The sequence below is a fragment of the Paraburkholderia sp. BR10882 genome, from assembly GCF_040948855.1.
GTDB lineage: Bacteria > Pseudomonadota > Gammaproteobacteria > Burkholderiales > Burkholderiaceae > Paraburkholderia > Paraburkholderia nodosa_A.
Genome location: NZ_JBFPKP010000005.1, coordinates 171,370 through 227,572 on the forward strand (window position 1 = coordinate 171,370; position 56,203 = coordinate 227,572).

Below are 56,203 nucleotides of genomic sequence, written 5' to 3' on the forward strand. Positions count from 1 at the left end.
TGTCCACCGATGCGCGCTCCATGCTGATGGAGACGCTTGGCGGCGTCGAAACCGTGAAGGGCATGGGGATAGAAAGAGCGGTGCGCCTGAAGTGGGAGCGCAAGTACGCGAAGTCGCTCGAAGTGCAGTATCGTGCGCAGGCATTCAATATTCTCGTGGGTCTCGGCAGCCAGTTGCTCAACGCGGCGACCACGATCGTGATTCTCTGGGCGGGCGCCACGCTCGTGCTCGATCAGGAGTTGAGCATCGGCCAGCTCATTGCGTTCAATGCGTTCATGGGCAGCGTGCTCGCGCCGCTCATGGGCCTCGTCGGGCTCTGGAGCCTCATGAACGACGCGGCGGTCGCGATGGAACGGCTAGGCGATGTGCTCGACATCGAGCCCGAGCAGAAGCCCGCCGACCTCGGTTCGCGCGTGCTGCTTCCCGACCTGCAGGGCGACATCGAATTCAACGGCGTGTATTTCCGCTATGGCGGCAACGAAACGCCGTATGTGCTGGAGAACATCAGCTTCTCGGTGGGGCGCGGCCAGATGGTGGCGATCGTGGGGCGCAGCGGCTCCGGCAAGACGACGCTCGCGAAGCTGCTGGTGGGCTTCTACGCGCCGACCGAAGGCAAGATCAACGTGGACGGCTACGACATGAGCGCGATCGATCACGCGTACTTTCGCGCCCAGGTGGGCTACGTGATGCAGACGAACCTCGTGTTCTCCGGCACGATTGCCGAGAACATCGCGTGCGGCGATGCAACGCCGGACTGGCGGCGCATGGAGGAAGTGGCGCGCATGGCCGATGCGCACGCGTTCATCAGCAAGATGCCGCTCGGCTACGAGCAGGTGGTGGGCGAGCGCGGCATGGGCCTTTCGGGCGGGCAGATCCAGCGTCTTTGCATTGCGCGGGCGCTCTACCACGACCCGCGCCTGCTCGTGTTCGACGAAGCCACCTCGTCGCTCGACACGCAGTCGGAAAGCAACATCCTCTCGAACATGCACGACATACTCCAGGGCCGCACGGCGCTGATCATTGCGCACCGGTTGAGCACCATCATGCGGGCGGACAAGATCCTCGTGCTCTACGAAGGGGCGATCGTGGAGCAGGGGCGGCACGAGGAACTCGTCGAGCGCAAGGGCATGTATTACCAGCTCGTGCAAAAGCAGCTGGGGGCGTCATGAAACTCTTCGATCCGCACGGATTCGGCAGCTCCGTTGTGTCATATGCGGGGCTGCTCGAGAAGATCGAGATCCTGCGCTCGACGCTGCGCTGGGCGCCGCGGCTCGAACGCACCGATATCGAAAAGCTCTTGAACCAGTCGAACGCGCTGCGCGACGAAGTCATGCAACTCTCGCGCAAGGAGCGCTTCGTCGAAGCGGCGGCAGAGGCGCCCGAAGCGCTCGATGCGCTGGCAAGGCCGGATGCCCTCGCGCCCACAGCGCACCGGCGGCGCGAGGCGCTGATCGAGCGCAGCTTCATCTTCGAAGGCATATTCGGCGACAACCCGAAGCTGCTCGCAGCGCTGGAGATTGCGGAAAAGGCGGCGCCCACCGATCTGCCCGTGCTGATCGACGGCGAGAGCGGGACGGGCAAGGAGTTGATGGCGAAGGTGATCCACGCCAACGGTGCACGCGCCGACCGACCGTACATCTCAGTGAACTGCGGCGCGATACCCGAGAACCTGCTCGAATCAGAACTGTTTGGACATCGCAGAGGGGCATTCACGGGGGCGTCGAGCGATCGCAAAGGGAAGTTCGAAAGCGCGCATACGGGGACGATCTTTCTGGACGAGATCGGTGAGTTGCCGCTGCAGGGGCAGGTGAAGCTGCTGCGTGTGCTCGAATCGCACGAGATTCAGCGGGTGGGCTCCGATGAACCCATCGGGGTCGATACGCGCATCGTCGCCGCGACGAATCGCAACTTGCGCGAGCTCGCGGCGCAGGGGCAGTTTCGCGAGGACCTCTTTTATCGGTTGAGCGTGATTCATGTCACGCTGCCTGCGCTGCGAGAACGCAGCGACGAGATTCCGCTGTTGATTGCCTATTTCGGCGACGAGGCTGCTGCGCAGCTCAAGCGGCGGCCTATGAAGCTGACGCCCAAGTTGCGCGATTTTCTGCTTACGTATGCTTATCCGGGGAATATTCGCGAGCTGCGTAATCTCGTGTATCGGCTTTCGTGTCTTGCGGGTGAGACGGCCGATATCGAGCATCTGCCCGATGATATTCGGCCTAAGTCCGCTGCACTGGCTTTGCGGGTGGCGGAGGCCGAGGCGGCAGGCGCGCCTCTTTCACTGAGCGATGCCAAGCGTGCTGCTAGCGATGAGGCCGAGAGGGCGTTTCTCGAGCGCGGCTTGCAGGAGACCGGGGGTACGGTCGCGGAGCTGGCGCGGCGCTGTGATATGAATCGGTCGCACTTGCAGATGCTGCTCAAGAAGCATGGGATTCATTCCAAGGATTTTCGGCATGCCGAGAAGGTGAATCATGAGAAGGGGTCTTGATCTGGGTGCCTAGCGGTGCTTTTTGTCGTGGCTTTTGGCGCTTTTGGCCGTTCATGCCGGGAAGCCCTCTAACCTGGCTGATGCGGCGGGCAGGTTTTTCACTGTGCGATCTCCAGCCGGAAAGAGGCTCCCGAACAGTTCTCCCAGCATCATTGCGCCTCCGGCACCATGCCTGGCGGCAGGGGCATTGCAGCGTGGTTAGCGGCCGCGATGGCCGCGAGTGGCAATGGCGGAGGACTGCTGGCAGTCGCCTTCGACCCAGCCTTTGCGCTGCCGGTCAGAAAGATGCGCGCGGGCAATGAGAATGTCGGACCGGAACTTGCGTAGCATATGTCGTTACAGTCGAAGGTGAAGTTGCAATGCCAGATGGCAAAGCCGGTGGCCTGCCCTCGGAGGTGAAGCTGCCGCGGCAGTATTGGCCTACGCTCAAACATCCACGTAAGATGAGTATTGCGATGGAAGCAGACGTGGAGGTGGATCACACATGCACACGCACAGGTCATCGCTCAGTGCGCCTTCCCTGCCATCGGGTCTCCTCATTGACCCGCGCGGACCATCGCACACAATGTAACCTGTCGACTGTCATTCAGGAAACCATACTTTTGTCTCTCTCGTAGGTCTGCTCGCGCTCGCCAACCCTGTCGTTGCGATCGCCAACCCTGTCGTTGCGATCGCCACACACTACAGTGCCATCCGCCGTCGTCCTGTCGCCCTGCAGAATGTCGTACCGCCTGACCATGATGTGATTCCAGATTGATGGGGTCAATTGCGAGGCGTGCCAGGTCGTTACCGGGCCGGACACGTGAAGTCTCATAGACGCTTTCTCGTCAACCCGTGTTTCGAACAACCGAAAAACAGGCTCCGGTCTTCCCAGCCGTCGCAACAAGCTGGGGCGCACCATCGTGCATCGCGCCAATGGCCGCGCACGCCACTGCAAACCACGGCGCCGCCGTCCCGGCATGACCAACCATGTAGTCGATATCTGCCATCTTTGCGCCAATACCTGCCTTGACGACAGCTTTGACTACCGCATTGGCGCCGGCACCATGAAGTGCGCCCTGCCAGATCCGTTTTATCTCTGCGGGCTTGCTGCATCCCCATCGCAGGGTACGCGCAAGCGCGTCGTCTATGGCACAGTCATCTGTCCCGTTCGGCCGATGGAACATCGCGATCGGCGCGAGTGCGAATTTCTGGCATATCGCTTCCGGCGCAACGAGAAGCGCAACAACGACTTCTGCACTCCCGTCAAGAGGGAGCGCCTGACAAATTGCGTTCAGGTTCACGCAAACGACAAGCCGTGCCTCCTCGTCGAGCCTGCGGTTGACCCGGTCAAGCCACGCGTCGGCGTACATCAGGTCGGACGGCTCTGGCATGAATCTGACCTGAACCGGGCGGAGGTCCGACAACGTCCATTGCCTCTTCCAGATCGCCAGCGCTTCGTCTGTGTCTACAATGTCCGGCAGCATCACCTGAACTTTCAACCCCAAATCCGGTGGCAGCGAACGTATCGCTGCAGCAACCGTATCGGTCACCGTGCTGAATGCCCATGCGAGGACATACCAGCGGCGCTCGTCGTCGTTCCTGAAAGGGACTCCGTCCTTGTTCCTGTCCGGCTTTTCGAACCAGCGAGCATTGACCAGCGGCGCGTCCGGCTTAAGGGCAGTCTGCGGCTCGAGCTTGACGGATCCGTCAAGCAATTTGCCAAATTCGTCGTCCTTCGCCTCGCTAGCAAACCTGACGGTCGAAGCAAGAACTCCCAGCGGTCGGCTGGCCCGCTCAAATACATCGTTCACGTAGCTTTCGCGGGCGTCGTTCCACGCGATGGCGTCAAGCCGGCGCCCCTCGTAAACGCTATAGCGGCGCAAGACCACGAATGCGGCGATACCGAATGGATAGACCGACACGCAGGTCCAGAACCAGAGCGTCTGGGTCGGTTCGCCCTTTGGCCAGAGAAACAGCACGACGAAAACGCCGGCGATCACGATCAGAAAAAAGACAATGGTCCAGCGCAGGCGCGATGGTGCGTTATCGGGTACAGGCTCCTCAGGTGGCAAATGTGAAAAGTCGATGCCCATCGTCGCCCCCTTAGAAGCCATTGGGACGCGGGCGCAGGGAGCGGGAAATGACATCCCACAAGGCAACCGCTTCACCTTCGCTCATGGATGCCGCGTCGACTGGACTATCAGTAAAAGCGTTTGGCGAACCTGTCTGAAAATCGAGCGTCAGAAGTGGCGCCTCGACGCTACTCGTCATCGAATTCGCCTCAAGCGTCAGCGTGCTTCTTGGTACACCCCTATCCGACTTATCGGAGACGAGCCATTCCTCAGCGTCGATGCCAGGCAATGCGACTTTACCCTTCCGTATGGTTCCTCCTCCAATGGATTTCAGGCCGGCATCAATCTGATCGCCACGTTGCAGGAGCGTGTTGGGTTCCTGAATACTGGAATCGCTGTCGAATCCAATGCTCACGTCGCGATTCCCGATCAACACGTACTGCGCCCAGGCATATTCCTCGGCGCGCGCTTTCCCCGGTAGAAATGCACCGAGAAAGCATAGACCTTGCTCTGCGGGAATCTCATCCTCGGCCCGCCAACGTAGCCTTTTAACGATGTCGAAAATGAGGCGAGTTTTTTGGGGCACATCGTTCTTGACCGCCATCGCCTTGATTGACGGGGCGTCCGTTTGATCGGGATGAAGAAAGTCAATGCCCACGATACCCAGCTTGAAGCGGTAGCCGTGATCCCACTTGTACACCTCAAAAACGCGATTCGCGGGACCGTCGCTCACGTTCCCACGATATAGAAAGTAGTGCGTATCCGGACCATCCACCTGATCATCGGCGTAGAGGAAGGGATACGCGTCGATACTTTTGGTGCCACTGAGTTCAACTTTGCGCCCCGCGACCTCACCCAGATACTCTTCGTGCGTCATGGCCTTCGGCTCGATAATAACGCCCTGAACTTTCGCTCCGCCCGAGACGAGCGCGTCCATCGGCATATCAATCACATATCGGCCAATGCACCGGGGCTTGAGGTTCAGTGTCAGTTCATTCACTTTATGTTTCTCCTGTTCATTCAACGTGGCTGGCTGACGCCCACAGGCGGAAATGACCAGAATTGGAAGCACGAACAGCCATGCGCCCGCGCGAATATTCAACATTTATATTCCAGTAACGTTCCCTTGACGTTCCCGACAATTCGGGTAATCGCCCACAATGCGAAGAGTTGCTGGGGCCGGTTCTTGTATGCGCCCTCATGGTCAACATCCGGATAGGCCACGCAGGCCTGCACACCGGATTGCCCCGCAGGAGCCCGACCGGATCGGATCGGAACCGTGCCGTCTCCATTCTCCGCCGCATCCTGCAAAGCGAACTTCTCGCGTACGTGGTAAGGACCAGTCATGTTGTCAATATATTGCGTTCCCGTCCCATCATCGTTGAGCAATTTTCGGTCAAGCAGATCGGTTATCGGGTCATTCTGTTTGCCAAATGCGCCTTGCGGGCTCGCTGCTCTTTTCCAGACCACGTCCCCCCATGTCCTGTGCTTTTCATCATCACCATAAAACGCATAAGTAGCAGGATGAAACTTGCCGCGCATCGCCTCGTGAAATGGCTTGACCTTGGTGTTGATTAACTGCTGGTATCCCGTCCAGTCCGCATCGATGCTTGTCTTTTTCGGATCCAGCGGATTGATTAACGTATCATCGACCAATCCCCACCACTTCCCTCGTTGCAGATAGATTTGCTCATAGGGATCGGACTCGGGCAGGGTGAAGAGACTGGCTCCGTCCCGGATCTTGAGCCACCCCATGCCATACTCCACACTTGGCAGGAGCTGCAACGGGCCCGGTGCCTGCGCGAAGACGGCGGTCATGTTTGCACGATCTCCTCCTAGCGTCTCTCTCAACGAAAACTCCCCTTCGGTGCCGCTCGTGACCCGCTTGTACGCCGTTGCTGAACCCGTTGTCGGCATGACGCCATGAACAATTCCTAATACTTTGTCACGATGTCCATCGACTTCCGAGTAATGGCGTGCGACAAACCCCCCCATGGAGTGCGTGACGATAATCACTTTCTCACAAACCTTCCCCTGATCTTTATAGTAGTCGGTAATTTTTGCAATCTTGGCCGCAAGATATTTTGCCGAATCCGAGTTGGATTGGAGCCAGTTGTATCCGACCGCGTGAACTGGCATGTAATACATGTATGACAGCGCAACTTCATCATGTGAGAGCACACTGACGCCCGGTGCTTCAGCTACAAGTTCTTTCATGAGGGCCGCCCGGAACCCTCCCTTGCACTCATGCGCATCGTTCAGTGTATTCTCCAGGAAGGGAAGGAACGTTCCGTAACTCATCTTCGCCACGGTGCCCCAGCCTCGCCGATGCAGTTCCGCCGCACCTTGTGCGGTCCCCGTCGGAATTTCACCATCTTGGTAGACGTCGGTGTTTGCCGGATCGAGTTCCAACTTCCGTTTTTCTGGCCCGCGGAGAAACCAGTCAGCTCCAACGCTTCCTTTGCTATTGACCAGCCAGACCGGCTTATTTGCTTTCGGTCCTTTCACAGCCTTAAGGTTGGTTCCCATTACCCCCGGGACGAAGATCACGGGAATAGCCCGAGTAGGGACCATGTAGCACACAGCCGTACTGTCGTCAGGCCTTGACATGACGGATGAGTAGTGGACAGATCCGTCGTCCGATATGGTCGCGGGGATGATACGTTCAGTTGTGGCCATGTCCAGGTGTTCCCTTGTCAAAGCAAATGTTGGCATGCGGCGTTGTACGCGTGGTCAGGATCATGCTGACTCACCGTCAATCCGAAGGCGCACGTTTTCAGCAGCCAGCCCGCGCTGCAGGCTCGTCTTGCCCCAAGCATTCGTGCTTCCCTGGATAACGCTGCCGTCATCACGAATAATCGAAAACTTCTGGTTGTGCACAGGTTCATCGCTGAAGGGCCACTTCAACGTAAACTCTTCGTCGAAGGGCGCGTGCTTCCAGCTGTTGACGGTTTGCGCGAGTGAACTGGGCCCCTGCCGGCTGAAGGCCGCCGATTTGATGGTGCGGTTACCTTTCGTTCCGTCCTCGATACCAGTCGATGAAATCCGGACGTACGATCCACCGCATTTGAGAATGAGCTCTTCCTTTGCCTCGATAGTGACACGTCCATTGGCACTCCTGATCTGCAGGTTCCTGTCGGAAATCAAGTCCATGTCGTCGCTCTGTGCCTGGATTTCCACCTTCCCCTTACCCGCAATTAGTTTCAGCCCGAGTTTTTGGGCAAAGAGAGAGATCAGTTCCCCTGCCGCAACCGTAAACCGCTTTAGCACACCGATGTCGGCATTACCGCCGGCCGTCGTGATCAGGTTTCTCTGGGCACTAAACTGAAGGCTGTCACCCGACACCAGACCCATCCCATCTGGCGCGCTGAGCAGAACCCCAGCCTGCCTCAGATCTTTCAGCGTCCCGTCAAGAAGTTCTCGCTGACGCTCATAGTCGGCGGCAACCGCCTGTGCAGTCGTGGCAGCTTCGGATAGTGCCTCCATCTGCTGCATCGCCTGTTCCAGCAGGCCAACGGCTCGTTGCATGTTCAACTGCTGCCCGTTCGCGGCGGGCTGTGCCTCAGCGGAAATGAGCACCCCCTTCGCGCCGCGCACGGCGACGTGCTCATCGGAGCGCAACTCCGCACCTTTTCCCCGCTCCTTGCGATTGCCGTCGACCATATGCCCAAGATTGAGCTCGCTAGTCTGAAACGGCGTCGTCAGGTGAATATGCTCGACGCCTTCCTTGTCCTCCATGCGCATCTCATTCTGCGCAGCCGTGCGGATGAGATTGCGCGTATTGTTGAGATTGTTGACGAGATCCGGATGCAGGCTGTCATGCAGCGCTCCGATGATGATGGGCCGGTTTGGATCCGCGGCCGTAAATTCGAGCGCGACCTCGGCGGAATCGATCAACGGGAAGTGGTGACCGTAGTTGTCGCCGCTGTAGGGCTTGGCAAAGCGCACCGGCCGGCTCGTGCCACCCGGGCTCCATTCGTCCAGATCGAACGGCAGCTTGATGACGTACCAGCCTTCTTCCGTCAGATAGGCATATTTGTAGTTTCCGGGTGACGTGATCCGGGCCGGGAGCACGCCCCTGATTTCCGGTTTCGGGATCGTGTCCATGGATGTTCGCCAGACCCGATCCGAAGGAATCCCCTCGAACGTCACGCGGTACGATTTGTTGCGCCCACCGTGCGAGCGTACCGACGTGATGAAGATCCCGTGTTTCGCATCGACCTGAACCGGGTCGACCAGCACGACCTCCCCGGCTTCCAGCCAGAACGGATTGCCGGTGCCGATAAACGTCACCTGACCCGCGAGGTGAGCCTCGTGCCGCAGGCGGGCGATGCGCTGGCCTTCCCCCGGCGTCTCGTAGTGATCGCCCCAGTGATAGTCGACGGCGTTGGTGGTCTTGTCCCCGCGTGCCGTGTTCTCCTCGACCAGCAGCGAGACGTCGGCCTGGCGATGGTTGTAGTCGTGCAGGCGCACGGATTGTGGCACGCGCCGGGTACGCCGCCGCAGCGACTTGATCGAGTCGGCACCCACGCTCTCGAGGCCCGAATCACGACGATGCGGCACCGTACGCTGCTTGCGCGCGTACGCATCCAGATCGTCGCCGAACACCATCACCGCGTAATCCTTTTTCTGCTCCCACCGAAACCAGATGCCTTCTTCCGCACAGATGCGCTGGATAAACGCGAACGTCGTCTCGTGGTACTGGGTGATGTACTCGTGCCGCTTGTATGTACCGCGCAGGTTGAACCTGAAATCGACACCGGCCCGGTAACCGTAGTGCCGCAGCGTGTCGGTAATGATCTCTTCGACCGACTGCTTTTGGAACAGCCGGCTTGTCCTGCCACGGTTCAGGTCCGCCATCGCAGGCTCGAGCCTGACGCGGTAGCGCGTCTCGTCGGCGGAGGTCTCGTGCTCATCGAACTTCGTGATGATGCCGTGGACGGCCTGTGCGGGCGGCTTCTTGCTGAACTTTTCAGCGTTCTCGCCAAACATGCGTTGCAGGTGGCCCATGTTCGGGTCGACCGGATCGATGATGAACCGGGCTGGACGCCCGAGTACCTGATCCATCGGAAGACCCGCTATCGGGCTTGTGAATTCAATCTCGTACTCGTAGAGCTGGCTGATCCGGTCATGGCCAGAAAATTTCACGATCGAGAACGGCGCCGGATGCGGCGCCAGCTTCAATTCATAAGCCTGTAACGGCATGAGCCACGACATCGAAAATCTCCCGGATACGTCGCGAAAAAGGCGTTGGGACGCAAGAAGTACACTGAACGGAGCTGGCCAGCAATGCTCAATCGCCCGATCTTTGACCGGGCTCCCAGGAACAGCCAGATAAATCGTCAAGGATTGCCAGGTACAGGGGGGCTGTGCGAACCGTTCGCCGGTGTTCGCGCTGGCTCGCACGCCATCCGCGCGAGCCGGACGGAGGTCTGGCCGCGTGCGAACTGCAACGTGCAAAGAGCAAAGAGCTTCTGGGCGTGACGACCGCGGCAAAGAAAGGAAGGTGCGGCCCCACACAGGGGCGACGCTGGGGTACCGAAGCGGAAACAGGGAAAGGCCAAAAACCAAAAAAAAACAAAAACAAAAAACTAACGCCCGACAGCAGGATTAACGAGCGTCCGATCCGACGCAGCCGGATCATCCACCCTCACAACGACAGCGGTAATGTTATCCCGCCCCCCAGCCTGCAAGGCCATTTCAACAAGCAAATCAGTGGCATGCTGGCAATCCCCAGCCTCGAGCGCCCGCACCATCTCGGGAACCTGCACTTCATTGCTCAGGCCGTCGCTACACAGCAAAAAGAGGTCTCCGTCGCGCACGACGATGCGGCCTTCGTCCAGATCAAGCCAGTCTGCCGCACCGACGGCCCGTGTTATCAAATGCTGCGATGGATGGTGGCGCGCCGCTTCGGCGCTCAAATGCCCCTGCGCCTGTAGCTCCGCCACGTAACTATGGTCGGTCGTGAGCGCTTCGAACTGTGCATCACGGTACAGATAGATTCGGCTGTCGCCCGCCCATAGCCAGCCAAACTCGCGCCCCTTCGCTATCAGCACGGCAACGGTGCTGCCTATCATGCGAACCCCGCGCCGCGCGGCTTCTTCGCGCAGCTGGTGGTTCACTGTTTGCAGCGTGCCGCGCGCCGTGGCCGAGAAACTGGTGAGGGTGTTGGGTATGGCAAGCGCCCCAAGCGCGCGCACGATCATGCCGCTGGCCAGATCGCCCGCCGTGTGCCCGCCCATGCCGTCGGCCACTGCCCACAAGCCCCGTTGGGGCTGATCGAGACATGCATCCTCATTGAGCGCCCGCACACGGCCTACGTCCGTGCGCGATGCCGAGCTCCATAACAATCCGCCTGTCACGATCGAGCCTCCATAGGCTACGCGACGAGTCCGTTATTCCTGCCGTTCTGGCCCACGTTTACCGCAACGTTCGAGTTCGACGCCGAATTGGTCACATCGAGCGTCTGGTATTGATTGACGACCTGATTCGCGTAGAACGTGTTGTTGGTCTGATAGAGGTTGATGATCGGACCGAGCGGCGAAGGCTGCGCGGGCTCGTAAGGCTGTATCCAGCCGAATACCCACGGCGCGCCCGCGCCCCGGATAAACGACATGGCCTTGCGGTCGAGATCGCATTGCAGATGAAGGTCGGTGATGGCGAGCGAGGTCATGACAGGTCTCCGTCAAGATGATAGCCGCAGGTCCGCGGCGTTCCGACCATACCTTGCAAGCAGCATGCCATTTTTCGGCGAAACGCGGCGCTTGCGCGCCATCTCCCCGTGAGGCTTGCCCCATATGACATCGCACTCGCGGAGCGCGTTCTGCGCGCGCCCGCGTCTCGTGCGGTCGCGGTGCGATGGTCGTGCGCTCGCCAACACGTTGCGTGCCTGTCGTCATCAGGACTCCGACACATACACAGTGCCGCTTCCTGAGCCGGATTGGCGGCGACCCGATGGTTCGACGCCGACACAATCGAAGCACACGAGTTGGTGCAACGCCGACACACGAGCGCCTCCAGCGCGCACATTATCCCGCTCCGCCTTATAGAACCGTGATCGGCCGCCTGGCATATCTGATGCAGGGTAGTTGGCAACCGGCAAACGTCGAGCAGCACAGGAAGCCGGCAACCCGCCAGACGGATGCAGCCATGAGCCCCGACCTTCAACCGACGATGCACGCAGACGAACCGCCGCTCGGCGCGCATCTCGTATCGCGTCGCGCGGGCTACAGCCATCACGGCATCTATGTCGGCGGTGGGCGGGTCGTTCATTACGCCGGCTTGTGCGTATCGCTGCATCGCGGTCCGATCGAAGAGGTCACGCTCGAACGTTTCGCCGCCGGCTACGAAGTCGCCGTTGTCGCGCATCCGTGCGCAGCTTTCGTGGGCCGCGAAGCCGTCGCGCGGGCGCGCTCGCGTCTCGGCGAAGACCGCTATCGACTGCTCAGCAACAACTGCGAACACTTCTGCACCTGGTGCGTGGACGGCAAGGGCCGCAGCGACCAGGTCCGCACCTGCATTGCCCATCCGCTGGCCGGCTTGCGCGCGGTGCGCGCGCTGGTTCACGCGCGCCGCGTGCAGGCCAGCCGCGAAACGTACGTCGCGCACGCGGTGTAAGCGCCATATCCAGTCGAGACCAATACGACACGTATCGCCGCTACTTGCATCGGAGATCACCATGAATTCCGCCGAAACCTCGCTGCGCACTCTCGTCGACAAGTGGCTCGCACCCAACGCGCGCGTGCCGGCCCGTGTAGTACGTTTCAGCCGCACGCACGAGCAACGGCTGCGCTATGTTTGCGTCGAGGCAGTCCATCCCGCGCGCACGATTGCAATCTTCTTCTTCCGTCACGACGACGGCACGTGGTGCGTATTTCCGCCTGCCAGCACGCGTCCGGCGATGACCGCACGCGCTGCGTGAACTCAACGCAGCAGCGTCGGGCGGGGCCGCGCCGCGAGGACGGTTGCCGGCCCTCGCTGCGCGGGCGAGCCTTCGATCTCCACACGTACGCCGATAAACGGCCGCGGCACGAGTAGCGTGCGCTGCGAAGCGACGCGGGCGCCGCCCACGATCGCGGCCATTGCCTGCCTGTCCAGTTCCACGCTTTCCGGAAGGTCCTTGATGACGATAATGCTCATGGTCTGCTCCACGATAGCGGATTGGGCTCGAGGGGTGTCGTTCGAGTATAGGCGGTGGCGCGCGGCGCACGTAAACAAGCAGGCGGCGCCTCGCGGCGCCGTCTACATTTTCCCTTCGCGGCAGCGGCTAGAACGTCACGCCGGTGTTCGCGTATTGCGAGGGATTGACCTTGAGATTCAGCGGCCCGAAGCCAGCGCCGATATAACCGATGTTATTGAGCGCGGCGACGTCGACCACCTGAACCTGCGAGATGTTCTGCACGATGTTGGGCGAGACGGTGATGTTGGCAATCGAGCCATAGCCACCGTAAGAGCTGCCGTTGCCGCCGCGTACGGCTGTCATGGCGCGGCGGTCGAGTGCCGTTCCGGGAGCCAGCTCGCGGATAACGAGGGAACTCATGATGAGCCTCCAGTTGCTGATGAATAGGGCGGGTGGACCCGGGCGGGCGCGGCACGCGAATGAACGCAGCGTGCGGCCGCGCCGCCGGCGGGTCGATCAGAAGTTGATCGTGTTGTGGGCGGTCTGCACCGGGTTGACCGTCGCGTGAATGTTCTGCGCGAAGGCGACGTCGTTGCCCACGTTGTTCTCGATGGTGTTCGTCTGGCCGATCAACTGCTGGGCGGTGAAGTTCGTCGTGTCGTACTTGAACGACGGCGCCGGGTAGTAGCCGGGCCAGAGGCTCAGGCCGCCACCGCCGCGAACGGCGCTCATTGCTTTGCGGTCGAGTTCTTGCGCGACGCTCAAGTCGGCGATCATCAGCTTGCTCATGACAGTTCTCCAGAAGGGCAGTACGGTGTAGTTGGCGATTGAGCTGCAGTATCTTGCGGGCTCGCTCCTCCTGATGCACAGGCTGTGCCAGCGGCTTCGCGCCAGCCTCACGAACCGCTCGACGCCTTGTGCGACGGGGCTTTGCGGCAAGCCAGCCGGTGTGTGCGGGACAGGTGGCGGCACTTGCGCGCGAAAACGCTGATGGTGGAAGCCCAACAGCGCGTGGCGCGCTCGTTGGATTCGCTGCAACACGTGCGAGCCAAAGGCCTGGTTCAGGCACCGATTGCACTGCGCCGTGCCGCAGATTAATCTCTCATCAGACCTTGTTGCATGGTTGCAGGCGCGCGCCGGCTGAGATCACGGTGCGCGCAGGTCCGGCGGCGACTCTGTATGCTTTAAAGATGACGAGACCGCGCTGCAGCGGACTCGACGGGGATCGCGGCCGCAGCTACACGCGGCGCGATCGTGCGCCGGGAACGTGTGACGCAAAGCGCCTCGGCCATCCTGAAGCTGAGTTGAAGGCATACGAATGATGAGCCTTGCGCAGCTGATCCAGACATTCCAGAGCGGGGCGCTCTCACGCGAGGCGTTCTTCGCCGAGATCGACCACGTGCTCGCGGTCGACGCGGCCAATTGCGCTCGCCTGCGCGAAGCGGTGGACGCGACGCAAACGGTCCATCCGCTGCCCGATGCCGTGTATGCCGAGGTCCTGCGCCGCATCGAACATCGCCAGGACAACGCGGCGGCCGTCGACGACTCCACTCGCATTCACGAAGCCCTGGCCGCTGCGCGTAGCGCCACCACAGGCGACGATGCGGACCACGTGAAGGGAATCGGCGATACGCTCAATGGTCGCTTCGTGCTCGAAGAATGTCTGGGTGTGGGTGGCATGGGCACCGTCTACAAGGCGCTCGATTTGCGCAAGCTGGAAGCTTCGGATCGCAAGCCTTATATCGCGATCAAGGTGCTGAACGTGCAGTTCCGCGGCCAGCCGACTTCGCTGATCGCATTGCAGCGTGAAGCCCGCAAGGCGCAAACGCTCGCGCACCGCAATATCGTCACGGTGTACGACTTCGACCGCGACGGGCCGCTCGTCTACCTCACGATGGAATATCTCTCGGGCAAGCCGCTCAGCAAGCTGCTGCGCGCGCCGGGTTTCGCGGGCATGCCATTCGAAAAGGCGCGGCCCATCATTGCCGGGATGGGGCAGGCGTTGGCCTACGCGCACGAGCGCGGCTTCGTGCATTGCGACTTCAAGCCCGCCAATGTTTTCCTCACCGACGGCGGCGATGTGAAAGTGATCGACTTCGGCATTGCGCGTGTGTTCCAGCGGCCCGAAGAAGATCCCGACGTCACTGTGTTCGATCCCGCGACGCTCGGCGGCATCACGCCCGCCTATGCGAGTCCGGAGATGTTCGAGCATCGGGAGCCGGACCCGCGCGACGATGTCTATGCGCTCGCCTGTGTGACCTATGAACTGTTGACGGGCAAGCACCCGTTCAATCGCAAATCGGCCACGCAGGCACGCAGCGACAAGATGCGCGCTGAGCGAGCGCCTGGCCTCGATCGCGGCCAGTGGCGCACCTTGAGCGCGGCGCTTTCGTTTGACCGCGCCTCGCGCACCGCGAGCGTCAATCAGTTTCTCCAGGGCATGGGCGTGCTCAAGCATGCACCGGCGTTCCCGGGCGCGCGGGTTGGCGCCATTGGCGTGGGGGCGGTCGTCGTCGCTGCGGGGTTATGGGTAGGATATCGCGTGCTTTCGGGACATGGGCAAACGGGCGCGAGGCCCTCGATGGCCGCCATGGCGCCCGCTGGCGCGACGAAGGCGGCCTCGGAGGCGCCGGCCTCGCCGGTGCTTGCCGCAGCGCCAGCCGCGGTTGTGGCGAGCATGCCTGCCGCGAGCGGGGTTGCAGTGGTTCCCGCATCGAGTGCGCCGGTGGCCGACGCGGCGTCGATCGCCGCGCTGAACGCGACGCTCGCGCGCATTCCGTGCTCGGCGCTTGCGGCGTCGCTGCCCGAGCACGTGGTCCAGGTGCGAGGCTTTGCCAACACGGGCGAGAACATGGCGCACGTTCACGACGCGCTCGCGCAAACGCCCGGAGGGCTAGCCGCGAAACTCGACGTGACCGCGGTGGAGAACCACAACTGTGAAGTCGTGAGCGCGTTCGCGCCATATTGGCGCGCCAATCATCTGGCTGGCGGCGGCGCGACGATCCATACCCGGCCACTCGACGCACGTCTGACGCAGGGCATGCCGCTCATCGTCGATATCACCACGCCGCATTACGAGTCATACGTCAACGTGGATTATTTCGCGCTCGACGGCAGTGTCGTCCATCTGGTTCCCAGCAATGTCGAGCGCGACAATCAGGCGCCGCCCGGCTTCTCGGCGACGGTCGGGGGATCGGGATACTGGCTCGTGGACAAGCCGTTCGGCACGGAGATGATCGTTCTGCTGATCACGCCGGCACCGTTGTTCGATGGGCTGCGTCCGGCTTCGGAGTCTCGCTCGGCTTACCTCGCGGCAGTGGGGCAGCAGTTGAAACAGATGGAAGCACTCTACGGCGAAGGGCGTATCGTTGCCGATTTCGTGCAGATCACGACGCACGCGCGCAGTGATGCACAGTAGTGCGAACTAGTGCACTGCGAGGGTCGTCATTCCCCCGTGATTGATTTCATCGCACCGAACGCCCAGCAGATGCGTTGCCATCGAGACGATGCCTGTTGCCATCACCATCGCGAAAGCGGTGGGCGGAAAACCCGGCAGCCAGGATTGGCGTGGACTCGACGCCGGCATCTGTCATGTCGCCGTGTGCCATACCGAATGGGCGAGGCGCAGAAGATCGTCGAATTGTGTGACCAGTTCGAAACAGAGCAGAAAACCGACCGCCGCGACCGGCCCAGGGTAGCGCATGACGTAGCGCATGAAGGGTTTGACCGTGCGCCGTCTCACGGCTCTGCGCGTCATGATCCAGGTGATCACGATGCCTATGAAGGCACCGACGAGCAGATCCGTCGGGTAGTGATAACCCAGGTACGCACGCGGAAAGCAGACAAATGCCGCGACAGACAGAAACGCAAGAATGCCGATGCCTCTCCAGACGAGGAAGATCCCCATTGCCACTGCCGTCCACAGCATTGCGTGATCGCTCGGAAAGGAACTCCAGTGCATCAGCCCGGCAAGCTGTACGGGCGACGAGGCGAAATGCAGATTCAGCCCCGGTGTGAATAGCGGCCGCTCCCTGTACGGCAGAATGCGCGCAAGCAGGCGCCCCACCGCGAGTGCAATCAGGCCGCTCGCCAGCGTGGCGAGTACGATCTCGCGGCGCCAGCCGCGCCGCTCGTGTGGCTGGAACCAGATCCACCACAACAACGGGATCAACAGATAGCCCTTGAACGTGTAGAAGTCGGCAATTACCCCAATGGCGTAATTGACCTGTTGAGGAAGCTGGAGTTGAGTGAGGGCTCCCAGAATGACGGTATCGAAGCTGTTCATTATTGTGGCCATCCCGCTGATGAATTCGTGAGAAGGGCGGTCTCGAACAGAATCCTCAACCGCCTCCGTGCCACATACGCAAGGCATTTTTCATGTTCTTTTCAAGCCAGCGCACACGGTGAAAGCAGTTCGCAGCGGCGAGCTGCTGCGATGCAATCTCATACGTGCGCATATAGCGTGCCCTGGATCACACTGCACTGCGTCAAGGACCCGGCGGCATTCGTATTCAAGGAAATCAGATCGCAGTACGCGCCCTCACGTCAACGCACTTCCAGCTTCTAGAGGGTCCATGTCTGACGGTAGGCATGCGCTCGTGATTGCCATCTCGTCGCGTCGGGCAGCTTCCAGGAATTCGCCGTTGTGCCTGATGTCGGCTTCGTTCGTTTCTCGCCTGTATAAGCAGTCTCGCAAGAAAAGCTGGCAGCGTCCAGCAGAGATCCGATGGGGAAGAATTTGTCTTGTGATTGATTCGATCTCCTTCCTATGTGTTGCGAAGGCCGCTAACAGGCCGGCGCGGCCCGAGCGCGCACGAAAATAGTCTTCCAGGGCCTCCGGAGATATTTCGCACATGACCCAAGTGCCGTCGACGACGGCGCGATACCGGATCGTGCCACTCGCGTGGTAGAAGGCTTCTTCATCTGGGAATTGTATAAACACGGTCGCATACCTCTTTGACTGCCGGACCTGCCCTCAGCAACTGGTGTTCCTCGCACGTCTGATGAAGCGCTGAAAGCCTGAATCACGAGTTCGCCGTTTGAATCGAAATCAATTCTCAGTTCGTTCACAGCAAATAATCCCGGACAATGCTAGTTACCCTGATCGGACGATGCGCTGCTGCTGTGGGGAGGCGATAACGGTCCGTAGCGAAGGTGTTGCGCCACCGACATGGGCACCTTGGGCGAGAACATGCCGACGATCGTGAGCGCATAAACGATCGCCGCGACGCCCGCCACAACGCGTACGGGGCGGGCGATCGCTGAATTGCCGAGGCCGATGTTGAGGTAGAACCAGATGCCGAGCAGCGCGAGCAGCAGCAGGCGCGGCATGGGCTTCCAGCCGTCGCGCCCGACTTCGGAGATAGACCAGACGAGTGCCGCGACGAGCGTGAAGAAAACGCTCCAGACGCCCGCCGAGCGGCTTCGCACCATGAGGGTACCCGAGCCGATCAGCGCGAGGCCGGTGACGACGTAGTAGGGCGTGGAACCCATTGCGACGAGCCAGCCGCCAAGCACAGCGAAGGCGGCGCCCACCAGTACCAGGACCTCCCCCGTCTCGGCAGGAGAGGCCTCGTGTCGGTTCGACATAGAAGAGCCCCCGCTCATGCAAATGTCAGGCATCGCGTCGCACAACTCCAAACGCCGTCAGGGTCTCTGTGGGCCATCCGGCAATCGGCGTACACGGCAACGCGCTTCGCTCGTGTTGCAATCGCCGTACCTTCCCGAGCATCAGAAAATTTGCAAGGGTCTGTGTAAAGGCGAGGCGTTATTCATTCGATACATAGCGCCACGTTTTTATCTCGGGCTGTGACCGAAGCCACAATCAGACATAGCGCTGATGGCGCGCTGGGGCGCTTGCATGGTAACCAGCAAATGAAGGAGAGACAGATTTGGATTCCAAATCAACCATATGAACTATCGAGAGGCTGAAAACTGAGGGAACGAAGCGACGCGATGCGTTGACATATCTACAAGAAGTCAGTGTAGAAATGGCGCGTACTGCATCGTTTACCCTTGCATTGAATCGAAATCAAAACTGGAATGGTGAGAGCTTTCGAACTCCGCGCTGTCTGGCGCCAGACCTTCGCAGGCCGGTCGACTGGCAGCCCCGTCGGCGGGTCGAGAAACAGCTTGCGCTGCGCGATGTCTTCGTAGCGGCGGCCGAAGTCGAACATCCCCATGATGCTGCCGGCCTTGCTGTCGAACGACCCGCCGCCGATACGTTCTCCGTCGAGCCAGTTGTCTTCGATGAAGCGAACGACCGACGACTGGTCGATCAACGTATGGTCGACGTAATTCTCTTTCGCCCAGGGCGAAATGACGAGAAACGGAATGCGTGCACCCGGGCCGCAGCGGCCGTTCACGGGTTTGCCGTTCACGCCGTCCTGCGCGGAGCCGGTACCGCATTTTCCCTGGCCGTTGAGGTGATCGGCGAACGAATCGTATGACGCGCTCGTCGGCGATGCGTACGCGTGGTCGTACCAGCCATCCGAGTCATCCCACGTCACGACGATGGCGGTGCTGGTCCAGTCCGGCTGGCGCTGCAGAAAGTTGACGACCTTCGCGACGAACGCCTGTTCGTCGAGTGGATCCGAATAGCCCGCGTGACCGTCCTGGAAGGCGGGGGCCTTGAGGAAACTCACGGCCGGAAAGTTCCCGGCGCTCACCGCGCCAAAGAAGTCGTCGGAATCGTACTGATGATTGGCGGGGTCCGGGGTCCGGCCATCTCGTTCCAGGGTATGCCCGATCGCCTCGATCGAACTCGGGCGCAAATGTTTCGGGTTCGACGTCGACGCGTAGTACTGGAACCAGTTGTGGTGTGGAACGTAGTCCTCCTTGGCAGCACCGACGACTGCCGATAGCGTGCTGCGCTTGCACGCGGTCGTGCCATTGCTGTTCACGGTCTCGAGGTTGAAGCCGCCCATGAAGCCGCCCCACGAAATATTGCGGGCGTTCAGGAGGTCGCCGATGTTTCGGCCCGTCATCATGACGGTGTCGCGCTGGCTCGAGCATTGGTCGAAGGCGGGATCGACGTCGTCGATCAGCGTGAAGCCGCCCTGTCCGTCGTTCACGTAGTAGGAGCCCGGGACCGAAGGCTTTTTCGTCGTCAGCACGGGCCTCACGCCGTTGGTTTGACCCGAGACCACCTCCAGCGCGCCTGGCGTCGACGGGCCATAAGTCGACGACCAGGCATTGTCGCTCATCGCGAATCGCTGCGCGTAATTCCATAGTGCGGTGACCGTGTTGCCGTCGTAATAGCCCATGACCTCGCCATTGTTTCCGGACTCGCCGTCCCGGTCGCTCTTACCTTTGCCCGTGTACTTCGGGAACAGATCGACGGCGCCGTTGTCGTAGGCTTGCTGTTCTGCCGCATAGGCGTGATCCTGGTCGGCGGTCGCAGCTTGCGTACGGTCGATGCGGAACGGGTTCGCTGCGCCCGCGCCATTGGCCGGATTCGTGGCATTCGGATTTCTGGAGAGGAGGGGTCCAGAGAGGCCGTTCACCGCGGGCGTACCGGGCAGTGCGTTGAACGCCGGTTCGTCTGAAGGATTTGCCGCATGCGGATAGGTGGCAAAGTAGTGATCAAACGAGACATTCTCTCCATAGATCACGACCAGGTGCTTGATCGGAGTGGCAGTATGAAGGTCGTTCGGCCGATTCATGTGCTGGTCGTCATTTGCACCCCATGCAATGTGTAATGAGAATGCCGCGGCTATGAGCAAACCAAGCGCTAGATGACGCCAGTGCATGTCGAGCTCCTGTAAGTTGCGTTCCTCGTAGCGCAATGGGAGTTCCCGGCTGACGTTGCCGCGGCGATCGCAAGCGAGGGCCAGCTCGCGCTGGCCCTCGCCGGGTTACAACACGCGCAGGCCGCGAGATGCTGGAGCACATTGGAGAGTCGAAAGCCGCTTAGGTCTACAGACCGTAGGTCCGCGCCATCAAGGCGGCTGTCGCGTAACTGTGCGTTGCGCAGGCTGCCGCTTCGAACACGGCGCCGCGAAGATCCGATCGTTTCCGCCGCTGCGGGCACCAGGTCATCGGCTATCTGCCTCGCTTGCCCACGCGCGTATCTGATCGATGGTGGCCGTCGCGCCGCCGCATACGACAACCAGAATATTCCGGTATTTGGCCAACGCGGGATGCCTCTCGTAGGCGACGGACAGCGCTGCGCCGCAGGCCGGCTCAACCAGAATGCGGTGATCCGCAAGAAAGCGCTCGCAGGCAGCGAGTGCGCTGGAGTCCGACACGACGAGACTGTGGACAGGGTGCTCGCGCACGCAGCGCAAGGCCTGCTCGCACACCCGCTTGGCGCCGAGCGAAGTGGCGACGCTGGAGATACAGGGCAATGCCACCGTATGACCCGCCTCGACAGCGGCATGAAGCGAAGCGGCGCCATCGGTTTCGACGGCCAACACCGGCACGTCGTGCCAATGATTGCGCTGGAGGCCTTCCACGACGCCACAAAGCAGGCCGCCGCCGCCAACGGAAAGCACGATGGCATCGGGTTTGAAGCGGGCCTGCGCAACTTCATCGATCATCGAGGCATGGCCGTGCCATAGCAGTGGATCGTCGAAGGGATGCAGAAACGCGTCCGTCGCGCCCAGCAAGGTCTGCGCGAACTGGTTGGCCTCTTGCCAGGAACTGCCGTGCACCACGACCTCTGCAGCTTCCAGGCGGAGCAACTCCCTGGCGCGTTCCGTCGTCGTTTCCGGCACCACGACAAGCACTGGAATGCCCAGGCGCCGGCCCGCATAAGCCACGGCAAGACCCGCATTTCCCCCGGACGACGATACGAAACGCTGCGCGCCACGGCTTTGGTGAACGGCGCAAGCGTGGCCGATGCCCCGGATCTTGAACGATCCACATGGCTGCAAGGCGTCGAGCTTGAGCCACACGGATTGTTCACCAGGGACGCTCAAGGCGCGCGACTCCACCAACGGGGTTTCAAAGTGCAGATGCATTGCAATGGGCTTCCAGGATTGCGATCGGACCCACCGTTCTTCTGCTGATCCTAAAGAGGAAGAGAGAGTCTGGCTTGTAAATTATTGACGCGTGAGGCGAGCGAAGGCCCATCGGCTCACTCTGTGCAGACGGGGCCACGCCAAACGCGTGACGGAACGCCCTGTTGAAATGACTTTGATCGTAAAACCCGACGCCTTGGGCACGCTCGTGAGGCGAAAGTCGCGAGTTTTGCCGGTCCTGGTTTTGCCGTGTGAGGCGCATTCCGTCTGCACACACCCGTGACTCGCTCGTGTATGGCTACGTCGACCGGTCGCGATTGCGCGCGCGCGTGGCGCCCGTGATCACTGCGACGCCGAGCAGTATCACCGCCACGATCTCGATGATGTGCACCGCAACATGCAGCGCCATCAATGCCCACGCCACGCCGCCAATGAAAATGATCCATCCGATCAGATAGATGAGCAGAGTCATCGTTCTTCTCCTTGTGGTTTCGGCCTGGGTGCAGTGCAAACAACGCCATTGGCGAAAGAGCGGTCCCCGCCTTTCACCGGGCGAAAAAGGTCGAAGCACATTGCGCGCCTGACTTCGCCATGGCGCGCGGAGCAGCTGGCGCTGACAAATGGACCCGCATTATAAGGATGCCGAACGGATTTGATCATGCAGGACGCGCATGCGCTAGCCGAACGCACGCAAGGCTTAGCGTCACCCGCGCCGTCGCTGCGTGCGTTGTTGTGCTCCGCGCTGACAGCGCAGGATGGTGTGCCGATAAGGTTTGCTAACCGACCATACCGGCAGTCTTGATAAACGGACGGACGCGGACGGCAAGTCGCGCCTCAGAAGCCTGCTGCTTCCAGCAGGCTTCTATCCGGGCAACGACAGCAGACCGTTTGGGAACGGCGCGCGGGCTAGTTAGTGCCCATGCGCCTCGCGGAAACCGGCGTCCTTTTCGAGTCGGCGGCCGTGGCTACCGACGTGGAATCCCGCTGAGATCACAAACAGGACTCCGGCGAAAGGCCAGATATAGATTGCCAGCGAGAAGCAAACCCAAATCGCTTCTTGTGGCGGATACGCCTGGAGTGCCCAGACAAGACAGGCAACTGGCAACAGCATCAGACACAGCGCCGACCGGGTGAGAAAGGTGGCGGCTTTTGCTTTCTTTAGCGTCTCTGCTTGCATGCCTGGCTCCATAGGGGATGGCATTGGGACATAGAGTCGCACGGTGACCATTTGTCGCATACTTAGTAATATCCCTGACCGGTGCCAATTTCCGCACTGCAATCTCCGAATAGGATGCGTGATGCTGCATAGCCTTTCCGAATCGATCGTAGTTCTTATCGACTTGCAAATGAGACTGATGCCGGCGATTCACGACGGCGAATCCGTTGTCGCTCAAGCCATTCGGCTTGGGCGGATTGCTCGGGGTCTCGATGTTCCGGTCATCGGGACAGAACAGAATCCGGGCGCGCTCGGCGAAAACTCGCAGGAAATAAAGGACCTGTGCGCGAGAACTGTTGCAAAGCACCATTTCGACGCCACCGCCGATGGTCTGTTTGAAGCGCTGCCCGAAGGGCGAACCCGAGCGATCGTCGCGGGATGCGAGGCGCATGTCTGCGTATTGCAGACAGCGATGGGTTTGCTGCAGTGCGGTCTATCGGTCACTGTCGTTACTGACGCGACAGGCTCGCGGAAAGTCGCCGACAAAGAGGCGGCCATTGCGCGGCTGAACAAAGCGGGCGCTGAAGTGGCGACGGTCGAGATGGTCGCATTCGAATGGCTGCGCTCGTGCCAGCACCCGCGCTTTCGCGACATACTGCAGTTGATCAAGTAGGCGGCTGCCAGCGGCGCGATCATCTGCAAAACGCGGCGCCGGTGAGCAAGGCAAGCATCGTCGAAGGCGCGAGATACTCGACGAACGTCCAGACAATAAGCGTTACGAACGAAACGGCCAGCATGACCTGCATGATGCGCCAGGCCACGACCTCGCTCACGAAGGCTGTTCGGCGATCATGGTGCGCTGCGCGGCCCGCTCGTCGTCGATCGGCAAGTGCATCAATCCCGCGATGACGCCAAGCGCAATCGAGCCCTGCCAGAGCAGGCCGTAGCTATGCTTCGCGTCGAACACCACGCCGCCCAGCCAGACGCCGAAGAAACTCCCGATCTGATGCCCGAGAAATACGAAGCCGAAGAGCGTCGAGATATAGCGCACGCCGAACATCTGCGAAACGATCCCGCTCGTCAGCGGCACGGTGCCGAGCCACATGAATCCCATCGCGAACGCGAACACATAAAGCGTGAGGGGCGATAGGGGCAAGGCGAGGAACAGCGCCATTACGCCCGCCCGTGCGAAGTAGATCGCCGAGAGCAGATACTTGCGCCGCAGAAACCCCCCTGCGTAACCGCAGAGAAACGTGCCTGCCGTGTTGGCCAGCGCAATCAGCGCGAGCGCCAGGCTCGCTTGGCGCGCGCTCATGCCCTTGTCGAGCAAATACGCCGGCAGGTGCGCGCCGATGAACGCAAGCTGGAAGCCACACGACAAAAAGCCCAGATTGAGCAGCCAGAAGCCGCGATGCGCGAACGCCTTTCCGAGCGCTCGGCGCAGGGTGTCGTGCGTATCGATCGCGCCGCTACGCTGCAGCGGCCGATCGCGCAGCCATGCCGCGAGCGGCGCGCTGGCGAGCATCATGGCCGCGAGCACGAGAATGGCCGTGACCCAGCCGAATCTGCCGATCATCCCTTGAGTGAGCGGCACGATGCAGAACTGGCCCAGGCCGCCGAACATACCCGCCACGCTCAGCGCCCAGCTGCGCTGGTCGGCTGCAAAGAGCCGCGAGAGCGCGCCATAGACGGCGCCGAAAGCCGTTCCGGACAATGCCACGCCGAGCACCACGCCGACGCCAAACGTGTAGACGCCAGGCGTCGCGCTCAATGCCATCATCGCGAGGCCGAGCGCGTAGAGCAGGGCGCCCGCGAAGATCACACGCGCGGAGCCGAAGCGGTCGGAGATCATGCCCGTGAGCGGCTGTGCAACGCCCCACAGCAGGTTTTGCAGCGCAAGCGCGAGGCCGAACGTCTCGCGCGACCAGCCGCGCTCGAGCGTGACGGGCAACAGAAAAAGCCCTTGCACGTTGCGCACGCCGAGCGCCGCACCCATCACGACGCCACCTGCGATCACGAGCAGCCAGCGGCGGCGCCATGCGTCGTACATACCGGTCATCGTTCGCCTCCTCGCACTGGGCGCTTCGCTGTTGCGCAGCGTGGTGCCTAGTAGAGCGCGGGAAAGCGGGTCGGCTCAAGTGAGTTTTTGGCACGCTTCGCATGCGTATCGCTCATGCGATCCGGTTTTGGCGAGCCTGATCGACGATCCAGTCGATGACGGCGCGCACGTCGTCGCGCGGCGCTTCGTCGGCTTGATGCAGCCAGTAGGCATAGCCAGTCGGACCCTCGGCGCGCGCATTGCCGATGGCGGCGAGCCTGCCGTCGGCAAGCAGCGGTTGCACGAGGGCAAGGCGCCCGAGCGCGATACCGCGGCCGGCGGTGGCGGCCTGAATGACCTGGTCGTACTGGTTAAAACGCAGCACGCCGCGAAGCGGCGCGCCGTCGAGGCCGCGCGCGCCCAGATGATCCGTCCAGCGCAGCATCGGGCGGCGCACGCCCTCGAATTCGAGCAGCACGTGGCGCGCGAGCGTGGCCGCGTCGAGCTTCTTCACGTTCAACGAAGGATGCGCGACCGGCAATACGTATTCGTCGTACAGATGCACGGCGCGATTGGCTGCCTCCGGCGCGATGCGGGCCGGCGCGTAGCGCAGGGCGAGATCGATGCCTTCTGCGCGCAGATCGAGCACCTTCTCTGAGGTCGCAAGGCGCAGATCGATATCGGGAAGCTGGCGTTGCAACTCGCCGATGCGCGGCAGCAGCCACAGTCCTGCAATGCCGATGCTGGCGGTGATCGTCACCGGCTGACGTGCTTGGGGCGCGGCCAGCGCGCCGACGATTTCCTGCATCTGCTGCACCGCGCCGTCCGCAACGCGCAGCAGGCGCTCGCCCTCCGCTGTGAGCGCGATCGAACGATAGCCGCGGTTGAAGAGGCGCACGCCTAGCGCTTCTTCGAGCGCGGCGATCTGGCGGCTCACGGCGGACTGCGTCACGCACAGGTCGTCGGCGGCGAGCGTGATGCTCATGCGCCGGCCCACCGCGACGAAACCGCGAATGAGGTCGAGAGGAGGGAGTTTCACGAGCGGCACTGACATGCGTTTTCCTCATGCGAAAGCTGCGCAAAGATTGATTGATGCAGCGGGCAAGGTCAAGTGAAATCGATACTCCGGATTCTTCAGGGAGCACGCTCATGCATTCAGCCGATCCAGCCGAGGCACGTCCCATCGCTGTCGCCATCACTGCTGCCGATGGCTTTACGCTTCGCGCATATGTGTGGCGTCGTCACGCGCCGCCGAACGCGGACGCGTCGCGTCCGGTGGTCATCGTCAATTCGGCGACGTCGGTGCGCTGCCACTACTATTTCCGCTTTGCCGCATGGCTGCACCAGCAGGGTTTCGACGTGCTGGTCTACGACTACCGTGGCATTGGCGGCTCGCAGCCCGTCGCGCTCGCCACGCTCGATGCGAGCTGGCTGGAATGGGGAGAGCGCGATTTCGAAGCGGTGCTGTGCTACGCAAGAAGCCTGTTCCCTCGGCAGCCGATCGATGTCGTGGGGCATAGCATTGGCGGCTTCCTGATCGGGCTCGCGCCGTCGAATCATCTCATTCGACGCGTCTTCACCGTCGGCACGCAATACGCGTATTGGCGAGACTACGCGCCGCGCTGCATGCCGCTCATGCTCTGGAAATGGCATGTCGTGATGCCGGTTTTGACCGGCCTGATGGGCTATTTCCCCGCATCGTGGTTCGGATGGATGGAGGACACGCCGCGCGGCGTCGCGAGGATATGGAGCCGGGGCCGCGCCCGCTTTGAAGACACGCTCACCGACGGGGCGCTCGCACGCACGCCCGAGCAGCGCATGGACATCGTCGCTCGTTTCGGCAACATGCGTGCGCCGATTCTCGCCGTGAGCTTCCACGACGATCCGTTCGGCACGATTCGCGCGATCGAACGCGCGCTGTGTTATTTCACACAGAGCCTGTCGACGCATGTACGCATCGCGCCCGCGTCAATTGGCGAGCGCAGCATCGGACATTTCGCGTTTTTTCACTCGCGATTCGAGCGCAGCCTGTGGCCGCTCGCGCGGGATTGGCTGGCCGATGGCAGCGTCATCGCGATGACTCCGGCAACGACGCACCCGAGCCCCAGCCACGCCGAGGTCGAAAGCGATTCACCGAGCCACGCAATGCCGATCGCCACGCCGATCGGCACGCGCAAATAGGCCTGCGCCGTTGTGCCGACCGAGCCGAGCGTCTGGACGAGCCGGAAGTAGATGACGAACGCGATCGCCGTGGAAAAGACGGCGAGTGCGATCAGCGCTGCGATCGATTGCAACGACGGATGAAGCGTCCACGGGCGGTCTAAGGCCAGGCTCACGGGGACCAGCAGTATCGCACCGACGATGAGAGACCCCGCAGCGGGTGCGACCGGCGAGAGTCCCTTGAACGAACGGCCGTAGATCGCCGCGCCGGCGTAGCAAACCGTCGCGGCGACGATCGCCAGCTGCGCAACGAGTTGCTGGCCGAGTCCTTCGAATGCACTCACGCCGACCACGAGGCATATGCCAGCGAGACCCGCGGCGACGCCGAACAGCTTGCGCGCGTTGACCTGTTCGTGGCGGGTAATCAGCCACGTGCCGAGGAACGCCATGACAGGCGAGGTCGAGTTGAGGATGGTCGCCAGACCGGCTTCCACCGAACGCTCGGCCCATGCGATCAAGGTAAAGGGAATCACGCTATTGAGCAGCGCCTGCACGGCGAAGCGACGCCACACGGCCGGGTCTCGCGGTACCGGAATGCGCTGCCACAGCATCCAGAACAGAAGGAGCGTTCCGGCAATCGACGTTCTCGCGGCGATGAGCGTCAACGGCGGGATGGTCGTCACGCCGACTCGAATGAACGTATAGGACGCGCCCCACAGCGTGGAAAGTGCGAGGAGCAAAAGCAGGTCGAGTCCGGTCGATTTGCTCGCGATCGATGTTTGCATGCTGGGCGGTCGATTTCACGCAGACGCGGTGAGATTACGGGCCACGCTCCAGGGATAGAGCGCGTATCGACAGTATGCGGGCAACTTCGGTGCGAATATTTCGGCCTGGGGTGAAATGTGGATTGTCGATGAACGGAATCAGGAAGCGACGCGCAATGCGTCTTCGCGCTGCGTGGCGTAGCGGTTCGCGGGACGAGGCAGGCCAAGATGCTCGCGCAATGTGCGCCCCGTATATTCCCTACGAAAAAGTCCGCGACGCTGCAATTCGGGCACTACGTACTGCACGAACTCGTCGAGGCCGCCAGGCAGCCAGGGCGACATGATATTGAAGCCGTCGGCGCCTTCCTCCTCGTACCATTGCTGAAGCTGGTCCGCAATGCTTTGCGGCGTGCCGATCACCTGTTGATGCCCGCGCGCGCCCGCAATGCGCAGATAGAGATCGCGTATGGTGAGGTTGTCGCGCCGCGCGAGATCGAGCAGCAAACGTTGCCGGCTCTTGCCGCCGTTGGTTTCCGGCAGGTCGGGCACGGGGCCATCCACGGGATATTGCGAGAGGTCGAGGCCGCCCGACATGTTCGCGAGCAGCTGCAGTCCCACGCTCGGATGGATCAGCGCCTGCAACGCGTCGAACTTCTCCTGCGCTTCTTCCTGCGTGCGGCCGATCACGGGGAAAATGCCCGGCATGATCTTGAGATGCTCGGGGCGGCGGCCGTAACGCGCGAGCCGCCCTTTCACGTCGCGATAGAACTGTCTGGCTTCATCGAGCGTTTGATGCGCGACGAAAATCACTTCGGCGGTTTGCGCCGCGAGTTCCCTGCCGGCTTCCGAGGCGCCCGCCTGCACCACGACGGGCCAGCCTTGCGGCGAACGCGCCACGTTGAGCGGGCCGCGCACCTTGAAGTGCTTGCCGCGATAGTCCAGCGTGTGCAGCTTCTGCGGGTCGAAGTAGAGGCCGCTTGCCTTGTCGCGAATGAAGGCGTCGTCTTCCCAGCTGTCCCAAAGCCCGGAAACCACGTCGTAGAACTCTTTCGCGCGCTCGTAGCGCAAGGCGTGATCGAGATGCTTGTCGAGGCTGAAGTTGTGCGCTTCGGTTTCGGTGCTCGACGTCACGAGATTCCAGCCCGAGCGGCCGCCGCTCAGATAGTCGAGCGAAGCGAATTTGCGGGCCACGTTATACGGCTCGTTGAACGAGGTCGACACCGTGGCGATGAGCCCGATGTGCTTCGTGACCACCGATAGTGCGGAGAGCAGCGTGATCGGCTCGAAATGATCGGCGCGCGCGGTGCGCGAGAGCGAAGGCACATGGGTGTCGCGCACGCTCACGCTATCGGCGAAAAAGACGGCGTCGAATTTGGCGCGCTCGGCCGTTTGCGCCAGCTCGGCGTAGTGCGCGAAGTCGAGGCCGCCGGCTGCGTGTGCATCGGGGTGACGCCACGCGGCGATATGGTGGCCCGTCTCCATCAGGAAGGCGCCGAGGCTCAATTGTCCCGCGCGTCGCGGTGCTGCGCTCATGTGTGCTCCTCGAATGTGGTTGGCGTTCGCTACGGAATGGAAGGCAGATTCAATGCGCGAGCGGCTTGTGCGCCGTGGCGATGATCATGCGCCGCGTGAGCGCATAGCCACGCGCGTTGCGATGGGGTTCGAGCGCGCCCGCGAGCCGAGCGCGTACGCGTGCGATGTCGTCGGGCGTGAGCGAGGCGAGGAAATTGCCGAACGAACTGGACCGGCTAAAGGCGAGCACGTCGTCGACGTTGTCGAAAGTGTCGCCGAAGGTGCGGATCTCGTTGTGCGTCACGTCGAAGCCGGCGCCCTGGAGCAGCGCTGCCGAGCGCTCGCGCGTGAGTTTGTTCGGCGCGCCGATTCCAGCGCGCTGCCATTCGGGCTCGCCCGCAAATAGCGCGCGCAGCACGACATGCAGGTCGTGTGGCGCTTCTTCGGGCATGGTCGTGAAGCCGATCCGGCCGCCTGGCTTGAGCACGCGCCACGCTTCGCGCAGCGCTTGCGCCTGATCCGGGATCCAGTGAATCACGCTGTTGAAATACACCACGTCGTAGTGCGCATCGGGCACCGTTTCCAGCGCTTCGGCGCGGCCGACGCGCGCGGCGAAGCGGCCCTGCGCGCGTTCGAGCGCGCGCTGCACGCGCAGCGGCAACGGATCGAGCCCGAGCACTTCGCCGTGTTCGCCCACGCGCTGCGCCGCCGATTCGGTGAGACGGCCCGTGCCGCAACCCACGTCGAGCACGCGTTCGCCTTCACGCAAGCCGAGCACGTCGAGCAGTTGCAGACCGTGATGAAACTGGCGAATGCCAAGCCGGTCGTATTCTTCGACGAGCGTGGCGGAATCGAGCTGAAGGCTGGGCGCGTTCGACATATCGTGGTCCTGACCAAAGTTTGGCAGGGCCATTCTTGCCGATCGGTTATCTCACCACAAACAAGCAATTGAGCTATTCATAGTAGCGCGAGCGCGTTCGCGACGATTGCGCTGCTACAGCGGATTTTCAAACTGAGGGGGCAGTTCGTTACGCTCGTCGGTGGCAATCCCCGGTTGATCCTGGCCGTGATCGCCATCGCCCGTTTGAGGTTGGCCGTCATGGCCGCGGATTCCGGCGTTCGTCTGGCAATTATCGTGGTACGGTCGTCGTTCGCCATGCGTCGTTTTTCTCGAGTGATACGCCGGATCGTGCCTCAGAGGTTGATCTGTCCACCCATCTCGACAACCCGGTTCGCGGGCAGGCTGTAGTATTCGGCCGCCTGCGCTGCGTTGCGCGCCATGAACGCGAACAGCTTCTCGCGCCATAGCGACATGCCTTTGCTCTGTGCCGTTGCGAGGATCGTGTCGCGGGCCAGGAAGAACGACGTGGCCGCGGGTTCGTACTGCCACGTAGGTATCTGCTTCTGCACGAGCAGGAGCAGTGCCGGCACGTTGGGCATTTCCATGAAGCCGTGACGCGCGGCGACCGAATAGCAACCGTGCCCAAGATCGCTCACCGAGACTTTTTCGCTTTCGGGCACGTGCGGAACGTTCTCGGTCGTGCCGGCCAGAAAGATATTGGTCTCGTGCATCACGCCGTTATGCTTGAGATTGTGCAGGAACGCGCTCGGCGTCATGCCGGGCACGCCGCCTGGAAACACTGCCGTACCGCCCACGCGGGGAGGCGGGTGCGATCCATCGCACAAGGAGTGAATGAATGCCGGAAGCGGCAGGTTGTCGCTTTTCACGCGCTCGACGACCATCTCCCGCCCGCGATGCCATGTCGTCATGATAGTGAACAGCACGCCGCCCGCCAGCAGCGGGAACCATCCGCCATCGAGGACCTTGCTCGCATTGCTCGCGACGAATATCGCATCCACGACGGCCAGCGGCCCGATCACTGCCAGCGTAGCGACCGGTTTCCAGTTCCACAGGCAGTGGGTGATGAAGTACATGAGCAGCGTCGTGAGCAGCATCGTCGAGGCGACGGCAATGCCATAAGCGGCCGCGAGATTATCGGAAGACCGGAAGAACACGACGAGGAATACAACTGCCGCATAGAGCGAGATGTTGATGAACGGCACGTAGACCTGACCGACTTCGTGTGTCGAAGTGTGGACGACGGGGATGCGGGGCAGCAACCCGAGCTGGACAGCCTGCTTCGTCATGGAAAACGCGCCGGAAATGACGGCCTGCGAAGCGATGATCGTCGCGGCCGTTGCCAGCAGAACCAGCGGAAGCAATGCCCAATCTGGCGCCTGGGAGAAGAATGGCTGCGTGAGCGCCGAAGGCTTCGACAGCACGAGCGCGGCCTGGCCAAAGTAGTTGAGGATGAGGCTCGGCAGCACGAGCAGCAGCCACGCGAGCCGGATCGGCGTCTTGCCGAAGTGTCCCATGTCCGCGTAAAGCGCTTCGCCGCCCGTCAACGCAAGGAACACAGAGCCGAGGACGACGAATGCCGTGCCGGGTGCATGTGCGATGAAGCTCAGGGCGTAAGACGGCGATGCGCCGCGCAAAATGCCGGGGTTGTGTGCGATATGAGCGACGCCGAGTACGGCAAGCGTCAGGAACCAGACGATCATGACCGGCCCGAAGACTTTTCCGACCGTGGCCGTGCCGTGTTTTTGAAGCTTGAACAGGCCGGTCAGGATCACGAGCGAGATCGGCACGACCCACGCGGCCAGATGAGGATCCACGAGTTCGACGCCTTCCACTGCCGAGATGACCGAAATCGCCGGCGTGATCATCGAGTCGCCGTAAAACATCGCGGCGCCGAACACGCCGAGCGTCAGCAGCACGGTGCGCAGGCGCACGGGCGCCACACGAGCGGCCAGCGCCGTGAGCGCCAGAATGCCGCCTTCGCGGTCATTGTCCGCCCGCATGACGAAGCTCACGTATTTGAGCGTCACGACAATGATGATCGACCAGAGGATCAGCGAAACGATCCCGAATACGTTGGTCTGGCTAATTCCGCCGGCGGCTTTCAGGCATTCGCGAAGTGTGTAGAGCGGGCTGGTTCCGATGTCGCCGAAAACCACCCCTATGGCGCCCAGAATCAGGGCGGCGGGGGCGTCAGTAGTTTGACTGGATGAACGCGCGGATATAGAGGCCATGGGTAAGGAAAATGAAAATCAACGTCCCTCGGGACAGGCTGCGGAGCACAAGCGTCAGGCCTGGCGGCTCCCGACTCGCACGCTACAATCGCCCGACAGATACTACAGGCGCATCCTTTCAGAACGCATGACTCGTCTCCTGACGCTCAAGCAAACCGTTTCGCGTGGACTGCGGGGGCTCGCCCTGTGGGGCCCAGGTCTGCTCGTGATGCTGGCCGACTGCGACGCCGGCAACGTCGTGACGGCCGCGCAGGCCGGCGCGCAAACGGGGCTGCGGCTCTTGCCCGTGCTGCTTGCGCTGGTCCCGCTGCTCTACATGGTCCAGGAGCTGACCGTGCGCCTCGGCATTTTCACCGGGCGCGGTTATGGCGAACTCATCCGCTCGCGCTTCGGACCGGTTTGGGCCGCGCTCGCCGCGGCCGGACTGGTCGTGGCCGTGCTGGGGTCGCTCGTGACGGAGTTCACGGGTGTTGCCGGCGTGGGGGAAATGTATGGCGTATCGCGTGCCGTCACGCTGCCGCTCGCCGTCATTCTGTTGACCGGTATCGTCGTTACGGGCTCGCACAAGCGCGTAGACCGGATCGCGATTGCCATCGGCGCGTTCGACCTGACGTTCTTTGCCGTCGCATGGAGTGCGCGTCACAAACTTCAGGTCATGGTCCCGCAAATGACTCATCTGGCAGCGGGCGGCCGTGAAGCCGGCTACCTGGCGGCGGCGCTCATTGGCGCGACGTTCAATCCGTGGATGGTGTTCTATCAGCAGGCGGCGGTCGCGGACAGCCTCACGGCGAAGGACTTCACGTCGGCCAGAGTCGAGACGGCGGTTGGCGCCGTCCTCACGCAATTGCTGACGGCAGCGGTGCTCGTCGCTGCGGCGGCTACGTTGTCGGCGCATGGCGAGCCGCGCTCCCTCGGCAGTATCGGCGAAATCAGCAATGCGCTCGTTGCGGTAACGGGCCCGTTTGCGGGGCGCCTGCTCTTTGGCGCAGGCGTGCTCGGTGCGGCGCTGGTGGCCGCCATCGTGAGTTCACTCGCGCTGGCATGGGGGCTCGGCGATGTATTCGGGTACCGGGCCTCGCTCGATGACCGTCCCGGCCGCGCGCCCTGGTTCTACGGCGCGTATGCGCTAGCCGTTGCAGGCAGTGCCTGGGCTGTCTGGCTCGCACCCGACCTCGTTTCCCTGAACGTTGCCGCGCAAGTGGTCAACACGTTGATGTTGCCGCTCGTGTTGGGGTTGCTCGTCGCCCTGAGCCTCACCGCGCTCCCTCAACGGTATCGGCCTCGCGGGCTTTATTTGTGGCTTGTGGTTTTCGTGGGTGCGGTCGTGTGTGCCGCGGGTGTGTGGGGCGCGGTGCAGGGTTTGCGTCCTTTACGCGCGATCCCTGACTTACAGATTCTTTAATAATGCGTAGTAGACGGCGGCGAATACCACGACGATGCCGATGTTCACGGCCAGTCGTAGCCAGAAGAGATTTTTCAGGAAAACCACATCCACGCCGACGATAACGGCTATCAACAACAAGATGTAAATCGCAACGTACACGTTTCTCATCGTTTCAATGGCCAGTCAAAAGATCCCGGTGGCCAACTGCCAGAAGTCAGGATACGCCGGGACCGCGCGCCTCACACATCGCATACGTTTTCATTCGTTTCACAGCCTGGTGCGGCGCATCAGCCGGGGTCGTCCCATGCTGCCGGACGCTGGTTTCCGGGTTTCTGTTGTTTTGTTGCTATCTTGCTGAAATCGATGTTGCGAAAGGCTTTTCTGGCTATAGTTAAAGTGCTTTCTCAAACACTTGATGCGACGCGGTAAGAATTGCGCCTTGCATCAAGAGCGTTCGGTTTGCGCAGGGCGTTTTCGCGGTTTCCGGCGAAAAGGCTGCAAAACCAACCGATCTCTGGGAGGACCAGATGAGACGCACGAAGACGCAGTCACTGCGTTATCAGGTCGAAAAATGGCTCGCACCGACTTCGCCGGTGCATGTCACCGCGTTTGGCCATACCCCTTCCGGCAGGGCACGCTATGTGTGCGTGGAGACGCGCCAGACAACGGGTTTTCACGCGCTGTTCTTCTTTCAGCACGACGACGGTTACTGGAATGTATTTCCTCCCGTGGGTGAATAGCCGCTGCAAGGAAGAAAATATAATCAGGCATCCAATATAAGCGAAAGCAGTTTCACTGCATCGCCTGCTACTGGCTCCAGCAGGGCACCTGCCTCACGTCCTGCGCGTTCGGCACCGTGCTCCGCGCAGATCGACTTCTGATAGCGAGGACTCGGAGCAAATCACTGCGTATTGGTTTGTGTGCCGGTTTGTGTGCCGGGACCGTTTGCATGCGTGCGCCGATGCAGCGGTCCCAGCGCGGTGGAGAGCAGCGCGCAGGGCAGCAGGATCGCGACGAGTGCGAACATCGTCGTCTTGAACGCATGTGCGTAGTCGATCACACCGGGCGCCGCACCGAGCGTCGAGAAGAACAGGCCGCCTAGTGTGGCCGCGCCGACGGCGGCGCCGATCTGCAGCGTTGCCGTGACCATGCCCGAGGCGATGCCCGCGCGCTCGGGCTCCACTTCGGCCAGCACGATGCGCACGACGGAGGGCAAAACGAGCCCCTGGCCGATGCCGATCGCCGCGAGTCCGAGATAGAAACCGGCGCCGGGCTGTACCGCCCCCGCGAGCGCAGCCGCAATCGCGAGTCCGCCCGCGAGCATCACGAAGCCCAACGTCAGCACGCGATAGCCGCCGAACCGGTGCACGAGGCGCGGCATCAGCAGCGGGCTGGAAAGAAAGCCGATGCCGAACGGCAGGATCGCGAGTCCCGAAGCGAGCGGCGTCCAATGCAGGCCGCCTTGCAGATAAATACCGTAGGTCAGGAAGAACGCGCTCATCGTATAGAAGAGGAACGCCAGCACGAGACCGAGCGCGATGACCGGATTGCGGAAGAGGCGCACATCGAGCAGGGGATCCTTGCCGTTGGCGAGGCTGCGCCACTCGACGCGCAGCAGCAGACCGAGCATGGGCAGCGAGCCGGCGAGGCAGGCGAGCATCCACAGCGGCCAGCCCGACTCGCGTCCGCGCGTGAGCGGATAGACGAGCATCAGCAGAAACAGCGACAGCAGCAGGGTGCCCAGGACATCGATGCGCTTGCCGCGCGGCGGCCGGCTTTCCGGGATGAAGCGCCAGCTGCCGATGAGCGCGAACACGCCGATAGGCAGGTTGACGAGAAAGATCGCGCGCCATCCCAGACCGAACGGATGCAGGCTGATGAGCGCGCCGCCGCCAAGCTGGCCGATCACCGCGGCCACGCCGAAAACGAACGCGTAAAGCCCCATCACGCGCACCTGTTCGTGCGGCGTGAAAACGCTGCGGATCGTGGCGAGCACTTGCGGCGCGAGGGTCGCGGCGAACAGGCCTTGCAGGATGCGTCCGGCGACCAGTGCCGTGCCGCTGGTGGCCAGGCCGCAGAATGTGGAGGCGACGACGAAGCCCGCCATGCCCACCATGAAGATGCGCTTGCGGCCGTACAGGTCGCCGAGGCGCCCGCCCGTGATCAGCATGACGGCATTCGCGCACGCGTAGGCCGAGACGACCAGCTGGAGTTCGGACGCGTTCGCGCCGAGTCCGTCGCGGATGGCGGGCAGCGCGAGGTTCACGATGAAATAGTCGAGCGGCGGCAGAATCGCGCCCACCAGCAAAACGACCAGCGCCCAGCCGTGATGGCCGTGGCTGGTATCGGCTGCGGCGGCGCGAGGCGCCACGGCACAGGCGGCGTACGTATTGTCAGACATGAGTGTGCTCAGCGATAAAGGGCCGGATTTCGTCAGGCTGCGCTATTCAGCACGCGCGCAGCGTGAGCGTCCAGTCGACATTCTGATCCACCTCGATCTGACGGAAAAGCGGGAATAGGTGGTACTATCCATCGAGTTATTCGATGGATGTTGAATGTCATGCGTGGCTTCGAATTCGACCAGTTGAAGACGTTCGCGGCTGTGGCGAACGTGGGCAGCCTTTCGGCGGCCTCGCCGTTGCTGCACCTTTCGCAATCCACGATCAGCGAGCAGGTGCGCAAGCTCGAAGCGCGCGCGGGCATGCCGCTTTTCGTGCGTAGCAAGCGCGGTGTGGAGCTCACGCCCGCGGGCACACGATTGCTCGACCATGCGCGGCGTCTCGTGGCGCTCAACGAAGCCGCTTTCGACGACGTGCGCGGCCAGGCCATCAAGGGCGAGTTGCGCGTCGCGATCACCGAGTACTTCCGCACGAACGAGGTGGCCGGTCTGCTCGTGCGGCTGCGCGACTGCTATCCGCAGCTGAGCTTGCACGTGAGCGCTATGAAGAGCGCCGATATCGAGCTCGCGTATGCGAAGCGGCAAATCGATCTCGGCGTGGTCATGCATCTGTCGCGCGGCCCGTTCCGACCCGCCGCCACCGACGCGGACGCGCGCTGGGAGTTGCTGCGCGAACCGCTCTATTGGGTCGCGTCGCCGACGCTCGCCGAGCAGTTGCCGCAAGCGTTGCCGCTCGTGCTGCTGCCGGGCGACTGCATGATGCACCAGGTCGCGGTGCGCTCGCTCGAAGAAAACGACATCCCGTACGTGCTCGTTCACAGCGCGTCGGGCGTGGCCGGGCTGCAGTCCATGCTGGCAGCCGGTCTGGGCGTGGGATGCCTGTGCGCATCGGCAATCGGGGAGGGGCTCACGCGGCTCGGCCCGAAGCACCGGCTGCCGGCCTTGCCCGACGCCGTGTTCTCGCTCCTGCCGCCGCATCCCGGCGAAGGGGACACCGTGACACAAGCGAGAGAAGTGCTGGCGCGGCAACTGCTGGTGTGATGCGCTCGCCGCGCCGGCGTGCTTCGCGACTCAATGCGGCACGTTCACGACGCCGTCGTTCGCGCGAATCGCGTTGCTGCCCGGATTCTCCACGATGGCCGGCAGGTTCGCGAGACCCAACGGCGGCGCGGCGCCCGGGTTGCCGCCGCGCGGGATCGTGCGGATCACCTGGGAAGGCGGCAGCGGTGTGCCATTCTTCAGGTGATTCCACATCAGATTGAGCGCCGCGATGTTGTAGTAGTGCACCGGCACGAAGTGCGTATCGAAGCCCGGCACGGCGAGGAATGCATCGAAGTGCTGCCCGTTCGCCACCTCGTACAGCGACAGGTGGCTGTGCGAACCTTCCCGTTCGCTGTTTGCCGCGAGATACGCGCGCGACGCATGATTGATCGGCACGAGCGCGTCGCTGCGGCCTTGTACGATGATTGCGGGCTTGCCATGCAGGTTCGCATGTACGCTGATCGCCTGGACGCTCTGGCGCATGCGCGGATCACCGTTCGTCCACAACGCGCGCAGACATGCCGCGCCCGCGAAGCTGGCGTCGGGCGTGGCCAGCCGATGGTCGGCGCCGCCAGGCGGCGTGACGTTGTAGACGAGATTGACGCCATTGGTCGGCGGCACGCCATTGCCCACGCCAAAGATGGTCAGCATTGGCGAGACGGCGGGCGCAACGCCCGCGGCACCCGTCGATGCGTTCGTCGTGCCGAAGCTGAATCCGCACAGGTTGTCGAGCACGCTCGAGCGCGTGTAGGCATCGGCGTAGGTCACCGCAACAGCCGGCACGGCCTGTGAATCCCACATCGGCGCCTGCAGCAGATCGGAGTCCGCTTCATAGCCCGCTTCATGCAGGCGTTGGAGCGCGTCGTTCGCCTGCGCCTGCGTATCGCCGCCGTGGACGTAGCCTGCCGCCGCGAGCGAGGTGCAGCGCGCCTGGCGAATGGCTGTCGTGGTCGCCACGGGCAGCGCGGTGAGATAGGGCGCGCCGGCGGCGGCGTCCGCGAGCGCGGCGCAGGGTTGCAGCAGGTTCGCGAGCGTCATGTAGTCGGCCAGCGGTTTGCCGGCCGCGGCAATGCGCTGCCCACCTTCCCTGACTTGCGCGTCACCGGGCATGCGCACATTGATCTGCGGTTCGCCGACCACGACCGCCGTGATCCACTTGCCCGTGTCCTCTTCGGCTGCCGCGAGCGATGCGCCGCCGCCGTTGCTCACGGAAGCCGCGATCGTCGTAATGTCGCCGGGCGCATAGCGCACGCCGCGATTCGATGCGTCGACGCGTTGTGCGAACTGCTGGTTGAGCACCCAGTACGCGAACTGGACCGCTTCGAGCGTGTCCTTGCCCCAGTCCGCTTCGGGGTTCAACTGCGAATGCGCGTGCTTGAACGCATAACGGTTCGGAAACTTCTGGTTGTAGGCGGCGAGCGCGCCCGCCGGCACGTCCGCGGTGAAAATACTCGTGCGTCCCGCCGTTGCTGCGTTGGCCGTGACGCCATCGATCAACGTCACGAGGCCGCTCATCAGTTCTTCTGCGCCGTTGCCCGTGCCCTTGTCGGTATAGGCGACCGCGCAGCCGCGCTTGAGTCCCCACTCGCCGGCCGCCGAGATCGCGCCGTACACGCCGCGCGAGCCCGACGACGTGGCGGTCACGATGCACGGGTTCGCCGGATCGAAGCTGGTCGGCACCTGCACGAGCAGGCTGACGTTCCGGCGGCCGCTGCCGTCGTCGGCAAACGCGAGATATTCGGTGCCGGCGATTTTGCCTTCGCCCAGTGTGTCGTTGCCGTACACATCGACATTGGGCCCCCAGAAGCGGCCATAACCGCCGTTCGCGCTCATATCGACGAGCGCCCGATAGTTCGACCAGATCGCGAGCCGGCGCAGTTCCGCTGCCGTCGGCGCCGAGGGGTTGGCGATGGCAGGCTGCGCCCCGGCGAGGCCGGTTTTGCCGAGACCGGCGGTCAACAGATCGTCGCTGACGCCATCGTAGCTCGTGGTTTGCAGACTGCTCGCCACCACGAACGACGGCAGCCGGTTGAATTCCGGGTGATGGGCGTCGTTCTCGGCAGCGTGTGCGCCGGGAACGAGCGCCGCACCTGCGATGGCGATCGCGGCACGCAGGTGCGCCGTTTTACGCCGGACTCTGAACGGGGTATCTCTCATGGGTGTCTCCTTGTTTGTTGTTAGGCTAGGACGCACTGCATCGGGAAGACCGTTTCGACGTGCCGGCATTACGGCACTCATGGACATTAGGACATCCTGAAAGCAGATACCAGGAGAGAATGCATGTGGCACAAGGGGATCGCCTTCCACGCCGTGCTGGCGTTTGAAGGGTCCACTTGTTTGCTGTTCACGCGCGTCGGGGGCCGCGTTCGGCTGGCGGATTCGTCGGGGGATTATTTGCAGAGCAGGAGCAGGCGCTCCTGATCCGGGCATGGCCGCCCGTCGACTTTTTGTGCGGCGGGAGCGCCTTGCGCCGCGGTCGAACCCGTGGCGGCCTGCATCGCGGCGCGATGCGCGAAACACGCCTTCAGGCGTCGCTCAACGGGCGGATAGTATTGCCAGCCTTTGCCGAGGCCCGGTAGATCGAGCTTGACCTGCTTCCATTTCGGATGGCCGTGCTCCTGCAGGTTGTCGAAGTTCGCGCAGAGCGAATCGGCAAAGCGCTTCAGGTTGCCGACCGTATCGCGCAGGTTGTAGTCATAGGTGACGAGAAAGGCCTTGACCGTCCATGTCGGCACGTCTTCCTTGAGCCAGTTCGGGTAGCTCGACACGTGAATCGTCGCGGGATAGTAGGTCTGCTTTGCGCGCGCCGTTTCCGGCGCGTTCGCATCAACGCGCAGGAAGCGGATCTGCTGCAGCAGTTCGGGGTTCATGTCGGTAAAGAGCTTGGCGGGTTGCCCGGCGACGATGATCGCCACGTCGATCTTCTTGACGATGAGCGCGGCGAGTGCGTCCTCGTTGCTCAGGTGCTGCGCGTTCTGCTCAGGAATCGGCTGGCCGAACATGAGTCGGTACAGCGTCGTCGCCGACTGCGCGGTGCCGCTGCCGATCAGCCCGACGCTCATTACCTTGTCCTTGATCTCGTTGATCGTCTTCATCGGCGAGTCGTTACGCACGACGAAGTAAATCTCTTCGTCGTAGAGCGGCATGATGAGCCGCAGCGGCCGTATCAGCGTGCCGGCCTCTTCGTTGCCGGAATTGGCCATGTCGACGTAGGCCTGGTAGACGTCGGACTGCACGAGCGCGAGCTTCACGCCGGGCTCGAAACGCATGCGCTGCACGTTTTCCGCCGAGCCTTTCGATGGGATCACTTCGAGATCGATGCCCGCCGGCTGCGCGACCCATTTCGCCAGGTCCTGGCCGATCTGAATGTACGTCCCGCGCTCCGGGCCGGTCACGATGCGGTAGTGCGCGTCGACCTCGGCGGCGACGGCGAGCACAGAGAAAAGCAGGGCGATCAGCGCCGCCACTCCTGCTAGAGTCGTTTTCAGCATGGTCTCTCTCCCGCCTTGTTTGCGATCTACGGCAGACTTCGATATGTTATGGAATCCTGTTCAATGTGCGGCGCCAGATGGCGCGGCGTGCTTCCAGCCGTTTTGCAGGATCGCCCGCTCCTGTGCGTCGACGCTGTTGTTGCCGCCGGCGGGACTGGCGGCCGTCGCGACATTCGCCGCGGTCGGGGCATTCGTCGCGTTCGCCGTGTTCGTCGCGCCGGGCAGCGGAGGCGGCGATGCGCCCGTATTCCAGTCCTGCGACGAGGGCAGCCGTACGGTGTTCGCGCCGTGCGGCAACGCCGCTGCCGCGTTCGTTTGCGGGGCGCCATTAGGTGGGCTGAGTGGCTTCCAGGCGGTCGATACGATGGCGCGCTCCATCAACGATTGCGCGACTTGACTGCTCGAATCGATCGCGAGCGCTTCCGAGGCCTGTTGTTGCACGCAGGCCCAGGCACGCTGCGCGACACAGCGGTCTGCGTTTTGCAACGCGCTATCGCGCCGTTGCTCGCGCGCGGCGATATCGTTTTGTAGCGCGCGTGCCTCCTCGTTGTCCCCGCCGCGCGCGAGCACGGCGTTGGCCGCAGTCTTCGCGTCGAACAGGTTGTTTTCCGCAAGGCTGTTGCGCGCGGCACGCAGAGCTTCGGCCGTGTCGGCGAATTGCGGCGCGGGGTGCGCGTTGCGCGGGGGGGATTGCGGATGCTCGCTGGTCTGCGTGCCGGCGGCAGGGGGCGTCTCGTTGGCCTGTTGCCCGGACGCATCAGTCGAAACCGATCCGCCCGATGAGTGCAGGGTCGCTTCGCTGGCGGTGGCCTCCCGCTGGCGGTTCGCACCGAGCAGCAGATACGTGCCGTACGCGAACGCAAGAATCAGTGCGAATACGAATAGACCCCTGGGGAAGATCCATTGCCCCATCTGCGAAAACCGCAACCCGTGTGGAAGCGCCAAGGCGTGCTGCGCGGCATGCGGGTAGCCGGTCTCCAGCGACGGCCCGTCGGATGCGGGTAAGCGCGCCTGCGCGAGCTTCGCGGCCGCGGGTGCGGGGGGCGCCGCGGCCGTGGCGCCGAGCGGTGTCAATGTGGCCTTCGGATGGGTGCCGAGCGAAACGGTGTCGAGTGGAAGATCTGTGCCGCAGTAAGGGCAGAATTCGAAGTTTTCGTACAGCAGTCCGCCGCAATGCTTGCACGCTGCGGGGAAATTCTGGTCGCGACCAATCTGAGCGGACATGATGTCGTCCCACCGTTATGGCGATGCCATTTCGGCATGCTCAGAATCGTCGTTGAAGCGATCGGCAAGGCGTCGCGGAACTCACGATCTGCATGCGCAGGAAAGCGACGGGGCCCGACCGAGCGCAGCCGTCTGGTCAAAATATGGTTGATTTCGCACAGCGCGTCAATCTCCGTTGTTGCCCGGCGCACATATGCGTGCTGGCTGCGTGCTGGTAAGGATTGCCTTGCGGAATTTTTTACCATGGTGGCGTTTTATTTATAAGAATAGCTAAATGAGCGGACGGCTTCTTGACCGTCACGCACTTCACCTGGAAGTATGGCCCCAATTGAATGGGTGACAGGCGCGCAAGCGATGGATTGCATTCATTCATACAATCCGTGGGCATTGTCGAGCATCCATTTCGCTCTTCGTTCGCGCTCGCGTGGCACCGAGATCTCGCATCGCCGACCCGCATGCACGCGGCCGTTTCGTGCTCGACGCAATTGCTGCGTGCGCAACGAATCAGCGCGCATAGGTTCAAGAACTATCCCTTGACAAAGTACTGCGGCGCCTCCTATTTTTCCTCTGCTATCTTTCATTACCAAATATTTCCAGCGAAATTCCGTCGGCGAAACTCAGTGGTTTCTCCCGATGCTTTATGGATTATTTAGGCATCCATAGTAAATAGATGTCGCTTAAATTGAATCGACTTTGTCAGGAATGGAAAGTTAAATGTCAGCCGCCTCGCGCAGGTAATTGCGTTTGAATTTCGGTGCCTTTTTCAAGGCGTTATTACCGGCGACCGCGGCCCCCGCGTAGTGTGAAGTCATCATTCGAAGGGGTATAACAATGCATCCGGACAGTAAACCCAGTGTGGAGTTCAGCCGCAGTTGGCGCGAGCTGCGCCATGCAGGCGCAATCGCTATCGGCGTGTTGATGCTAGCGGCTTGCGGCGGTGGAGATAGCCCGACTTCGTCGGCCGCGAGCGCCATGAACCAGTTTTCGGCAAGCGCTAAAGCCGCCGTACAGAATTCAAATTCGCCAAATGCCAACCAGCCTTATACCGACCCGATCGCCTATTCGCCGAACGCTACCGATGGCCTTGCCGCGTCGCAGGTCGCCGAAAAGGCCGCGATCATGCATTACCAGTGGACTTCGGGAAAAACGACCATCAACTACACGACGACAACGGGCCATTTGACGGCTTCGGACGCAAACGGCAATCCGGAGGCGACGATGTCGTATGTCGCCTATACCGCGCCGAGCACGAACGGTTCGCCGCGGCCCGTGACGTTCATCTATAACGGCGGGCCGGGTTCTTCGTCGATCTGGCTGCGTCTCGGCTCGTTTGCGCCAACGCGTGTCGCGACGCCCGATCCGCTGCTCACCAACTGGCCGAACTTTCCGCTCGTCAACAATGCGGAGAGCCTGATCGATACGACGGACATGGTGTTCATCGACCCACCGGGCACGGGGCTCTCGGAGGCCATTCTGCCGAACACGAACCAGAAGTTCTGGGGCTGCGATACGGACGTGGACGTGATGCGCGATTTCATCAAGCGCTATCTGGCCGTGAATAATCGTAGCAGTTCGCCGATCTATCTCTACGGCGAATCGTATGGCACGCCGCGCACCGACATGCTTGCGCTTGCGCTCGAAGCGGCGGGCGTGCAGTTGACTGGCATCGTGCTTCAGTCGTCCATCCTGAACTACTTTGCCGATGCGATCGAGGCGACGGCCATCACGAATTCGACGGCTGGCCTGGTGCTCGATACCGACACACTCGCGGGCTATTACCCCGGCTATGCCGAGGTGGCCGCCTACTTCAACCTGGTTTCGCCGCCATTGATCGATCAAGGCCTCTTCGCGTTGCAGTCGGAGATCTTTGCGACGGGCCAGTACCAGCATTTCCGCAAATACGCGCAATCGTGGGTGCTGAGTCAACTCGGCATTCCCGACGCGCTCGGCAAGCCGGTCTTTCCGCCCGAGAAAACGCTGGATTCGTGGCGTTGGCCCTCGAGCCTCACCTTGCAGGCGCTCAATGGCTATTTCAACGTGAATCCGTTCAGTAACGAACTGATCCCGGGCACGACGATCGGTCGTTACGACGGACGCGTATCGCTGCCGAATTCGGATCCGCGCTTGCAGAGCGACGGCGACCCGTCGGACATCCTCATCTCGCAGCCGTTCACGACAGCACTCGCTACGCAAATGCCGGACTATCTCGGCTATACGGCGCCGAATGCGACGTACATGCCTCTGAACGACAACATCATCGGAGTCTGGGACTTCTCGCACGACGGTCAGCCGTTGCCCGATACGCTGCCCGACCTGCTCGGCGCGATCCAGCTCAATCCGCAATTGAAGGTGCTTGCGGAGAACGGCTATCACGATCTTGCTACGCCGTTCTTCAATACGGAGAAGCAGCTTGCGCGTCTGCAAACGGTGGCCGGTTTGAGCCCGAACCTGCAGGTCAACTTCTTCCAGGGTGGACACATGATCTATCTGGACGACGTGGCGCGCCCGAAGATGAAGGCCGATCTCGTGAGCTACTATGGTGGTCAACCCATACCATTGGCGCTTTCGCTCTGGACGCTTCCGCAGCCGTGGCCCGACGAGAGTCCCGCGGGTACGCCGACTTCCACGGCAGTCGCCGCAGCGGGCCAATAACCTGACAGGCCGGGGCCTTTCCTCGAGCGTCGATCATCGATAGCCGATTGAGGCCCGCTCCTCACACATTGAAGGCGAGCGATCATGTCTACATTCAAAAAGCTGTGGTGCATTGCGCCGTTCATGCTTGGCGCGGTTGCTGTGGTCACAACAGGCATTGCCCAGGCGGCAACGCAAGCGGTGGCGCCCGTTCAACTGCCGAAGGGTGGCCACGGTGTGGATGGCCCATTTTTCCCGACGAGCCGGCCACCGCCGCTCACACCTTCCACCGGTACGCAATTGCAGCAGCAGGCGCAACAGCGGGTTGAGGCTCGCCTGGGTGCGAATACTGCATTGAACAACGGCGCTTCGATCACGAAAGCGCAGGCGCAAAGTAGCGGGCTGGGGTATATCTCGCAGCATTTCGATCAGATCGACACGGCGCATACAGGCAGGGTGTCGATGAGCGACGTGCGGCAATATCTGCAGAAACAGGGCCAATGAGGCCGCAAGTCTGTCGCACTGCATTGATCGGCGTCGTGAGCGTGCTGGCGGCCCGGGCGCCCCGGCCAGTTTCGCGCTCGACGCCGCTGCCATCGCGCTGCCTCAGGATGCGCCGCACTACAGGGTGGGAGACAACTTGCGAGCCGGCGCGCGCTATGAAGCGGACTGCATGGCCACCGCCCCTTCGGGCATGAGGGTGCAGCGCCGGGCTCAATGCGAATTGGACGGCGTGGAGACGGTCAAGACGAAGGCGGGCGTTTTCTCCGCGATCAAGATCACGATGAGCGGCGTCTGGCAGCCGCAGTACGGCCCGGGCGGCGGCCCGATGGAGGAGACGCTCTGGTATGCCCCGAGCGTCAAGCGGGTAGTGCGCGAAGAATTTCAGGGCCGTCTGGCCGGAAGAGGCGCACCCGCAACGAACGCAATCGAACTGGTGCACTACGCAGTGAAGCCGTAATGCAGTGAGGCCGTAACGCCGTTCCCATCGAGTTTGTCTGCACACGAAATCTCCTGCTGCCTCGCTCTCTCCATCAAATGATGGAGGCGCAAGCGTGCGCGGTTCCATAGGCTTAGGAAGCGGAGCGCACACCGGCACCAGCCGGCGCCTCGCTCGACGCCTGCTTTTGGCCCGCTGCGCGTTATGAAGCCAGACGCCTGCTATGGTGACAAGGAGATGACCATGAAGATCAAGCATTCAAGCATTTTGTCGGCAACAGCCTTTGCACTGCTCTCGCTCAGTGGCGTCGCGCAGGCCGACGGGCGCCTTTGCTCGAACGCAACGCTAAGGGGAGCTTATGGATTTCACGGACATGGTGAGATCCTTGGCTTGCTGGATAGCAACAACAAGCTGCACCCGTTTGCCTCACCTTCGACACTCGATGACGTCGCCATCGTGACGTTCGACGGCTCGGGTAAATTCACCCGCACCGACTTCGGCATGATCAATGGCTTGCCGAAAGGCGGGCAGACCGCCTTCAACCCGTACCAGAGCGGCACCTACGCGGTGAACTCCGATTGCACGGGGATCATGAAACAGGTCTATGGCAGCGGCGGACCGGTGCTGGCCGGCGTCGAGACCGACCTGCAGATCGTGGTTTCCGACGACGGGACACTCATCGAATCCGTTGTCTACAGGGCGTATTCGCCCGCGTCCGGTCCCACCGCCGACGGCACGACGTGTCCGCCGAACTGCGAACAAGGTGTGCAGGAACAATTCGAAGGAAAGAAGGTTCTCGTTTACGGCTTCCGTTAACCACGCCTCTCATTTTCGGGACGGCCGCGTTGCACGTATTCGTTTCGCGCAACGTGGTCTTTCCATTGCCGCAATGCTTCGTTCCTTTCCCCTTTGTATGGCGATATTCAGACGTGGAATTTCGCGCCGAATAAGCGCGAAAGCCACGGCATCGAATTAATTCGGCATATCCGGCGCATGCACAGCTTTGCGCGGCAGCGGCGGGGCCGATGGTACGCTTGGGCTTCTCGAGATCACGTGGCTGGAGATTGCCTATCATGAAGCGCTTGTGCTGCGCAGCGTTCCTTGCCTTACTCGTTGCCGGTTGTGCTTCGCCGTCGCCGCCCGCCGCCGACACCACCACCTACATGCTGCACATCCCTGATGGCGCGAAGCCCGGTTCACCCACATCGAAGCCGCCGAGGCTCACCGTGGGCGTTAGCGATCCCGACACGCAACTGATTCTCCCGTGGTTCCTCAATGACATCATCAACTTCGTGAACTATCGCTAGCCTCATTCCAAAACACGTAGTGTCGTTCGGTCGTCGGGCGCCGGTCGGCCATGAAGCGTCATTGGTTTGCGTCGACGGCGAGACGTTGAGGTGTCCCGTTTGGCTCAGGGAACGGACACCCAGGTCAGGCTATGCGACTTTTCCGATCGCCCGTGGCCGACTGTTGTTTGGATAGATCGGAAAATGCAGCGCCTTCTCACCCCACGAAAGATCCGCGTTGGGACCGGTCCCGCCGCGAGCCGTCAGTTGGATTTCGTCGCTGTGTTTGCACAAGCCTACAGCCTCGGCTCGTTTATCGACGCTGGTAGACAACGCCCTGAACCAAGACCTGATCTGGCTCCGGCTCCTCGTCAAAACGTTTATGCGCCTCGGCAATGGCGACTTGATTCTCGCTCGCCCAGTTGACCAACGCCATGACCGGCTTCAACAGCGTTCTTCCCATGTCAGTGAGTTCGTAATCGACGCGCGGCGGAATCGTTGGATACATCGTTCGCGTTACCAGTCCGTCGCGTTCCAGCCCGCGCAAGGTCAGCGTAAGCATCCGCTGGGAAATGCCGTCGATGCCGCGTTTCAATTCGTTGAAGCGCCGCGGGCCATTAGCCAGCATGGCGACAATGTAGAGGCTCCACTTGTCGCCGATGCGATCCAGGATTTCACGGGTTGCCAGGCAGCCGCCCGCGTCAGGTGCAGGCATATCGGCAGGTAGCTCGGTGTGACTAAGTGACATGCGTGTGCCTTCTTGTGGGGAAACGGCGGGAACCATACCATCCTTTGTATGAATTGGTAAGTCAGAATCAATATCGAACTTGGTTCTCATTTTATACCTAGGAGCCGTCATGAGCCATACCCTACTTGTCACTTCCAGTCCGCGCGGGGCTGACAGCCTTTCCACCCGCTTCGCCGCCGAAATTGCTGAAGGCGTCCAGGCCCGCTCGGGCGGCCCGCTGACCGTGCGCGACCTCGCCGCGAATCCACCGCCGCACATCGCACCGGCCTACATCCAAGGCCGGAGCACGTCGCCCGAAGATCGCACACCGGAACAGGTCGAGGCGGTGAAGGTCGCGCAAGAGTTGGTCGATGAGTTAAAGGTCGCCGATGTGATCGTGCTCGGTTCGGGCATGATCAACTTCGGTCTGCCCTCGCAGCTCAAGGCGTGGTTCGATCACGTCACCTGGCCGGGCGTCACCTTCGGCTACCGCGATGCTGGGCCGAAGGGGCTGCTGACCGGCAAAAAGGTCTATCTAGTTACCGCTACCGGCGGCGTGTTCTCGGAAGGTGCCTGGGCACCGTTCGACTTTCAGACCAACTATCTACTGCACCTGTTCGGTTTCATCGGTCTGACCGACGTTGAAGTGGTGCGTGTCGAAGGCACGGTTTTGGGCCCCGATGCGGCGAAGGCCGCAATCGCCAACACCGATACGGCCATCAAAGCCTTGCTGGCGAAAGCTGCGTGACCTCATGGCCGGAAAAAAAACCATCGCGCTGTTCGGTGCGACTGGGCCGACCGGAAGGCACATCATCGAGGAAGCCTTGAAGCAGGGCTACAACCTGTCGGTCTATACGCGCGACGCAAAGAAACTCGCGTCGTTCGCGGGAAGGGTAGAAATCGTTGTCGGCGACCTGCAAGACCAGAGTGCCATTGCGAGGAGCGTTCAAGGTGCCGATGCAGTCATCAGTGCCCTTGGTCCCAACAGTCTCAAGGTGCAAGGCGATAAGCCGATCATGCACGGCTTGACCAACATCATCGCCGCGATGAAGCACGCAGGCGTGCGCCGTCTTATCCAGATTTCTACGGCTGCCTATCGCGATCCCAAGGATGGCTTTGCATTCAAACCCCATGCGTTCGCGCTGTTGTTCAAGGTTATCGCGCGCAAAGGGTATGAGGACATCAAGGCGACTGGCGAATTGGTCGCCAATTCGGACCTGGACTGGACACTGGTACGCATTCCGAACCTCAAGGATGGTCCCGCGGATGGCAGCGTGGATGTAGGTTGGTATGGAAAAACCAAACTCAGCATGAAGCTCTCCAGAGGCAATCTTGCGAAGTTCCTGGTTGACCAGGTGACCGACAGGAAGTTCGTGCGTGCCGCGCCAGGCATCGCTAACCATTAACGCAATAACGTCTCGACAAGGTTCACTCCATGAGCGGATTCACCCATGCTGATGTACCCGATCAATCGGGAAAGACTTTTATCGTCACCGGCGCCAACACCGGCATAGGCTTTGAAATAGCGAGTACGTTGGCGGCACGGCGAGCCAGGGTGCTTCTCGCGTGCCGTGACGAGTCGAAAGCGGAAGCGGCTATCAGCCGGATTCGTCTGAAGACCCCTGGAGCGAATCTCGCATTCCTGCCGCTTGACCTCGCAGATCTGACGAGCGTGCGGAACGCAGCAAAACTGGCCGAAAAGGAACCGCGCATCGACGCGCTCATCAATAATGCGGGCGTGCAAGGGCCGAAGCTAAAGCATACGGTGCAAGGCTTCGAGCTGACATTCGGCGTCAATCATCTTGGTTGCTTTGCGTTCACTGCGCTCATGCTGCCCAAGCTCACGGAAACATCCGGGACGCGCATCGTTGTCACGAGCAGCGGCCTGCACAAGGACGCGAAGATCGAGTGGGACGATCTTGATGCGGAGAAGAGTTACAAGTGGATGCCTCGCTATGCAGCCAGCAAGCTTGCGAATCTGCTTTTTATCTTTGAGTTGGATCGGCGACTGCGAGCGGCGGGTATACCTGTTACGGCAGTGGCCTGCCATCCGGGCCTTGCTGGAACCAACCTTGCGCGCGATAGCTGGTGGGGCAACATCGCAATGTCATTGATCGGCCTGTTCTTCAATACGCCGGCTCAGGGCGCGTGGGGTGCATTGCAGGCGGCGACCGGACAAATAAAGTCCGGCGGCTATTACGGGCCGACGAGAACTTCTGAATTGCGAGGCCCCTCTGGTGAATGCACTCCGTCTCAGGACGCGCGGAATCCAGAACTCGCAAGACGACTGTGGGACGTATCGGTTCAACTGAGCGGAATCGATGCCGAACTACCTTCAAATTCATAGCGCGAAGACCAGATCACGAGAGGATGGTTATGCAAATAGATCTCTATACTGAAATCACATGTCCGTGGTGCATCGTCGGACATCACCGTCTCGACAAAGTGCTGGCGGAGCGTTTTCCCGACCTGGCCGTTGACATTCGGCAGCATCCCGTCCTGCTGCTGCCCGATGCGCCGGCAGGTGGCCTCTATGTTCCCGACTTGCTGCGTTCGCGCTACGGCATAACCGATCCGAAGGTCGCCTTTGCTCGCCCCGAGGGAGAAGCTCGCGCTTCGGGCTTCGACCTGGATCTTGGCCGCCAACTCTGGACCTATCCGACTCAAGCTGCTCATGCGCTGATTCTGGCGGCCGCTGGGCGTAGCACGCAGCACAGGCTCGCAGTTGCAATCACCCATGCTTATTTCATCGCAGCGAAGAACATCGCCGATGCGGACGTGCTGGCCGACATCGCAGCCGACTACGGTTTCGACCGCGATCAGGCGCGTGCCATTGCACTTGATCCCAAACAGCACCGCCGCGTCGAGCAGGAAGCGGCCAAGTCGGCCGATGCCGGTGTCCGTTCGGTTCCTCACTTTGTCTTTGGGGGAAGCATTGCAATCAATGGGGGGCGCAGCGAAGACGAGATTGCTGCGGCAATACAAGTAGCTTCCGGCGCAATCTCTCTCTGACGCGGCTTCCTCAAATCCAATGACTCGGAACTCGGCGTACGCCAAGTCGATAAGGTCTGCGGCGCTGTTGACTGTGTTGGCCGATGCCCGACCAACAAGACCGGCCGTCGGATGACCGCAGTACCTTAAGAAGCGACGAAGGGACCGCGATCTGACGACCGACCTCAATGAACTCGGTCCGTTTTGATCGAATTTCCGCTTCCGATGAGGAGCCCTACCACGCGCATGCGCGTTGAGATGGGAGAAGGGCGTGGGGTGGGCAGCTTTGAGCCCGCCGGTCTTTCGGTTTCACACTGGATGCGTTACAAGACCGCGCTACACCCGCACGGGCGTCGGGCGAAAACCCTTGCCAGACAAGGCTTTGGCGCCGTCTCGCTGATTGTTTATAGGCGACCTCTGAGCTTTCTCAACGACATCATCAACTTCGTGAATCACCGCTAGTCCTCGCGCGCGCTCCCCGGCGACCCGGAAAAACCCTCCCTTGAAGCCTGAAAATCCATTTCCTACTCTATGAAACGTTTCAGTTCGGACGGGTAACGGACGGATAATGCCGGCGCATCACCTCGGGCGGAAAGACCAGCATGGACGACCGCAAGAAAAGTGCCAGTACGCTCAAGGACGTCGCGAATGCGGCGGGAGTCTCGCTGGGCACGGCGTCGAAGGTGCTCGCGGGTGCAGCAAACGTGAGCGAAGCGCGCCAGCGCCAGGTCTGGGAGGCGGCTCGCAAGCTCGGCTACCGGCGCAATAGTCTGGCCGCCGAACTGCGCAGTTGCCGCTCCACGTCGATTGGTTTTGTCGTGCCCGACCTGACCAATTCGTTCTTCATCGAACTCGTCTGCGCGCTCGAAGACCACGCGCTCGAATCAGGTTACCGGCTCATCCTCGCGCACGCCCAGGAGGACCCGGAGCGCGAAGCGGAGCGCATCCGCTTCGTCCTCTCGCGCCAGGTCGCGGGCATGATCATCATTCCGTGCCACGGCTACGAGCACGCAATCAGCGAACTGCGGGAATGCGACGTGCCGCTCGTGATGGCCGATCGCGTGGACAACAGTTTTCCCGCCAACACGGTCACGACCGACAGTCATCGTGCGGCGATGGACGGTACCGCGCATCTGATCGCGCTCGGTCACCGCCGCATCACGTTCATCGTCAATGCGCTCGATCTCGTGAACAGCCGCGAGCGGGCCCAGGGCTACCAGGACGCAATGCAGCGCGCCGGGTTGGCGCAGCACGCCAACGTCGTGGTGTGCGGCATGAGCGATACCGAAAGCCACGCGACGACGCTCGGCGTGCTCGCCGCGCGCGAACGCCCCACTGCGCTCTTCACAGGCGCGAACGTCGCGACGCTCGGCGCGCTGCGGGCGATCCGCGATGCGGGCCTGCAGCTGCCGGACGACATCTCGCTGCTTTCCTTCGACGACGCGCCGTGGATGTCGGTACTGCGCCCCGGCATCAGTTCGATTCGTCAGCCCGCCGAAGCGATTGCCCGCGGCATCTGGCATCTCCTGCACAAGCAGTTGCTGGGCGAGAGCCCGGAGATCGTGCACTTGCGCATGCGTGCCGACTTGCGCGTGCGCGACAGCACGGGCCCGGTGCGGTATGACGAATGGGGCGAAGCGGCGCGCGCCTCCGCCGCGCCGCCGCTATAACGTTTTATTTTTCGCAGCACCCGAGGCCGGCCGCACGCGCCGCCCGGTTCAGACAACAAAGGAGACAGGGCAATGGACAGTCAACGACGCATTCTGGTTGCGGGTCTGGTCGCCGTGCCGCTTGCCGGCGCAGCGGGTCTTCTCGGGACGCTCAGTGCGCCCGCGTTCGGGCAGCAGAAGAAATACCGCTTCGGCTTCTCGCAGGTGACCACGGTCGAGCCCTGGCGAGTGCAGTTCAACAAGGACATGAAAGCCGAAGCCGCGAAGCATCCCGAGGTCGATCTGATCATTGCCGACGCCGGCGACCGCACCGACAAGCAGAATGCGGACATGGAGAATTTCATCGCCCAGAAAATGGATGCGATCTTCATTTCGCCAAAGGAGTCGGCCGGGCTGACCGGCGTGGTGGAAAAGGCCTATAAGGCGGGCATTCCTGTGTTCGTGCTCGACCGCGAGGTGAACGGCGAATCCTATACGCAGTTCATCGGCGGCGACAACGTGCAGATCGGCCGCGAAGCCGGCGCATTCATCGTCAAGCTGATGGGCGGCCCGGGCCACGCGCAGGGCAATCTCGTCGAGGTCTGGGGCGGCTTCGGCGCGCAGCCGGCGCACGACCGCCACGACGGCGCGGCGAGCGTGATCGGCAAGGAGTCGGGCATCAAGCTCGTTGGCGAACGCGTGGACTGCGACTGGAAGCAGGACAAGGCGTACGAGTACATGAAGACGGTGTTGCGCGTGAATCCGAAAATCGATGTGGTGTACGGGCACAACGATCCGATGGCCTACGGCGCCTATCTCGCGGCCAAGGACGCGGGGCGCGACAAGAGCATCAAGTTCGTGGGCATCGACGGGTTGCCGCAGGAGGGCGCGACGTGGGTCTCGCAAGGCCTGCTTGCCGGCACGTTCATGTACCCCACGCCCGGCGCCGAAGGCATACGCCAGGCGCTCAAGCTCCTGCACGGCGAAAAGATCCCGAAGAAGGTGACGTTGCCGACCCAGGGTATCTTTGCGGACAACGCCAAGGCGTATATTGCTAGCCACTCCTGAATGAATGCCACCGCCACCGCGCCGCTCATCGAGGCGGCTGGCCTGTCGATTTCGTTCAACGGCAGCGCCGTGTTGTCGAGCGTCGACTTCGATGTCGTAGCGGGCGAGGTGCATGCGCTCGTCGGCGAGAACGGCGCGGGCAAGTCGAGCCTGATGAAGATGCTGGGCGGGCTCTATACGCCCGACAGCGGCACGATACGCGTGCGGGGCGTGCCCACGCGCCTCGCGAGCGTCAACGACGCGATCGATGCAGGGATCGCGGTCATTCATCAGGAGTTGAATCTCGTCGATACGCTTTCCGCCGTCGACAACATATTCCTTGGCAAGGAACCGCGCACGCGCTGGGGCTTTCCCGACCGGCGCGCCATGCGCGCGGCAGCGCGCAGCATACTCGGCCAACTGGGCTTTCGCGCGAGTCCCGATACGCTGGTCGGCGCGCTGCGGGTGGGCGAAAAACAACTCGTGGAAATTGCCAAGTCGCTGGTGGCCGAAGCTCGGGTGCTGATCATGGACGAGCCGACCTCGGCGCTCTCCGACGCGGAGACCTCCGCACTCCTCGTGCTCACGCGGCAACTGCGCGAACGCGGCATGGGCATCGTGCTGATCAGCCACCGGCTGGGCGAAGTCTTCGCCGTGGCCGACCGCGTGACCGTGCTGCGTGACGGCCGGCGCATCTCGACGCTGCCGGTCGCGCAGGTGGAGTCCTCGACGGCACTCGTCTCGATGATGATCGGCAAGGACTTCGCGCCGCCAGAGCGCGGCGCGGACGAGGCGCCACGCGCTCGCAGCACGAGTGTGGAAGTGCGCAATCTGTCGCTGTGGGGACCGGCGCGCGCGATGGTGCGCGACGTGTCGTTCGCGGTGCGCGAGGGCGAAGTGTTCGGCCTCTCGGGTCTGCTCGGCGCGGGCAAGACCGAAGTGCTCGAAGCGATCTACGGGATTTCGGCCTACCAGCAGGAGGGCGCCATTGCCATTGCCGGGCGGAACCGGTCATTCAGGTCGCCGAACGAAGCCGCAGAATCGGGTCTTGCCTTCGTGACCGAAGACCGCAAGAAGGATGGCCTCGTGCTCGACCAGTCGCTCGAAGCGAATTTCGTGCTGCCGTCGTTGCCGCGCGTGCCCGGCTTTCCGTTCTACCGGCGGCGCAGGCTGTGCGGCTGGGCCGCCGAACAGGCGCGGGCCTCGCGGGTCAAGCATCGCAGCCTCGCGCAAAGCGCCAGTAGCTTGTCGGGCGGCAATCAGCAGAAGCTCATTATCGGCAAATGGCTGATGACGAAGCCGCGCATCCTGCTGCTCGACGAACCGACGCGCGGCGTCGACGTCGCCGCCAAAGCGGAGATCTACCGCCAGATACTCGACGCGGCGCGCTCGGGCGTGACGGTGCTGATCGCCAGTTCGGAAATCGACGAATTGACCTTGTTGTGCGACCGCATTCTCGTGCTGTGCGAAGGGCGCGCCAAACAGATCGTACCGCGCAGCGATTTTTCCGGCGACCTGCTGATCAATCTTGCTTCGCCTTGAATCGATACTGACTGGAGACTGACCATGCTGCATGTGCAGGACCATGTCGCCGAGCCGGACGCGCCCACGCGCAGGCGTCAAATCAGCACGCTCATGACGCACCTGAAGTACTACCTGGGGCTGATCCTGTTGCTCGTGGTGGGCGCGTTCACTTCGCCTCACTCGACCGATGGCAGCAACATCTTTCTTTCCAGCGCCAATATCTCCGACGTGTTTCGCGAGGTCGCCAACGTCGGGGTGATGTCGATCGGCATGACGCTCGTGATCATCACCGCGGGTATCGATCTTTCCGTCGGCGCGATCATGGGCCTCGGCAGCGTGCTGACCGCCATGCTGCTGACTACCGAGGGATGGAACCGGGCGACTTACGCCTCGCTCGTGCTCAATGCGATTGCCGTGTTCTCGATCGTGTTCATCGTGCTCGGTGCATGGCGCAGGCCGCTGCGTTCGCATCGCGCGCATATGGGCGCCGCACGCGCGGTGCGCGGCGGCATTGCGCTGCTGTGCGCGGCGCTGGCGTGCCTGTATATCGTGTTGCACGCGGCGCACCGCATGCCGCTCGCCGGCGTGCTCTGGATCGTGCCGCTTGCGGGCTTCACGGTAGGCAGCATCAACGGCTGGATCATCACGCGCGGGCGCATGCAACCGTTCATCGTCACGCTCGCGGCGATGGTCGGCGTGCTCGGCGCCGCGCGGCTGATCGCCGGGCAGGACACCGCCGTCTATTCGATTTATAGCGGAACGAATGCGACCGCCGAAATCGAGAATCTGCGCGCGCTGCTGTTCAATCTGATTCCCGTGCCTGCGCTTTTCTTTCTCGTGATCGCGCTCGTCTTCAGCTTCGTGATGAACCGCACGGTGTTCGGCAAATATCTGTACGCGATAGGCGGCAACGAGAAATGCGCCGTGGTTTCAGGGCTCGACGTCAACCGCTACAAGCTGATGGCCTACGCCATTTCCGGCCTGCTCTCGGCGCTCGTTGGTGTGCTCTATGCGGCGCAGTACCGCCAGGGGAAGGCCGATGCCGGAACCGGCTGGGAACTCGATGCGATTGCGGCCGTTGTGATTGGCGGCACGAGCCTGGCCGGCGGAGTCGGACGGATATCGGGCACCGTGGCGGGCGTCCTCATATTCGGCTTCCTCGGCAATATCCTGTTGCTCAACGATATCGACAGCAATACGCAGCTAGTCCTCAAAGGCCTGATCATCGTGATTGCCGTGTTTCTGCAGCAGACCGACTATGGGCGCGGCGGCTGGATCAAACGGATCAGACACGGCATCGCGCAGCGCGATCGATAAAGAACGGCGCGCGGACGAGAAGCGCGCCGTCCGCGCGCGGCGATGCATTCGATCGCATTGACCTCAGCGTCCACGCGCAAGCCAACTGTCCACCGATTGCACGCCCTCGACCGAAGCCGCGCTGCGCTCGGCCAGCGCGACCTGTTCGTGCGCGTCGACCCATCCGAGCAGCGTGACGGTGCCCCCGCGAGCAAAGACAAAGATATGAG

General features: G+C 62.0%; 53 protein-coding genes and 4 pseudogenes (2 of these 57 running past the window's edge). 23 read left to right on the forward strand and 34 right to left on the reverse strand.

Translation table 11 applies throughout. The annotated features are described in order from the left end of the window. Positions 1-1,169, forward strand: the final stretch of a protein-coding gene (locus AB3X99_RS15555; RefSeq protein ID WP_368617423.1) for a peptidase domain-containing ABC transporter. 1,903 nt of this gene lie to the left of the window's left edge; only the last 1,169 of its 3,072 coding nucleotides appear in the window; the start codon falls outside the window, past its left edge; it ends in the stop codon at positions 1,167-1,169. Next, positions 1,166-2,485: a sigma-54-dependent Fis family transcriptional regulator gene (locus AB3X99_RS15560; protein ID WP_069262257.1), complete on the forward strand. Its 1,320-nt coding sequence runs from the start codon at positions 1,166-1,168 to the stop codon at positions 2,483-2,485. Before AB3X99_RS15555 ends, AB3X99_RS15560 begins: the two co-directional genes overlap by 4 nt. Positions 2,486-3,312: 827 nt before the next feature. Here AB3X99_RS15560 and AB3X99_RS15565 read toward each other — a convergent pair. From AB3X99_RS15565 to AB3X99_RS15590, 6 genes are all read right to left on the reverse strand, one after another. Further along, positions 3,313-4,560: a hypothetical protein gene (locus tag AB3X99_RS15565; protein WP_368617424.1), complete on the reverse strand. Its 1,248-nt coding sequence runs from the start codon at positions 4,558-4,560 to the stop codon at positions 3,313-3,315. A 10-nt stretch (positions 4,561-4,570) separates the two neighbouring features. Further along, positions 4,571-5,644, reverse strand: a complete 1,074-nt coding sequence (locus tag AB3X99_RS15570) for a T6SS immunity protein Tli4 family protein (RefSeq protein WP_368617425.1) — start codon at positions 5,642-5,644, stop codon at positions 4,571-4,573. Continuing rightward, positions 5,638-7,068 carry a hypothetical protein gene (locus AB3X99_RS15575; protein WP_368617426.1) on the reverse strand — a complete coding sequence of 477 codons (1,431 nt, stop codon included), beginning with the start codon at positions 7,066-7,068 and terminating at the stop codon, positions 5,638-5,640. The genes AB3X99_RS15570 and AB3X99_RS15575 overlap by 7 nt, the downstream gene beginning before the upstream one ends. Before the next feature lie 210 nt (positions 7,069-7,278). After that, positions 7,279-9,756: a type VI secretion system Vgr family protein gene (locus tag AB3X99_RS15580; protein ID WP_368617427.1), complete on the reverse strand. Its 2,478-nt coding sequence runs from the start codon at positions 9,754-9,756 to the stop codon at positions 7,279-7,281. Between the two features lie 374 nt (positions 9,757-10,130). Beyond that, positions 10,131-10,901 carry a PP2C family serine/threonine-protein phosphatase gene (locus tag AB3X99_RS15585; RefSeq protein WP_368617428.1) on the reverse strand — a complete coding sequence of 257 codons (771 nt, stop codon included), beginning with the start codon at positions 10,899-10,901 and terminating at the stop codon, positions 10,131-10,133. Between the two features lie 17 nt (positions 10,902-10,918). Then, positions 10,919-11,212: a hypothetical protein gene (locus tag AB3X99_RS15590; protein ID WP_069262248.1), complete on the reverse strand. Its 294-nt coding sequence runs from the start codon at positions 11,210-11,212 to the stop codon at positions 10,919-10,921. A 476-nt stretch (positions 11,213-11,688) separates the two neighbouring features. Here AB3X99_RS15590 and AB3X99_RS15595 point away from each other — a divergent pair, with 476 nt between their 5' ends. Together AB3X99_RS15595 and AB3X99_RS15600 are read left to right on the forward strand one after the other, a co-directional pair. Next, positions 11,689-12,156: a lecithin retinol acyltransferase family protein gene (locus tag AB3X99_RS15595; RefSeq protein ID WP_069262247.1), complete on the forward strand. Its 468-nt coding sequence runs from the start codon at positions 11,689-11,691 to the stop codon at positions 12,154-12,156. A gap of 61 nt (positions 12,157-12,217) precedes the next feature. Then, positions 12,218-12,460, forward strand: coding sequence for a hypothetical protein (locus tag AB3X99_RS15600; RefSeq protein ID WP_069262246.1), 243 nt, complete (start codon positions 12,218-12,220; stop codon positions 12,458-12,460). Between the two features lie 2 nt (positions 12,461-12,462). Here the strand turns inward: AB3X99_RS15600 and AB3X99_RS15605 are convergent, their stop codons facing one another. From AB3X99_RS15605 to AB3X99_RS15615, 3 genes are all read right to left on the reverse strand, one after another. Continuing rightward, on the reverse strand, positions 12,463-12,678 hold the full coding sequence (locus tag AB3X99_RS15605) for a hypothetical protein (RefSeq protein WP_368617429.1): 216 nt from the start codon (positions 12,676-12,678) through the stop codon (positions 12,463-12,465). Positions 12,679-12,805: 127 nt separating this feature from the next. Then, positions 12,806-13,078: a hypothetical protein gene (locus AB3X99_RS15610; RefSeq protein WP_042267637.1), complete on the reverse strand. Its 273-nt coding sequence runs from the start codon at positions 13,076-13,078 to the stop codon at positions 12,806-12,808. 96 nt (positions 13,079-13,174) lie between these two features. Further along, entirely contained in the window at positions 13,175-13,447 is a 273-nt protein-coding gene (locus AB3X99_RS15615) for a hypothetical protein (RefSeq protein WP_069262244.1), read from the reverse strand. 529 nt (positions 13,448-13,976) lie between these two features. Here AB3X99_RS15615 and AB3X99_RS15620 point away from each other — a divergent pair. After that, positions 13,977-16,076: a protein kinase gene (locus AB3X99_RS15620; RefSeq protein WP_368617430.1), complete on the forward strand. Its 2,100-nt coding sequence runs from the start codon at positions 13,977-13,979 to the stop codon at positions 16,074-16,076. 171 nt (positions 16,077-16,247) lie between these two features. Here the strand turns inward: AB3X99_RS15620 and AB3X99_RS15625 are convergent, their stop codons facing one another. The 9 genes and pseudogenes from AB3X99_RS15625 to AB3X99_RS15665 form a co-directional block, all read right to left on the reverse strand. Continuing rightward, positions 16,248-16,943 (reverse strand): phosphatase PAP2 family protein, encoded by a 696-nt coding sequence (locus AB3X99_RS15625; protein ID WP_069262242.1) that lies wholly within the window; start codon positions 16,941-16,943, stop codon positions 16,248-16,250. A 255-nt stretch (positions 16,944-17,198) separates the two neighbouring features. Then, the gene (locus tag AB3X99_RS15630; protein WP_368617431.1) at positions 17,199-17,600 is read right to left on the reverse strand and encodes a DUF1488 family protein; all 402 of its coding nucleotides are present in this window, start codon (positions 17,598-17,600) and stop codon (positions 17,199-17,201) included. Positions 17,601-17,749: 149 nt separating this feature from the next. Beyond that, positions 17,750-18,247, reverse strand: a complete 498-nt coding sequence (locus AB3X99_RS15635; RefSeq protein ID WP_141710577.1) for a hypothetical protein — start codon at positions 18,245-18,247, stop codon at positions 17,750-17,752. A 575-nt stretch (positions 18,248-18,822) separates the two neighbouring features. Continuing rightward, positions 18,823-20,322: pseudogene (locus tag AB3X99_RS15640) on the reverse strand (phospholipase C); the annotation flags it as partial. A 68-nt stretch (positions 20,323-20,390) separates the two neighbouring features. After that, on the reverse strand, positions 20,391-20,690 hold the full coding sequence (locus tag AB3X99_RS15645) for a pentapeptide repeat-containing protein (RefSeq protein ID WP_368617432.1): 300 nt from the start codon (positions 20,688-20,690) through the stop codon (positions 20,391-20,393). Positions 20,691-20,694: 4 nt separating this feature from the next. Beyond that, positions 20,695-21,621, reverse strand: coding sequence for a pyridoxal-phosphate dependent enzyme (locus AB3X99_RS15650; RefSeq protein ID WP_368617433.1), 927 nt, complete (start codon positions 21,619-21,621; stop codon positions 20,695-20,697). Positions 21,622-21,745: 124 nt separating this feature from the next. Beyond that, positions 21,746-21,829 (reverse strand): annotated as a pseudogene (locus AB3X99_RS15655) (AraC family transcriptional regulator); the annotation flags it as partial. Between the two features lie 90 nt (positions 21,830-21,919). Further along, the gene (locus AB3X99_RS15660) at positions 21,920-22,093 is read right to left on the reverse strand and encodes a hypothetical protein (protein WP_176732829.1); all 174 of its coding nucleotides are present in this window, start codon (positions 22,091-22,093) and stop codon (positions 21,920-21,922) included. Between the two features lie 438 nt (positions 22,094-22,531). Continuing rightward, positions 22,532-22,798, reverse strand: coding sequence for a hypothetical protein (locus AB3X99_RS15665; RefSeq protein WP_133187158.1), 267 nt, complete (start codon positions 22,796-22,798; stop codon positions 22,532-22,534). A 121-nt stretch (positions 22,799-22,919) separates the two neighbouring features. Here AB3X99_RS15665 and AB3X99_RS15670 point away from each other — a divergent pair, with 121 nt between their 5' ends. Next, positions 22,920-23,450 (forward strand): isochorismatase family protein, encoded by a 531-nt coding sequence (locus AB3X99_RS15670; RefSeq protein ID WP_368617434.1) that lies wholly within the window; start codon positions 22,920-22,922, stop codon positions 23,448-23,450. Positions 23,451-23,469: 19 nt separating this feature from the next. Here AB3X99_RS15670 and AB3X99_RS15675 read toward each other — a convergent pair whose 3' ends face one another. From AB3X99_RS15675 to AB3X99_RS15685, 3 genes are all read right to left on the reverse strand, one after another. After that, positions 23,470-23,610, reverse strand: a complete 141-nt coding sequence (locus tag AB3X99_RS15675) for a hypothetical protein (RefSeq protein WP_176732828.1) — start codon at positions 23,608-23,610, stop codon at positions 23,470-23,472. Then, positions 23,607-24,836: an MFS transporter gene (locus AB3X99_RS15680; protein WP_368617435.1), complete on the reverse strand. Its 1,230-nt coding sequence runs from the start codon at positions 24,834-24,836 to the stop codon at positions 23,607-23,609. The genes AB3X99_RS15675 and AB3X99_RS15680 overlap by 4 nt, the downstream gene beginning before the upstream one ends. A gap of 112 nt (positions 24,837-24,948) precedes the next feature. After that, positions 24,949-25,869, reverse strand: a complete 921-nt coding sequence (locus AB3X99_RS15685) for a LysR substrate-binding domain-containing protein (protein ID WP_368617436.1) — start codon at positions 25,867-25,869, stop codon at positions 24,949-24,951. 95 nt (positions 25,870-25,964) lie between these two features. Here AB3X99_RS15685 and AB3X99_RS15690 point away from each other — a divergent pair. Continuing rightward, positions 25,965-26,870, forward strand: a pseudogene (locus AB3X99_RS15690) (alpha/beta fold hydrolase); the annotation flags it as partial. Here the strand turns inward: AB3X99_RS15690 and AB3X99_RS15695 are convergent. The 5 genes and pseudogenes from AB3X99_RS15695 to AB3X99_RS15715 all read right to left on the reverse strand — a co-directional run bounded on the left by AB3X99_RS15695 (position 26,822) and on the right by AB3X99_RS15715 (position 32,344). Continuing rightward, positions 26,822-27,760 (reverse strand): DMT family transporter, encoded by a 939-nt coding sequence (locus AB3X99_RS15695; RefSeq protein ID WP_368617437.1) that lies wholly within the window; start codon positions 27,758-27,760, stop codon positions 26,822-26,824. The pseudogene AB3X99_RS15690 and the gene AB3X99_RS15695 sit on opposite strands and share 49 nt — an antisense overlap. 138 nt (positions 27,761-27,898) lie before the next feature. Then, positions 27,899-29,272 carry an LLM class flavin-dependent oxidoreductase gene (locus AB3X99_RS15700; protein WP_368617438.1) on the reverse strand — a complete coding sequence of 458 codons (1,374 nt, stop codon included), beginning with the start codon at positions 29,270-29,272 and terminating at the stop codon, positions 27,899-27,901. A 49-nt stretch (positions 29,273-29,321) separates the two neighbouring features. After that, complete coding sequence (locus AB3X99_RS15705) at positions 29,322-30,131, reverse strand: methyltransferase domain-containing protein (protein WP_342948241.1); 810 nt, start codon at positions 30,129-30,131, stop codon at positions 29,322-29,324. A gap of 170 nt (positions 30,132-30,301) precedes the next feature. Further along, a pseudogene (locus tag AB3X99_RS15710) lies at positions 30,302-30,409 on the reverse strand (sugar O-acetyltransferase); the annotation flags it as partial. 36 nt (positions 30,410-30,445) lie between these two features. Then, entirely contained in the window at positions 30,446-32,344 is a 1,899-nt protein-coding gene (locus tag AB3X99_RS15715) for a potassium transporter Kup (RefSeq protein ID WP_368617439.1), read from the reverse strand. A 127-nt stretch (positions 32,345-32,471) separates the two neighbouring features. On the opposite strand from AB3X99_RS15715, the gene AB3X99_RS15720 reads away from it, so the two are divergent. Further along, positions 32,472-33,746 carry an NRAMP family divalent metal transporter gene (locus AB3X99_RS15720; protein ID WP_368617440.1) on the forward strand — a complete coding sequence of 425 codons (1,275 nt, stop codon included), beginning with the start codon at positions 32,472-32,474 and terminating at the stop codon, positions 33,744-33,746. Here AB3X99_RS15720 and AB3X99_RS15725 read toward each other — a convergent pair. Beyond that, the gene (locus AB3X99_RS15725; RefSeq protein WP_368617441.1) at positions 33,732-33,887 is read right to left on the reverse strand and encodes a hypothetical protein; all 156 of its coding nucleotides are present in this window, start codon (positions 33,885-33,887) and stop codon (positions 33,732-33,734) included. The two genes, AB3X99_RS15720 and AB3X99_RS15725, sit on opposite strands and share 15 nt — an antisense overlap. A gap of 368 nt (positions 33,888-34,255) precedes the next feature. Here AB3X99_RS15725 and AB3X99_RS15730 point away from each other — a divergent pair, with 368 nt between their 5' ends. Further along, a complete protein-coding gene (locus tag AB3X99_RS15730; protein WP_069262228.1) occupies positions 34,256-34,468 on the forward strand; it encodes a hypothetical protein in 213 nt (70 codons plus the stop codon). A 161-nt stretch (positions 34,469-34,629) separates the two neighbouring features. Here AB3X99_RS15730 and AB3X99_RS15735 read toward each other — a convergent pair whose 3' ends face one another. Further along, positions 34,630-36,129, reverse strand: coding sequence for an MFS transporter (locus tag AB3X99_RS15735; RefSeq protein ID WP_368617442.1), 1,500 nt, complete (start codon positions 36,127-36,129; stop codon positions 34,630-34,632). 159 nt (positions 36,130-36,288) lie between these two features. Here AB3X99_RS15735 and AB3X99_RS15740 point away from each other — a divergent pair, with 159 nt between their 5' ends. After that, positions 36,289-37,167 carry a LysR family transcriptional regulator gene (locus tag AB3X99_RS15740; protein WP_069262431.1) on the forward strand — a complete coding sequence of 293 codons (879 nt, stop codon included), beginning with the start codon at positions 36,289-36,291 and terminating at the stop codon, positions 37,165-37,167. Between the two features lie 30 nt (positions 37,168-37,197). On the opposite strand, the gene AB3X99_RS15745 is transcribed toward AB3X99_RS15740, so the two are convergent. The 4 genes from AB3X99_RS15745 to AB3X99_RS15760 form a co-directional block, all read right to left on the reverse strand. Further along, positions 37,198-39,324 carry a D-(-)-3-hydroxybutyrate oligomer hydrolase gene (locus AB3X99_RS15745; RefSeq protein WP_368617443.1) on the reverse strand — a complete coding sequence of 709 codons (2,127 nt, stop codon included), beginning with the start codon at positions 39,322-39,324 and terminating at the stop codon, positions 37,198-37,200. Positions 39,325-39,557: 233 nt separating this feature from the next. Continuing rightward, positions 39,558-40,658 carry a TAXI family TRAP transporter solute-binding subunit gene (locus tag AB3X99_RS15750; RefSeq protein WP_342948236.1) on the reverse strand — a complete coding sequence of 367 codons (1,101 nt, stop codon included), beginning with the start codon at positions 40,656-40,658 and terminating at the stop codon, positions 39,558-39,560. Positions 40,659-40,718: 60 nt separating this feature from the next. Next, complete coding sequence (locus AB3X99_RS15755; protein ID WP_368617444.1) at positions 40,719-41,882, reverse strand: hypothetical protein; 1,164 nt, start codon at positions 41,880-41,882, stop codon at positions 40,719-40,721. A 710-nt stretch (positions 41,883-42,592) separates the two neighbouring features. Then, positions 42,593-42,856: a hypothetical protein gene (locus AB3X99_RS15760; RefSeq protein ID WP_368617590.1), complete on the reverse strand. Its 264-nt coding sequence runs from the start codon at positions 42,854-42,856 to the stop codon at positions 42,593-42,595. Between AB3X99_RS15760 and AB3X99_RS15765 the strand changes: the two genes are divergently transcribed. The 5 genes from AB3X99_RS15765 to AB3X99_RS15785 all read left to right on the forward strand — a co-directional run bounded on the left by AB3X99_RS15765 (position 42,801) and on the right by AB3X99_RS15785 (position 46,760). After that, positions 42,801-44,534 (forward strand): peptidase S10, encoded by a 1,734-nt coding sequence (locus AB3X99_RS15765; RefSeq protein ID WP_256094513.1) that lies wholly within the window; start codon positions 42,801-42,803, stop codon positions 44,532-44,534. The genes AB3X99_RS15760 and AB3X99_RS15765 overlap by 56 nt on opposite strands. A gap of 123 nt (positions 44,535-44,657) precedes the next feature. Continuing rightward, positions 44,658-45,017 carry a 2-oxoglutarate dehydrogenase gene (locus AB3X99_RS15770; RefSeq protein WP_368617586.1) on the forward strand — a complete coding sequence of 120 codons (360 nt, stop codon included), beginning with the start codon at positions 44,658-44,660 and terminating at the stop codon, positions 45,015-45,017. Between the two features lie 169 nt (positions 45,018-45,186). After that, positions 45,187-45,474 (forward strand): hypothetical protein, encoded by a 288-nt coding sequence (locus AB3X99_RS15775; protein WP_368617445.1) that lies wholly within the window; start codon positions 45,187-45,189, stop codon positions 45,472-45,474. Positions 45,475-45,696: 222 nt separating this feature from the next. After that, positions 45,697-46,269 (forward strand): hypothetical protein, encoded by a 573-nt coding sequence (locus tag AB3X99_RS15780; protein ID WP_368617446.1) that lies wholly within the window; start codon positions 45,697-45,699, stop codon positions 46,267-46,269. A gap of 257 nt (positions 46,270-46,526) precedes the next feature. Then, on the forward strand, positions 46,527-46,760 hold the full coding sequence (locus AB3X99_RS15785; protein ID WP_368617447.1) for a hypothetical protein: 234 nt from the start codon (positions 46,527-46,529) through the stop codon (positions 46,758-46,760). A 292-nt stretch (positions 46,761-47,052) separates the two neighbouring features. Here AB3X99_RS15785 and AB3X99_RS15790 read toward each other — a convergent pair whose 3' ends face one another. Next, positions 47,053-47,487: a helix-turn-helix domain-containing protein gene (locus AB3X99_RS15790; protein ID WP_342948231.1), complete on the reverse strand. Its 435-nt coding sequence runs from the start codon at positions 47,485-47,487 to the stop codon at positions 47,053-47,055. Positions 47,488-47,596: 109 nt separating this feature from the next. Here AB3X99_RS15790 and AB3X99_RS15795 point away from each other — a divergent pair, with 109 nt between their 5' ends. From AB3X99_RS15795 to AB3X99_RS15830, 8 genes are all read left to right on the forward strand, one after another. Then, a complete protein-coding gene (locus AB3X99_RS15795) occupies positions 47,597-48,214 on the forward strand; it encodes an FMN-dependent NADH-azoreductase (RefSeq protein WP_368617448.1) in 618 nt (205 codons plus the stop codon). 4 nt (positions 48,215-48,218) lie between these two features. Beyond that, the gene (locus tag AB3X99_RS15800; protein ID WP_368617449.1) at positions 48,219-48,872 is read left to right on the forward strand and encodes an NAD(P)-dependent oxidoreductase; all 654 of its coding nucleotides are present in this window, start codon (positions 48,219-48,221) and stop codon (positions 48,870-48,872) included. A gap of 29 nt (positions 48,873-48,901) precedes the next feature. Further along, positions 48,902-49,813, forward strand: coding sequence for an oxidoreductase (locus AB3X99_RS15805; RefSeq protein WP_368617450.1), 912 nt, complete (start codon positions 48,902-48,904; stop codon positions 49,811-49,813). A 29-nt stretch (positions 49,814-49,842) separates the two neighbouring features. Further along, a complete protein-coding gene (locus tag AB3X99_RS15810) occupies positions 49,843-50,478 on the forward strand; it encodes a DsbA family oxidoreductase (RefSeq protein ID WP_368617451.1) in 636 nt (211 codons plus the stop codon). 581 nt (positions 50,479-51,059) lie between these two features. Continuing rightward, positions 51,060-52,127, forward strand: a complete 1,068-nt coding sequence (locus tag AB3X99_RS15815; RefSeq protein WP_069262218.1) for a LacI family DNA-binding transcriptional regulator — start codon at positions 51,060-51,062, stop codon at positions 52,125-52,127. Positions 52,128-52,199: 72 nt separating this feature from the next. Further along, entirely contained in the window at positions 52,200-53,174 is a 975-nt protein-coding gene (locus tag AB3X99_RS15820; protein ID WP_069262217.1) for a substrate-binding domain-containing protein, read from the forward strand. Next, a complete protein-coding gene (locus AB3X99_RS15825) occupies positions 53,175-54,695 on the forward strand; it encodes a sugar ABC transporter ATP-binding protein (protein WP_368617452.1) in 1,521 nt (506 codons plus the stop codon). 24 nt (positions 54,696-54,719) lie between these two features. Next, positions 54,720-55,994 (forward strand): ABC transporter permease, encoded by a 1,275-nt coding sequence (locus tag AB3X99_RS15830; protein ID WP_368617453.1) that lies wholly within the window; start codon positions 54,720-54,722, stop codon positions 55,992-55,994. 63 nt (positions 55,995-56,057) lie between these two features. Here the strand turns inward: AB3X99_RS15830 and AB3X99_RS15835 are convergent, their stop codons facing one another. Beyond that, positions 56,058-56,203: the final stretch of a BON domain-containing protein gene (locus tag AB3X99_RS15835; protein ID WP_069262430.1), read on the reverse strand. The gene runs 148 nt beyond the window's last position; 146 of the gene's 294 nt are visible here — the last part of the coding sequence; its start codon lies off the right edge, out of view; it ends in the stop codon at positions 56,058-56,060.

Coding starts and splice junctions, on each gene's coding strand:
- AB3X99_RS15570 (WP_368617425.1), bottom strand. CDS start 5,644: ATGTTGAATATTCGCGCGGGCGCATGGCTGTTCGTGCTTCCAATTCTG.
- AB3X99_RS15780 (WP_368617446.1), top strand. CDS start 45,697: ATGAAGATCAAGCATTCAAGCATTTTGTCGGCAACAGCCTTTGCACTG.
- AB3X99_RS15695 (WP_368617437.1), bottom strand. CDS start 27,760: ATGCAAACATCGATCGCGAGCAAATCGACCGGACTCGACCTGCTTTTG.
- AB3X99_RS15650 (WP_368617433.1), bottom strand. CDS start 21,621: ATGCATCTGCACTTTGAAACCCCGTTGGTGGAGTCGCGCGCCTTGAGC.
- AB3X99_RS15770 (WP_368617586.1), top strand. CDS start 44,658: ATGCTTGGCGCGGTTGCTGTGGTCACAACAGGCATTGCCCAGGCGGCA.
- AB3X99_RS15705 (WP_342948241.1), bottom strand. CDS start 30,131: ATGTCGAACGCGCCCAGCCTTCAGCTCGATTCCGCCACGCTCGTCGAA.
- AB3X99_RS15810 (WP_368617451.1), top strand. CDS start 49,843: ATGCAAATAGATCTCTATACTGAAATCACATGTCCGTGGTGCATCGTC.
- AB3X99_RS15785 (WP_368617447.1), top strand. CDS start 46,527: ATGAAGCGCTTGTGCTGCGCAGCGTTCCTTGCCTTACTCGTTGCCGGT.
- AB3X99_RS15795 (WP_368617448.1), top strand. CDS start 47,597: ATGAGCCATACCCTACTTGTCACTTCCAGTCCGCGCGGGGCTGACAGC.
- AB3X99_RS15685 (WP_368617436.1), bottom strand. CDS start 25,869: ATGTCAGTGCCGCTCGTGAAACTCCCTCCTCTCGACCTCATTCGCGGT.
- AB3X99_RS15575 (WP_368617426.1), bottom strand. CDS start 7,068: ATGGGAACCAACCTTAAGGCTGTGAAAGGACCGAAAGCAAATAAGCCG.
- AB3X99_RS15680 (WP_368617435.1), bottom strand. CDS start 24,836: ATGACCGGTATGTACGACGCATGGCGCCGCCGCTGGCTGCTCGTGATC.
- AB3X99_RS15665 (WP_133187158.1), bottom strand. CDS start 22,798: ATGCAAGCAGAGACGCTAAAGAAAGCAAAAGCCGCCACCTTTCTCACC.
- AB3X99_RS15775 (WP_368617445.1), top strand. CDS start 45,187: ATGGCCACCGCCCCTTCGGGCATGAGGGTGCAGCGCCGGGCTCAATGC.
- AB3X99_RS15720 (WP_368617440.1), top strand. CDS start 32,472: ATGACTCGTCTCCTGACGCTCAAGCAAACCGTTTCGCGTGGACTGCGG.
- AB3X99_RS15760 (WP_368617590.1), bottom strand. CDS start 42,856: ATGGCGCTCGCGGCCGACGAAGTCGGGCTATCTCCACCGCCGCAAGCC.
- AB3X99_RS15750 (WP_342948236.1), bottom strand. CDS start 40,658: ATGCTGAAAACGACTCTAGCAGGAGTGGCGGCGCTGATCGCCCTGCTT.
- AB3X99_RS15600 (WP_069262246.1), top strand. CDS start 12,218: ATGAATTCCGCCGAAACCTCGCTGCGCACTCTCGTCGACAAGTGGCTC.
- AB3X99_RS15635 (WP_141710577.1), bottom strand. CDS start 18,247: ATGTCGAACCGACACGAGGCCTCTCCTGCCGAGACGGGGGAGGTCCTG.
- AB3X99_RS15790 (WP_342948231.1), bottom strand. CDS start 47,487: ATGTCACTTAGTCACACCGAGCTACCTGCCGATATGCCTGCACCTGAC.
- AB3X99_RS15610 (WP_042267637.1), bottom strand. CDS start 13,078: ATGAGTTCCCTCGTTATCCGCGAGCTGGCTCCCGGAACGGCACTCGAC.
- AB3X99_RS15830 (WP_368617453.1), top strand. CDS start 54,720: ATGCTGCATGTGCAGGACCATGTCGCCGAGCCGGACGCGCCCACGCGC.
- AB3X99_RS15745 (WP_368617443.1), bottom strand. CDS start 39,324: ATGAGAGATACCCCGTTCAGAGTCCGGCGTAAAACGGCGCACCTGCGT.
- AB3X99_RS15735 (WP_368617442.1), bottom strand. CDS start 36,129: ATGTCTGACAATACGTACGCCGCCTGTGCCGTGGCGCCTCGCGCCGCC.
- AB3X99_RS15755 (WP_368617444.1), bottom strand. CDS start 41,882: ATGTCCGCTCAGATTGGTCGCGACCAGAATTTCCCCGCAGCGTGCAAG.
- AB3X99_RS15605 (WP_368617429.1), bottom strand. CDS start 12,678: ATGAGCATTATCGTCATCAAGGACCTTCCGGAAAGCGTGGAACTGGAC.
- AB3X99_RS15590 (WP_069262248.1), bottom strand. CDS start 11,212: ATGACCTCGCTCGCCATCACCGACCTTCATCTGCAATGCGATCTCGAC.
- AB3X99_RS15670 (WP_368617434.1), top strand. CDS start 22,920: ATGCTGCATAGCCTTTCCGAATCGATCGTAGTTCTTATCGACTTGCAA.
- AB3X99_RS15580 (WP_368617427.1), bottom strand. CDS start 9,756: ATGTCGTGGCTCATGCCGTTACAGGCTTATGAATTGAAGCTGGCGCCG.
- AB3X99_RS15595 (WP_069262247.1), top strand. CDS start 11,689: ATGAGCCCCGACCTTCAACCGACGATGCACGCAGACGAACCGCCGCTC.
- AB3X99_RS15715 (WP_368617439.1), bottom strand. CDS start 32,344: ATGGCCTCTATATCCGCGCGTTCATCCAGTCAAACTACTGACGCCCCC.
- AB3X99_RS15560 (WP_069262257.1), top strand. CDS start 1,166: ATGAAACTCTTCGATCCGCACGGATTCGGCAGCTCCGTTGTGTCATAT.
- AB3X99_RS15615 (WP_069262244.1), bottom strand. CDS start 13,447: ATGAGCAAGCTGATGATCGCCGACTTGAGCGTCGCGCAAGAACTCGAC.
- AB3X99_RS15660 (WP_176732829.1), bottom strand. CDS start 22,093: ATGACTCTGCTCATCTATCTGATCGGATGGATCATTTTCATTGGCGGC.
- AB3X99_RS15815 (WP_069262218.1), top strand. CDS start 51,060: ATGGACGACCGCAAGAAAAGTGCCAGTACGCTCAAGGACGTCGCGAAT.
- AB3X99_RS15805 (WP_368617450.1), top strand. CDS start 48,902: ATGAGCGGATTCACCCATGCTGATGTACCCGATCAATCGGGAAAGACT.
- AB3X99_RS15625 (WP_069262242.1), bottom strand. CDS start 16,943: ATGAACAGCTTCGATACCGTCATTCTGGGAGCCCTCACTCAACTCCAG.
- AB3X99_RS15800 (WP_368617449.1), top strand. CDS start 48,219: ATGGCCGGAAAAAAAACCATCGCGCTGTTCGGTGCGACTGGGCCGACC.
- AB3X99_RS15740 (WP_069262431.1), top strand. CDS start 36,289: ATGCGTGGCTTCGAATTCGACCAGTTGAAGACGTTCGCGGCTGTGGCG.
- AB3X99_RS15565 (WP_368617424.1), bottom strand. CDS start 4,560: ATGGGCATCGACTTTTCACATTTGCCACCTGAGGAGCCTGTACCCGAT.
- AB3X99_RS15730 (WP_069262228.1), top strand. CDS start 34,256: ATGAGACGCACGAAGACGCAGTCACTGCGTTATCAGGTCGAAAAATGG.
- AB3X99_RS15620 (WP_368617430.1), top strand. CDS start 13,977: ATGATGAGCCTTGCGCAGCTGATCCAGACATTCCAGAGCGGGGCGCTC.
- AB3X99_RS15825 (WP_368617452.1), top strand. CDS start 53,175: ATGAATGCCACCGCCACCGCGCCGCTCATCGAGGCGGCTGGCCTGTCG.
- AB3X99_RS15700 (WP_368617438.1), bottom strand. CDS start 29,272: ATGAGCGCAGCACCGCGACGCGCGGGACAATTGAGCCTCGGCGCCTTC.
- AB3X99_RS15765 (WP_256094513.1), top strand. CDS start 42,801: ATGCTAGCGGCTTGCGGCGGTGGAGATAGCCCGACTTCGTCGGCCGCG.
- AB3X99_RS15820 (WP_069262217.1), top strand. CDS start 52,200: ATGGACAGTCAACGACGCATTCTGGTTGCGGGTCTGGTCGCCGTGCCG.